The organism is Nonomuraea sp. MG754425 (assembly GCF_021699195.1).
GTDB lineage: Bacteria > Actinomycetota > Actinomycetes > Streptosporangiales > Streptosporangiaceae > Nonomuraea.
Map to the genome: position 1 here is coordinate 1 of NZ_SSXE01000010.1, position 54,103 is coordinate 54,103.

Consider the following 54,103-nt stretch of genomic DNA (forward strand, 5'->3'; position numbering starts at 1 on the left):
GTCGAGGGGGCATCCCGTGGCCCGGTGCGCCACCCCATGCGCCAGGCTGCTGGGACGGGGGTCGCGGCGGCTGCGGAGGGTATGCCATGCCCCCCATTGTGCTGTAGCTCATTACCATCCGCCTCAATTGCCGCACTAAGTGTCACATCGGACAGACCCCGTGCCGGGCGATGCTTTGGTCGGCAGGCACCGACCAAGGTCTGATGCCCGGTCCCACGGCCCGTCCGTAGCTTCGGCTCATGACGGAAGTGCGTACGCGGCCCGCCACCAGGGTCCACGAGATCGACGTGGTGCGCGGGTTCGCGCTCGCGGGCATCCTGGTGGCCAACATCGGCTTCTTCTCCCACCCCGGCTACGCCATGAACGGCGCCATGACCCTCCCCGACGGGCCGGTGGCCTCGGCGGTCACCGCGCTCGTGCTGACCAAGTTCTACATCGTCTTCTCGTTCCTGTTCGGCTACTCGTTCACCCTCCAGACGCGCTCGGCCGAGCAGGCGGGCGCGAGCGTGCGGGCCAGGATGGTGCGCCGGTGCCTCGCGCTGTTCGCGATCGGCCTGGCGCACGGGATCCTGCTGTGGGTCGGCGACATCCTCACCCTGTACGCCGCACTCGGCCTCATCCTGCTCGCGCTGCGCGGCCTGCGGCCGAGGACGGCCGTCGTGATCGGCTCGGTCATCGTCGGCGTGCTGACCCTGCTGATGGCGGGGCTGGCGGCGCTGTCCACCCTCGACCCGTCGGCCGGACAGGCCGCACCGCCCGACGCGGGGGCCGCCGCCCGCGCGCTGTCGCTGGCCACCGGCGGGCCGCTCGACTTCCTCACCCTGCAACTGGAGCTCTACCCGGGCCTCGTCTCGATGATCTGGATCTTCCAGGGGCCGATGGCGCTGGCCATGTTCCTGTTCGGGCTCGCGGCGGGCAAGGCCCGGCTGCTGGAGGAGACCGGGCGGTGGTGGCGGCTGGCGCCGCGCATGCAGTGGATCGGGTTCGGTCTCGGGCTGCCGGGCGGCGTCCTGCTCGCGGTGACGGCCGCCCGGCCCGGCGTGTGGGAGCTGACCGGCCTGGCGGTGAGCACGGTCACCTCGGTGCCGCTGGCCGCCGCGTACGTGGTGACGCTGCTGCGGGTGGTCCGCCGCCTGCCCGCCGTGGGCCGCGCGCTGGCCCCGGCCGGCCGGGTGGCGGCCTCCAACTACGTCGGGCAGTCGGTGCTGTGCTGCCTGGTCTTCACCGGGTACGGCCTGGCGCTGGCGGGCCGGCTGTCGCCGCTCGCCGTGATGGGCGTGGCCCTGGCGATCTACCTGCTGCTGCTCTGGCTGAGCGCGCTCTGGCTGCGCACCCACCGCTACGGGCCGGTCGAGTACGTCCTGCGCCGCGTCACCAACCTCGCCTAGTCCGCGCCGGGAGGAGCGTCCAGCGTGATAGGGCCGAGGTCGGCGGCGGTCCGGGCCAGGGCGCGGACGGCGGGGTGGTCGGTGCCGGACGGCCAGATCAGGGCGAACCGGAGAGCGGGGGCGTCGTGAAGGGGGACGAAGACGATGCCGGGAGGGCGGTTGTAGCGGGCGGCGATCTCGCCCAGCGGGTGCACGCAGTGCCCGGCGGCGACCAGGGCGAGGATCTCGTGGAAGGTACGCGCGATGGGCCCCCGGGGGACGCGACGGCCGAGTGGCGTACGGAACGGGACCATGGACGCGACCCAGTAGTCGGGAGCGCCGGGCCCGAGGTCGATGACGTGGTTGTCGGCGAGGTCCTCCAGGGAGGCGCTGCCGCGTTCGGCTAGCGGATGGCCGGCGGCCACCGCCAGCACCCGGCCGCTGGTGAGCACGGTGGGGCCGACGGTGAGGTCCGGCTCAGTCACCGGCAACCACAGCACGTGCCCGTCGGCGTCGCCGGTGCGCAGCGCGGCGAACGGGTCGCCGCCGGTGACCTCGCTGAACCGGACGTCGCCGCCGGGGTGGCGGGCGCGGAAGGCGTCCACGAGCGGTTGCAGTTCGTGCCCGGCGTGGCCGAACACGCCCAGCCGGAGGGTGCGGCCCGCGCTCAGGCCCGCCGCCTGGGCGCGGGCCAGCCCCTCCTGCAGCAGGTCGTAAGCCTGCCGCAGGTCTTCGCGGAGCCGCCGGCCGATGGGGGTCAGCGCCACGCGCCGGCTGGTGCGCTCGAACAGCGCCGCGCCGATGCGCCGCTCCTGTTTGCTGATCGCCTGGCTGACCCGCGCCTGGGAGACGTGAAGCCGTTCGGCGGTACGGCCGAAGTGCAGTTCCTCGGCGAGCGTCAGGAAGATTTCGATGTCCCGTAGCTCCACGAATAACCCCCATGTTATGGATCGCCCCACGAACCTTACATTGTTCGGCCTCTGACCTGCGCTGATGATGGACACGTGGCCACCGGGACGGTGGTCACGCACCCCAGGGACACATCGACAAGGCAGGGATACCGATGAGCGACATGCAGGCCGTCGCCGACCGCGTCGAGATCGAGGCGCTGCGCGGCGAGCTCACCGACGCGGTGATGATGCGTGACTACGACCGCCTCGCCTCCCTGTTCACCCCCGACGCCGCCATGCGGTGGCCGCACATCGGCAAGGAGTTCCTCGGCCGGGACGAGATCCGCGAAGGGATCAGGTGGGGCCAGGGGCTCTGGGAGTTCTTCGTGCAGAACGTCCACCCCGGCACCGTCCGGATCGACGGCGACACCGCGACCGGCCGCGCCTACATCCAGGAGTTCGGCCGGATGCGCGACGGCGGCTCGCATCTGAACTTCGCCCTCTACCACGACCGCTACCGGCGCACCCGCGACGGGTGGAGGTTCGCCGAGCGCGTCTACGAGGTCAGGTACCTCGACTCCACGCCGCTCGCGGGCTCGCCGCCTGATCCCATGAGTATCCAGGAGAGTCCAGCATGACCACCACCATCGTGCTCAGCGACCTGACCGGCGACTACACCCTCGACCTGGCCCGCACCCGGATCGGCTTCGTCGCCCGGCACACCATCGGCCCCGAGGTCCGGGGACGGTTCGACCGCTTCGAGGGCCACGCGCGGCTGGACGGCGCCGACCCGGCCAGGTCGGACGTCCGGCTCACCGTCCAGACCGAGAGCATCTCGACCGGCAACCCGCAGCGCGACGAGTACCTGCGTGCCAAGTACCTGAACCGCGCCGAGCACCCGGCCATCACCTTCACCTCTAGCGAGGTGCGGCAGACCGGCGCGACCGCCTTCGAGCTCACGGGGGACCTGACCATCCGCGGCGTGCGCAAGCCGATCACCGTGCACCTCGAACTGACGTCCGCGGAGCACGACCCGTCGGGCGGCCTCCGGCTCCGGCTCAAGGGCGGCGCCACGATCGACCGCAAGGACTGGGGCGTGCACTGGGCTGCCGCCGCCGGCCTGGTCGCCAGGAAGGTGGCGCTGGAGTTCGACGTGGCGGCACTCAGGAAGCCCTGACCGGCCCCGCTCCGCGAAGAGAAGGAGAGATCGACCATGATCCTGGTCACCGGCGCCTCAGGGAATGTCGGCGCCGACATCGTCGGCCAGCTCGTGGCGGCGGCTGGGCAGGTCGAGCCGGACGTGACCGACGGGGCCATGGTCTTCGAGAGCGTGCGGCGGGCCAGGGAGCGCTCCGGCCGGCCGGCCGGCTAGGCCGCGCCGGCGCAGCGGCGGTAGCGGCCGGGGGCGACGCCGTACTCGCGCTTGAAGGCGGTGCCGAAGGCGAACTCCGACATGTAGCCCACCCGCTCGGCCACCTCGGCCACCGACACGTCGGACTCGCGCAACATGCGGGCCGCGCTCGCCAGCCGCCACCAGGTCAGGTACGCCAGCGGCGGCTGCCCGACCAGCGCCGAGAAGCGGCGGGCGAACCCGGCGCGCGACAGGCCCGCGTGGTTGCCGAGCGACTCGACCGTCCAGCGGTGGCCGGGGTCGGAGTGGATGGCGTTGAGCGCGCGGCCGATGGCCGGGTCGGCCAGCGCGGCGGACCAGCCGGACAGCGTGCACGGCTCGTCGTCCGCCTCGAACCAGGCCCGCAGGATGTAGAGCTGCAACATGTCGAGCAGGGACGACACGATGGTGTCCGCCCCGGGACGCGGATCGCCGATCTCGCCGGTCAGCAGCTCGACGGCGGCCCGCAGCGCCGGGTGGGAGCCGAGCGTCGCGGGCAGGTGGATGAGGCCGGGCAGCTCGGCCAGGATCGGGTGGATCCGGTCGGCGTCGAGCCGGTAGCCGCAGGAGAGGATGACGGTCTCGGCCCCGGCGCCGTCGAAGCCGGCCGAGGCGTACAGGCCGGAGTGCAGGGTGCAGGCCGACTCCGTCAGCGGGCGGGCGGGATCGTCGGCCAGCCCGAACGCGTCGCCGTGCGGCAGGAACACCACGTCGCCCATGTTCAGCCGGACGGGCTCGCCGTCGCCGGGAAGCAGCCAGCAGGACCCGCGCAGCACCACGTGGAAGACCGCGGACCCGGGCGCGGCGGGGAAGCGCTGGCCCCAGGGAGCGCGCCAGGAGACGCGGGCGGAGGTGGGGCGGCCGGTCCGCATGAACGCGACCACGTCGCTCAGCACGTCCATGAAGGTGAGTCTAACGCCTGAGACGATGACGTATAAAACTGGGACAGCAGCGCATTCAGTATCTCAGCCATGCCTTCTACGGTGGTTCGAGTAACCGAACGACCCTTGAGGGAGCACTCATGCTGAAGGTGGGCATCATTCTGGGCAGCACCCGCCCCGGACGCAACGGCGAGGCGGTGGCCCACTGGGTCCGCGACCTGGCGGCCAAGCGAGGCGACGCCGAGTACGAGATCGTCGATCTGAAGGACTACGAGCTGGGCAACATCGACGAGCCGGAGCACCCCGCCACGGGCAACTACCAGCACGAGCACACCAAGCGCTGGTCGGCCAAGATCTCGTCCCTGGACGCGTTCGTCATCGTGACCCCCGAGTACAACAACTCGTACCCGGGCGCGCTGAAGAACGCCCTCGACTTCCTGTACGGCGAGTGGAACAACAAGGTGGCCGGATTCGTCGGCTACGGCGTGGACGGCGCGCCGCGGGCCATCTCGCACCTGCGTCACGTGCTCGGCCTGCTCAGCGTGGCCACCGTGTCGAACCAGGTCGGGCTGTCGATCCACACCGACTTCACGGACGGCTTCGCGCCCGCCGCCATGCACGAGGACCGGCTGAACGGCGTCCTCGACCAGATCCTCGCCTGGGGCTCGGCCCTCCAGCCGCTGCGCGGCTGAACAAGCAGGTATTTATCCCCGTACGTCGCCCTCTGGGAGAGCATGATCCTGGAAACGGGCGGCCGGAAACCGTTGGAACGGCCCGTGCGCCAGGTCACCGCGACCCCCGCCGGGCCGAGCGCGGTCACGCTGCGGGGCGGCGCCCTGCTCGGCGGGCACCTCTGCCGCCGGAGGGCTCATACCCCTCGGGGGCCGGGTCGCCTCGGAGGCTCCGGAGTCAGGCGCACTCCGCGACGATGGCGCCGATCCGCTGGGCGGTGCCGAAGTCGGCGGTGAGCCGGTTCTTGGCGACGGCGAACGCCACGCCGGTGGCGGCGTCGGCGCACGCGTAGGCGCCTCCGCTGCCCGCCCAGCCGAAGACGGTCGGCGTGTCACCGGGATCGGTGCCCAGGCGGCCGATCGCGTACCCGCTCGACAACACCGCGCGGTTGCCGAACACCCGGTCCACGTCGTCCACGACCGGCGTGCTCAGCTCGCGGAGCCGGTCGGCGGAGATCAGCCGGACGCCGTCCACGGGGCCGAGGAGCGCGGCGTACATGCGGGCCGCGGCCCGCGCGGTGAACTGCCCCGTCGCCGGGACGGCGGCCGACAGCACGTCGGCCCGGTTCCCGAACGCCGCCGTCGGCCGCACCCCGTGCGGCGCGACCGCGAGCGCGGGCGAACCCTCCGGAGCGTCGGCGTACCCGGGGACGTCTTCGAGCCGGGCGAGCCGCCCCACCTCGGCCCGGGGCACGCCGAGGAACAACTCGCCCGCCGCCTTCAGCGGGGCGGCCACCTCGTCCGCGAACGCCCGCGCGACGGGCACACCGGTGACCCGCCGCACGATCTCGCCGACGATGTGGCCGAAGGTGTAGGCGTGGTAGCCGGTCCCGTGGCCCGGCTCCCACCACGGCCGGGCGCCGGCGATCAGCGCGCACATCCCGTCCCAGTCGCACAGGTCCTCGGGGGTGACGTCCGACGGCAGTCCGGGCACGCCCGTGGAGTGCGTCAGGGCGTCCCGCACCGTGGCGGCGTGCTTGCCGTGCGCGCCGAACTCCGGCCAGCTCTCCGCGATCGGCGCGTCGAGGTCGAGCACGCCGCGGTCCGCGAGCACGTGCGCGAGGGCCGCCGTCAGGCCCTTGCCCGCCGAGAAGACGTGGAAGGGGGTGCCGGGTGTCACCGGCCGGCCGGTGACGGGGTCGGCCGACCCGGCCACCACGTCGGCGACCTGCGCGCCGTGCCGGTAGACGGCGATCTGCAGCCCGCGCTCGGCCCCGGAGCCCACGAGTTCGTCGGCCGCGTCCTGGAGCCGCCGCTGCAACACGCTCAGCGTTTCCGGCCGAGTCCGGCCAGCACGTTGTAGTGGGTCAGATTCTGGCGGATGAGGTCGTCGGGCTCGCTGCGCCACTCGGCCAGCGGCACGAGACCGGGCTCGACGAGTTCCAGGTCGCCGAAGTACGACGCGATCTCCGCCCGGGTGCGCCAGCGGCCCGTCCCCAGGTTCTCGTTGAAGTTCCGCTCCGCCTCGACAGCGATCTTGGACGCCTCGGGGTGCTCGTCGCCGGGATCGTGGAAGTGCACGATGGCCAGGTGGCTGCCGGGCGCGAGGACCGAGCGGAAGCGGGCCATCACGCCATCGGGGTCCTCGTCGTCGTTGACGTGGTGCAGGACGGAGACGAACAGCAGCCCGAGCGGCCGGCTGAGGTCCAGCGACCGCAGCACCTCCGGGTGCTCCAGGATGTCGGCGGGCCGGCGGACGTCGCCCGGCACGACCGTGGTGACGTCGTTCGTGGCGAGCAGCGCCCGGCCGTGCGCGAGCACGATCGGATCGTTGTCCACATAGACCACGCGGGCCTCCGGCGCGATCGCCTGGGCGATCTCGTGTACGTTGCCCTGCGTGGGGAGCCCCGAGCCGACATCGAGGAACTGCCGGATCCCGGCCTCGGCCACCATGTGCCGGACGGCCCGGCGCAGGAAGGCCCGGTTCGCCCGGCCCGCCTCGCGCGCGTCGGGGGCGATCTTCAGGGCTTCCTCGGCCACCTTGCGGTCGGCCTCGAAATTGTCCTTGCCGCCGAGGAAATAGTCGTACACGCGAGCGATGCTGGGTCTGGTGGGATCGATCCCGGGTGGTGCCCATTCCTTCGGGGAGTCGCCCTGCTCCGAGATCCGATTGTTCTCACCCATGGCACGGATCGTAGCGTTGAATGCCGGGAGTGCCGAAGCAGTTGATCTATGAGAAGCATGTCGGAGTTTGCGGGGATCCGGCGGTCGAGCTCTTCACCGTGCTCACCGCCGATCCGCCCGTCCGGGACCCGCTGCTGGTGATCCACGGCGGGCCCGACTGGGACCACACCTACCTCCGCGACCCTCTGCTCGGCCTCGCAGACCACCGCGACCTGATCTTTCCCGACCTGCGGGGCTGCGGGCGATCCAGCCGGGGCCTGCCGGACGGCCATTACACCCCGGACGCCGCGACGGACGACCTCGTCGCCCTGCTCGACGTGCTCGGCGTGGCCAGGGCCGACGTGCTCGGGTTCTCCTACGGTGGCCTGCTCGCGCAGCGGCTGGCGCTGGCCGCGCCCGGTCGGGTGCGGCGGCTCGTGATCGCCTCCAGCGCTGTGCTGCCCGTGCCCGCGGACGCGTTCGCCGGCTGGGCGGAACGCGACCGCCGCACCGCCGCCGAGACCGCCCTCTGGTCCAGCATGGCGCCCTCGGGCGCGGCGGCGTGCGGCTCGGCACTGTCCGGGGCGGTGGCGCCAGGGGCGGTGCCGTCCGGGGTCGAGTTGACGCGGGCGGCGGCGTTCGCCGGGGCCGAGGCGAACGTCTGGCGTCCGGAGGCGCTCGACGACTACCGCGAACGCCTCGCCCACGTGCGCTTCTCGGCCGAGTGGCTGCGGCCGTGGCGCGCGGGAACCCTGCCACCGGCCCGCCCGGACGACGCCGCCGGCCGCCTGGCCGCGCTCGGCGTGCCGATCCTGCTGCTGCACGGCAGGCAGGACATGACGTTCCCGGCGGTGCTGGCCGAGCGGGCCGCGCGCCTGATCCCGTCCGCCAGTGCCGTGCTCCTCGACGAGGCCGGTCACATGGCGCACGTGGACCGGCCGGGCCCATGGCTGGAGGCCGTGTCCACCTTCCTGAGACGATCTCTCCCAGCCTTTCCGCACGACGACCCGTACGACGACGAGGAGGAGCATCGAGCATGACCAACGCACTGCCGGTCACCCTGGACGACGTCCACGACGCCGCCGCCCGGTTGAAGGGCGTCGCCCACCGCACGCCCGTCCTGCGCTCGCGCACCCTGGACGCCCTGGTCGGCGCCGAGGTCTTCGTCAAGTGCGAGAACTTCCAGCGCGTCGGGGCGTTCAAGTTCCGCGGGGCCTACAACGCCGTCTCCCGCCTCACACCGGGGCAACTGGCCAGGGGCATCGCCGCCTACTCCTCCGGCAACCACGCCCAGGCCGTCGCCCTGGCGGCGCGCGAACTGGGCAGCACGGCCGTGATCGTCATGCCCGAGGACGCCCCCCGCTCCAAGATGGAGGCCACCGCCGGCTACGGCGCGGAGATCGTCACCTACGACCGTTACACCGGCGACCGGGTCGCAATCGGCGAGGCGCTGGCGGCCGAGCGCGGCCTGACGCTGATCCCGCCGTACGAGCATCCGCACATCATCGCCGGTCAGGGCACCGCGGCCCTGGAGCTCATCGAGGACGTCGAGGACCTGGACGCGCTGGTCGTCGCGGTCGGCGGCGGCGGCCTCATCGCGGGCAGCGCCACGGCGGCCAAGGGCCTGCTGCCCCGGATCCGGGTGATCGGCGTCGAGCCGGAGGCGGGCGACGACACCCGGCGCTCGCTCGCGGCGGGGGAGCGGGTGTCCGTCCCCATCCCGCGCACGATCGCGGACGGTCTGGCCGCCGAGATCCCGGGCGAGCTGACCTTCTCGGTCAACCGGCGTCTGGTGGACGAGATCGTCCTGGCCGGCGAGGACGACATCCGCGCGGCCATGCGCTTCGCCTTCGAACGCATGAAGATCGTCATCGAGCCCAGCGGCGCGACCTCGCTGGCCGCGCTGCTGTCCGCCCGGGTCCCGGACCTGCCGCGCCGGGTCGGCCTGATCATCTCCGGCGGCAACATCGACACCCGCCGCTTCACCGAACTCTGCGGTCCATGACGCGCGCCCGGGTCCGGCGGCTCCCCGACCTCTGACGGAGCCGCCGCTGCCCGGCCGCCCGCTCCGGACGTCCGACGGAGCCGCCGCCCGGCCCGGCGGCCGGCTCCCGACGTCCGGCCGGATCGCCGCGATCCGGCCGTTGATCGAGCCGCCGTGATCCGGCCGTCCGGTCGCTTCCCCGTGACGGGCTCAGTCCATCCTGGTCAGGCGGTCGAGCAGGAGGCGGCTGATGTCGCCGAGTTGCCGGAACTGCTCGGGTGTCAGCACGTCGATCAGGTGCTCGCGCACGCTGTCCACGTGGCGTGGGGCCGCCACCCGCAGCGCCTCCAGCCCCTCGTCGGTGAGCACGGCGAGCCAGCCGCGCCGGTCGCCCTCGTAGTGCTCCCTGCGCACCCAGCCGTTCTGTTCGAGCTTGTTGACCGCGTGGGAGATGCGGGAGGGCTTGGAACGGGTCTGGTGCGCCAGCTCGCTCATGCGCATGGTCCGCGCAGGGGCCTCGGACAGCAGCACCAGGAGCTCGTAGTAGGTCGCCGGCATGCCGGCGGCGGTCTGCAGGTCGCGATCGAGCCGTTCGTTGAGCAGGCGCGTGGCCTGCGCGAAGGATCGCCAGATGCGTTGTTCGTCGTCGTCCAGCCACTTCGTCACGCCGGCATCGTACTCAATTGTTGCGCGCTGAAATAAAACCGAGGTACTGTCGCGCTGAATGTTTCAGTGCTGAAATAAATCTCGCCCTCGAAGGAGCGCACCGCATGTACCCCAGCGAGCTCACCGGCTCCTACACGATCGACCCCGCGCACAGCCGCTTCGGCTTCGTGGCCCGCCATGCCATGGTCACCAAGGTGCGGGGCAGCCTGCCCGTCATCGAGGCCGTCGCCACGCTGGACGCCGCCGACCCGTCGGCTTCCAGCGTCCGCGTGGTCCTGGACGCGGCCGGCGTGGACACCGGCAACGACCAGCGTGACGAGCACCTGCGTACCCATGACTTCCTCGACGTGGCCGCCCACCCGCACATCACGTTCACCGGCACCGGGGTCAAGCATGTCGGCGGTGACAGCTTCGAGGTGACCGGCGAGCTGTCCATCCGCGGCGTGACCAGGGAGGTCACCGTCCCGCTCGACTACACCGGCTCCGCCGTCGATGTCATGGGGGCCAAGCGCGTGGGGTTCGAGGGGGGCGTGGTGATCAACCGCAAGGAGTACGGGGTGACCTTCAACGCCGTCCTGGAGACCGGCGGGGTGATGGTGTCGGAGCGGATCACGCTCGAATTCGACCTGTCCGCGGTCAAGGACGCCTGACGCCCTCGCCTGTGGGCCGGAGAGGGCGGGTCCGCCGGTCCCCTCCGGCCTCGGCATGTCTCCAGGGTGCTCCCGAACCGGCAAGGCAGGGCGGGCCACCGATGAGTTTCCGGGCCGGGCCAGGTCTACCCTTCGCACACCGCAAGCCGCGCACCCGACCAGTGAGGGATCATGAGCACGAACGCGCTACCGCCCATCGTCGACGCTGACACCTGGCAGCGTCAGCTCGACGAACTGCGTGCCCGGGAGAAGGCCGCGACCCGGGAGCTCGACGCCATCGCCGCCCAGCGCCGCCGCCTGCCCATGGTGCGGATGCCGGACTACGTCCTGGAGGGTGAGGACGGGCCGGTCCGGCTGGCGGACGTCTTCGACGGCCGGCGTCAGCTCATCGTCTACAACCACATGTGGTTCCCGGGCAAGGAGTGGCAGTGCTCGGGCTGCACCGGGTTCACCGCGCAGTTCACCCGCCTGGAGTTCCTGGACAACTGGGACGCCCGCTTCGTCATCGTCACCCAGGGTCCGATCGACGCGGCGCTCGCCTACAAACGCCGGGTCGGGAACCGGATGACCTGGTACTCCACCGCGAACAGCCCGTTCGGCGCCGATGTCGGCGCTCCGCTCGGAGGCGGCTTCGCCGTCAACGTGTTCCTGCGTGACGGCGACACCGTGTACCGCACCTGGCACACCAACGGCCGGGGCACCGAGCAGCTCACCCACACCTTCGCGCTGACCGACGTGCTGCCGTACGGGCGGCAGGAGGAGTGGCAGGACTCACCCGAGGGCTGGCCGCAGTCGCCCGCCTACAGCCGCTGGCCCAGTTCCAAGGACGTCGCCGCCGCCTACGGCCAGGACGGCGCCGGCGCGTAGCCGGGCGGCCGGGGTCACGCGGGGTTCCCGCATGACCCCGGCCTGAATCATCGCCTTTTCTGTACAAAACCGGGCATCCACCACCAGGGGTGCAGGGCTGGTGACCGTGGGATCTGTGGGCTTTGACGGGTCGTTTGTGTTTAAGGAGGTAACTGAGAGTATCTGCATGGGTACGTCTGGTTCCGTCTGAGTGCCCCAGTGAGTGGGCGTCGGATTCTGGCCGATCTATTCAGGAACGGAAACGAGAGACGTGAACACAACGATCCGGCAGTCGCGGGCGCCCCGCCGTGGGCGGCTCGCGGCAATTGCTCTGACCGGCGCGGTCGCCGGTGTCATGCTCCTTCCCTTGGGTCAGGGAATGGCCTCCGCCAGCGTGGGCTTCCCGGCCGTCGAGGCCGGCGGCCCGCCGCCGTCCAAGCCGGCCCCGGTCGTCAAGACGAGGGTCGTGCACAGGGAGAAGCCCGTCCTGCGCAACCCGCGCTGGCACCAGCCGAGAATCGACATCATCGTCGACAACCACAACCACTCGCGCAACAACAACAGGCACCACGTGCACCGGCGTCATCACGAGGACCACAAGCACGAGGAAGTCAAGTACGAGCCGGTCAGGGAGGAGCTGCAGCAGGCCGATGAGACGGCCACCGCGACCAACAACAACAACCCTTGGTGGTGGCCGGAAGAGCTGAGCTGAGCTGAGCTCTGAGGTCGTGGAGGGCCGGCGCGGTCCGGACCTCCACGACCCCGCCCCCCAGGCGCGTCACACAGTCGTCTCGAAGCTCTGTGTCCCGATGACGCGCAGCAGGTCGAGCTTCTCCCGCGCGTCGGTGCCCTCCGTGGGCAGGAACACCAGCACCTTGAGATCCTCCTCGGGGGTGAACAGCACCTCGCACGTCAGGTGCAGCATCCCGACCTCCGGATGCAGCAGCCGCTTACGGTCGAAACGGCGCACCGCGACCTCGTGCCGCTCCCACAACTCGCGGAACTCCGCGCTGCGCTTCAGCAGTCCGTGCACCAGATTCCGCACGTCGTCGTCGCCGGCCCGCCGCGAGTACGTCGCCCGCAGATCGCCGACGTGCGCGGCCGAGTGGCGCGGCCAGTCCTCCTCGGGGAACCGGGTCCGGACGGCCGGCTCGGTGAACCACCGCCACGTGATCTGGCGGGTGCCGCCGGCACTGTGCGCCAGCGGGCCCATCACGGCGTCGGCGAGGGCGTTGTGCCACAACACCTCGTGCAGGTCGGTGCAGATCGAGACCGGGACGTCGGTCAGCCGCTCGGCCATGCTGATCAGACCGGGCCGGATGTGCCGGCCGGCCCGGCGCTTCGGCGGCGTCAGCCCGGCCAGGTGGAACAGGTGGTCGCGCTCGTCGAGGTCGCAGCGGAGCGCGCGGGCCAGGGCGGCCACGATCGACTCGGACGGGTTCGCGCCGCGCCCCTGCTCCAGCCGGGCGTAGTAGTCGCCGGACATGCCGGCGAGCTGCGCCACCTCGTCCCGCCGCAGGCCGGGTGTGCGCCGTCGTACGCCGTCGGGCAGGCCGACGTCGGCGGGGCGCAGCAGCTCGCGGCGGCGGCGCAGGAAGTCGGCGAGTCCGGCGCGGTCGATCACGTCCAGGAGTCTACGGACCGCGCGCGGGCCCCAACCAGGACCAGGCAGTCCCTGGATGGGCCGTACCTGGTCCGGCCGTCCGGGGGCGCGCACAGTGGAGGCATGACAACGTTGACCGACCTCGGCACCCGGCGGCTCGGCCGCACCGGCCCCCTCGTCTCCTCGCCCGGCCTCGGCTGCATGGGCCTGTCCGGCGCGTACGGCCCCGTGGACGAGGACGAAGGCGTGCGCGTCCTGCACGCGTACCTGGACGCCGGCGGCACCCTGCTGGACACCGGCGACTTCTACGGCTCAGGGCACAACGAGACGCTGATCCGGCGGGCGTTGCGGGAGCGCGACCGCGACGAGGTCGTGCTCTCCGTCAAGTTCGGCGCGCTGCGCGGGCCCACCGGGCGGCCCGCCGGGATCGACGCCCGCCCCGCCGCCGTGCGGAACTTCCTGACCTACTCGTTGCAGCGACTCGGCACCGACTACGTCGACGTCTACCGTCCGGCCCGGCTCGACCCGTCCGTGCCGATCGAGGAGACCGTCGGCGCGATCAACGAGCTGGTCGAGCAGGGCTACGTGCGCCACATCGGCCTCAGCGAGGTCGGCGCGCGGACCATCCGCCGGGCCGCGGCCGTCGCGCCGATCTGCGACGTGCAGCTCGAGTACTCGCTGCTCAGCCGCGGCATCGAGGACGAGATCCGGCCCGCCTGCCGCGAACTCGGCATCGGCGTCACCGCCTACGGGGTGTTGTCGCGCGGCCTGATCGGCGGCAGCGGGGAACTCGGCGGGGCGCGGGCCGTCCTGCCGCGCTTCCAGGGCGCCGACCGCGAGCACAACGTCGCCCTCGTGGCGCGGCTGGCGGAGCTCGCCGCGGCGAAGGACGCCTCCGTGGCGCAACTGGCGATCGCCTGGGTGGCGGCGCAGGGCGAGGACATCGTGCCGGTCGTCGGCGCGCGGCGGCCGGACCAGGTGGCCACGCTCGTCGGCAGCGGCCGCGTCTCGCTCAGCCCCGAGGAACTCGCCCGCATCGACGAGCTCATCCCGCCCGGCGCGGCCCGCGGCGACCGTTACCCCCGCCAGGGCATGGCCGATCTGGACAGCGAACGCTGAGCCCCGCCCCGCCGGAGCCACCCGGTCACGCCGCCGCCTTGGCGACCGAGCCCGACGCGGCCCGCGACCGGGTGACGGGCCGCCGCCGGACCGGCATCCCGAGCGTCGGGTTGGCGACGCCCCAGGCGGCGCTCTTGCAGATCAGCTCCTTGTAGGCGGTGGCGAGCCGGCCGGTCAGGACCGCGGGGCGGGACCGGTCGTCGTCGGTGACGTACTGGATCAGCCCCTCCCTGCGGCCCAGCGAGACGCACTGCATGAAGTAGCCCACCGACCCGTTCGGGACCTTGCCGCCGGTCAGGCGGGCCGCGATCGCGTCGGCGGCCTGGTACGAGGTCGGAATGCCCGAGGCGCACGACATCCGCAGCGGCCCGCCGCCCTTGCCCATGGCCAGGGCCGCGTCACCGATGGCGTACACGTCGGGGTGCGAGACCGAGCGCATGGTCCCGTCGACCACGATCTGGCCGGTGGCGCCGACCTCCAGGTCGCTCGCACTCGCGATCGGGTGGACCGCGAACCCGGCGCTCCACAAGGTGACCGCGGACGGGACGGTCCGGCCGTCGGCCAGGGTGACGCGGTCGGCCTCGACGCCGGTGACGGTGGCCTTCTCGTGCACGGTGATCCCGAGCCCGGTGAAGACCTTGCGCAGGTGGCGGCGGCCCTTGGGGGAGAGCCAGTCGCCGAACTCGCCGCCGGCGGCGATGGCGACGGTGAGGTCCGGGCGGGCCTCGGCGATCTCGGACGCGGCCTCCACGCCGGTGAGGCCGCCGCCGACGACGGTCACGGTCTGCCCGGCCCCGAGCCCGGCCAGGCGCTCGCGCAGCCGCAGCGCGCCCGGCCGGCTCGCGATCTCGTAGGCGTGCTCGGTGGTCCCGGGGACGTCCTGGGTGTTCCAGCCGCTGCCGAGGGCGTAGACGAGGGTGTCGTAGGCGAGCTCCTCCCCGTCGACGGTGACGGTCTTGCGGCCGACGTCGACACGGGTGACCCGGCCCAGCCGCAGCTCGACGCCGGTGCCCGCGAACATCTCGCTGAACGGCCGGCGCCTGAGGTCCTGGCCGGTCGCGACCTGGTGCATGCGGACGCGTTCCACGAAGTCGGGCTCGGCGTTGACGAGGGTGATGGAGACCTCCTCGGGACGCAGCCGCTTGGCGAGACGGCCTGCGGCGGCCGCTCCGGTGTACCCGGCTCCGAGGACGATCACGCGGTGCTTCATGTGCCTGCTCCTGTCTTGGCTGGTTTCGCCCCTTGAACCGGATGGCTCACCGTTTCCTGACAGGAACGGGATGTGAGACACGTCACATCCCGTTCAGTAGGCGTCGACCAGCGGCTCCCCGTGCTCGACGGTCGCCCACAGCTCGGTCGCGCGGGCGAGCTTGTCGGGGTTGACCTGGGTACGGATCGCGGTGATGCCGTCGGCGGTCACCTCCATGCACATGACGCCGACCACCCGGCCGTCCAGGACGGCCACGAGGGCGGGCTCGCCGTTGGCGACCCAGGCGTGGATGGCGACCGCGCCGCCGAGCGCCGCGCGCTTGGCGGCGGTGGGCTTGAACTGGCCGCGCAGGAACTTCGCGACCTCGATCGCGCCCTCGACCACCCTGGCACTGGCCGGGACCTTGCCGCCGCCGTCACCGATCGCGACGGCGGAGGTGGTGAGCAGGCGCACGAGCGGCTCGGTACGGCCGCTGGTGGCCGCCGCCAGGAACTCCTCGACGATGCGCCGGGCGGCGGCGTCGTCGATCTCGGTGCGGGTCCTGCCGTCGGCGACGTGCTTCTTGGCACGGTGGAAGATCTGCTGGCTGGCGGCCTCGGTGAGGTCGAGGATCGCGGCGATCTCCCGGTGCGGGTAGTCGAACGCCTCCCGCAGCACGTAGACCGCCCGCTCATTGGGGGACAGGCGCTCCAGGAGGGTGAGGACCGCGTACGAGACCGATTCGCGCTGCTCGGCGGTGTCGGCCGGGCCGAGCATCGGGTCGCCGGCGAGCAGCGGCTCGGGCAGCCACCGGCCCACGTAGGTCTCGCGGCGGGCCCGCGCCGAGGAGAGCTGGTTGAGGCACAGGTTGGTGAGGACCTTGGTGAGCCAGGCTTCCGGCACGTCGATGGCCTCGACGTCGGCGGCCTGCCAGCGCAGGAACGTCTCCTGCACGACGTCTTCGGCCTCCGCCGCCGAGCCGAGCAGGCGGTAGGCGATGGCCTCGAGCCTCGGCCGGCAGGCGACGAACCGGCCGACGTCGTCCGTGGTCAGCGACATGGCCTGATCCTAGCCGCGCGGCCCGGATCGGCGGAGCGCGGGTTCGCGACTCCCGGCGGCCCCCGGCGGTCGCCGCGTTCACCCTCGCGTCAGGTCTGGTTCACACATTATTCCCAGCTTCGTGCTGTCCGATGTGGGCTGACCATGTGCTGACGAAAGGAGGGACATGCTGCGAAGGTTCCGCAAACCAGCCGTTTCCGCAGCCGGCGGCGACACTCAGCCGGCGCCCGGCACCGGGACGGACGACGACCAGGGCCACCGGCTCCGGGCTCCGAGCAAGCTGCACGCCTTCAACCGGTACGAGATCAAGTACCTCGTGGACGCGACCGAGGCGCTCGCGCTCCGGGAGGAGATCGAGCAGCGGCTGGATCGCGACCGTCACAGCGGTGACCAGGGCTACGGCATCTGGAGCGTGTACTACGACACCCGGCAACTGCGTTTCTACTGGGAGAAGATCGAGGGCCTGAAGTTCCGCAGGAAGCTGCGGGTGCGCCACTACGGCGACCGGTTCGCCGTGGACGACGGCACGCCGGTGTTCGTCGAGATCAAGCAGCGGGTCAACCGGGTCACGCAGAAGCGCCGGGTGCGCCTGCCGTACCGGGACGCGCTGCGCCTGTGCGACGGCCGCCAGATGGTCGAGCACGAGCCTTCCCAGAGCGCCTTCCTGGAGGAGGTGCTCGACCTCGTCCTGCGCCTGGACCTGCGGGCCGTCGCGATGACCGGGTACCAGCGACACGCCTACCTGGGCCGCAACGCCGACGTGGGCCTACGGGTCACCTTCGACCAGCGCATCCGCGGCCGTGACCGGGACTTCCACCTCGGCGCGGACACCGACAACCGGCTCATCGTCCCCGCCCGCAAGGCCATCGTGGAGGTCAAGGCCAACGAGCGGGTGCCGTACTGGCTGACCGACCTCACCGCCAAACGGAACCTGCAGGTCGTGCGGGTCTCCAAGTACTGCCAGAGCGTGGAGGCCCACGGCCTGGCCCCGCGTTCGATCTTCCACGTTCCCGACCACGATCTCGACGCCGACCGGCCGACGCCGGCGCTGGAGGCATGACCCCATGGACTTCTCATTCCAGGATCTTTCCGGCACGTTCAGCGTGGCCGACATCGCCATCGCGATGTCGCTGTCGTTCGTGCTCAGCGCGATGATCGGCTGGGTGTACCGGGCGACGCATCGCAACGTGTCCTACAGCCAGTCGTACGTGCAGACGCTGGTCATCCTGGGCATGCTGATCTCGCTGATCATGCTGGTGGTCGGCTCGAACATCGCCCGCGCCTTCGCCCTGGTCGGAGCCCTGTCGGTGGTCCGGTTCCGGAACGCCATCAAGGAGACCCGTGACGTCGGGTTCATCTTCCTGGTGATGGGCGTCGGGATGGCCGTCGGCACCCGCTTCTACGTGCTGGGCGTCGTCGCCGCGGTGGCGATCTCGCTGATCATCATGGTCATGCACCGGTTCAACTGGTTCCAGCTCAACGTGCGCCGTCAGGTGGTCAAGGTGCAGGTCCCGTCGGACGAGGACTTCACCGCGTCGATCCAGGACGTGCTCATCCGGCACACCGACGAGTTCGAGCTGGTCAGCATGGAGTCGATCCGGGCGGGCGCGCTCACCGAGCTGATGTACACCGTCAAGATCAAGAAGGGCAGCGAGCCCGCGGACCTCATCGGCGCGCTGCGCGAGCGCAACCACGGCCAGTCGGTCACCGTCCTGACCGGGTACGACCAGACGGACCTGTAGGCCCGGCAGATGGCGCAGCCCAAGCAGTTCAAGCATCGCATCCCGGTCAGACTCCGGCACAACTGGAAGCTGGTCGCGCTGTGCGTGGCCTTCCTGGCGGCGTGCTGGGGCGTGTTCGGCAGCGGGACCATCCGCCCGTACGTCACCACCGCCCAGGCCGCCGAAGCCAAGACCGTCACCACGAACCTGACCGGCACCAAGGACCTGTTCGACGCCTCCGTGGCGCACGAGGTGAAGCTCACCTTCACCGACCAGGCGTACGAGGACATGCTGAACGAGTACTTCAAGGAAGGGGAGAAGAAGTACGTCGAGGCCGACCTGACCATCGACGGCACCCGCATCCCCAGCGTCGGCGTCCGCCTCAAGGGCAACTCCACCCTGATGGGGCTGACCTGGAAGGGCCAGTCCAAGCAGCGGGCCGTGCCGGGCGGCGGGCGGCGGCCCGGCGGCGGCGAGCGGCCGGAAGGCATGCCGGAGGGTTTCCAGCCACCCGAAGGATTCCAGCCACCCGAAGGATTCCAGCCACCCGAAGGATTCCAGCCGCCGGAAGGATTCCAGCCGCCTGGAGATGGCCAGCAGCAGGCCGGGCAGCCCCAGGCCGGGCAGCCGCAGGGGAACGGCGGGCCGCCCGGAGGCGGCGGCATGTTCGGCTCGTCGCTCAAGGCCGAGGAGCCGGAGAACCTGCCGTGGCTGATCAGCTTCGACGAGTTCGTCGAGGGCCGCCGCTACCAGAACCACAGCCAGGTGGCCGTCCGTCCGGCCGCGATGGGCTCGACGACGATGCTGAACGAGGCGCTCGGCATCGCGCTGGTCGGCGCCGCCGGCGAGCCGACCCAGCGCTCCGCCTACAGCTCCTTCACCGTCAACGACCGCGTCTCCACCCCGCGCCTGGTGGTGGAGTACCTGGACGAGGGCTACGCGGAGAGTCTCGGCGACGGTGTGCTGTACAAGTCGCTGGCCAGCGGCTCCTTCACCTACAAGGGTGAGGACCAGACCGAGTACACCACCGACTTCAAGCAGATCAACAAGATCGGTGGCAAGGACCTGCAAGCGGTCATCGACCTGGTCAAATGGGCGAACGAGGCTACCGACACCGAATTCGCCGAGGGCCTCGCCGACCGCCTGGACGTGGAGTCGTTCGCCCGTTACCTGGCCCTGCAGCACATGATGGTCAACTTCGACGACATGGCCGGGCCCGGCAAGAACTACTACCTGTGGTACGACTCGGGCACCAGGAAGTTCAAGGTCATCACCTGGGACCTCAACCTCGCCTTCAACGGCGACGCCAAGAGCGGCGTGAACGACACGATCGGGATGGGCGGCTTCGGCCGGGGACGCGCCCAGCCGACCCAGGGCCAGGATCAGCAGGGCCAGGATCAGCAGGGCCAGGATCAGCAGGGCCAGGATCAGCCACCGCAGGGTTTCGCACCGCCTGAGGGTGGCGGGCAGGGACGTCCGGAGGGCGGCGGCGGCATGATGCGCATGGGCCATCCCCTGAAGGAGAAGTTCCTCAAGAACGCCACCTTCAAGAAGCTCTACGAGGAGCAGTACCGCGCCCTGTACGCCAAGCTCCTGGCCGACGGCACCGCCTCCGGCCTGCTCGACAACCTCGTCACCGCCTACAAGCTGAACGACAAGGCCGACACCGCCAAGATCGAGGAAGAGGCGAAGACGCTGCGCACGTTCCTGCAGACCCGGACCGAGACGCTGGGCTCCGACCAGGCGATCAGCGGCTCCTGACACCTTCGCCGGCGCGGGTTCTCCGGGCATGCTCCTGGAGAACCCGCCCTCGCCGACGGCGCACCCGCCGGACACCTGTTTCCTCCTGACGGGCGCGGTCGCACGCGTCGGGCCGAGGCGGGGTGGTGTCAAGAATGTTGCGGTCGCTCCGACTACCGGTGAGAGGGCCGCCGGATCGCGCGGCGGAGCCCTCTGGAACCGCGTGCGATGCGAAGGAGCAGACATGTCGCGCAACATCGAGACCGTCCACACCTACCTGGACGGCTTCCGCAAGAACGACCACGAGCAGATCCTGTCCTGCCTGACCGACGACATCGAGTGGACCGTCTTCGGCTCCTACAACCTGACCGGCAAGGTCGCCTACGACGCGGCCATCGACGGCCCGCCCGAGCTCGTCAACCCTCCGCACCTGGAGGTCGTGCGCATGGTCGAGCAGGACGATGTCGTCATGGCGGAACTCACCGGGTCGGTGCGGCGGGCCGCGGGCGGCGAGTTGCGCATGTCCATGGCGGAGGTGTTCGTCATGCGGGACGGCAAGATCGCCGAACGCCGTGCCTGGGTCGTCGAACTGAAGGAGAACCACTTCCGGTGACCCGGGGAGCGGAACTCGACCGAGGACGGTCCGGGGCCGCACCCCGGGCCGTCCGGCGTCTCAGGTGAGAGCAGGTCCCAGGGAGCGGCGGAGGCGGGGAATCCGGTGCCGACGCCCCACAACTCCGCGCAGCGCCCCTCATCCTCTCCAGCCGAGTCCGCCGGAGGCTCGCGGCTAGTCCGACGTCCCGGACAGGTAGTCGGCCATGGCGCCGGCCAGATCCAGGCCGGGCACCTCGTCGTCGAGCCAGGCGAACTGGCCGGCCGGGTCCATCTTCAGGAAGTGGTGCTCACCCGCCCGATCGACCGCGATGTCGATCGCGCCGTAGGCGAGGCCGAAGGAGTCCATCAGCCGCCTGAGCCCCTTCTCCGTCTCGTCCGGAAGCGGCACCCGGGTGTAGCGGGCGGTTCCGGGGAAGCCGCGCGAGTCGGCCGGTGGCCCGCCTTCGTCGTCCGTGTCGTCCACGCGGACGGTGAAGAACTTCCCGCCGATGACGGTGATCCGCAGCTCGTACGCCTTGTCGATCAGCTCCTGGAAGACGCACGGCGAATAGCGCAACCGGGACAGGACGTCCGGCGAAAGGTCGTGCGGGACGATGGTGGGCAGCCCGCGCGGCCGGCCGCCGGGCCCGTGGGGCAGGCCGCTGTCGAGCGTCTGGTAGACGATGGGCGTGCCGCACTCCCGGTGGAAGCGCGGAACCTCCTCCGGATCGTTGGTGATGAGCGTCTTCGGGATGCGCAGCCCAGCTTCCCGCGCGACCTTCAACTGGAGCGGTTTGTAGCGGGCTCGCAGCTCGACGGCCGGAAGGTTCACCCATCGTGCGGGAAACGCGGTGAAGATCCCGCCCACGGCATGGGCGCTCTCCTTCACCGCACACTCCCGGTGGGCCTGCTGCGGCGCCGGGTCGGTGGTGAAGGGCGCCGGCCGCCGGTACCAGACGGAGGTGACCGCTTCGAGGCGGACCGAGCGGCGGCCGTAGGTCGAGTCCACGAGTGTCGTGTGCCAGCCGGTGCCGGTGGACCTGGTGGTCAGCGTGGAGCTGCGCGGGAAGCGGCTCGTGTCGTACCGGAAGACTCGTACACCGCGTTCGTTGAGTATCCGCACGACGCAGTCGGCGGTGACATCGAATTCCTGCGTCAGGACGAGGACGATCGGGTCCGGCATTCTCAGTACCTATCGCGTGGGTGCCGCCGTGTGGGGCGGAAGAGGGGAGTCGATCGAGTTTCGCGGACGGCCGTTGCAGGGCCGGAAACCGGGCTCCCGCCACCGCTGCCATGACGGACATCGTGCGCTACGGATCGTTGACAAATGCTGAAAAGAACGTTGAATCGACTGAGTGATCGTCGATGCCCTGGGGGAACGCTCCCGGCCGGGAAGCCGGGTCGCCGTCGAGTTCCGCTTGCTGGGGAGCATCGAGGCGCACGTGAACGGACGTGCGATCGACGTCGGGCCGGCGCGGCAGCGATGCGTGCTGGCGGCGCTGCTGATGGATCCCAACCAGCCGATCCCGGCCGATCAGCTCGTGGAGCGCGTGTGGGCGGACCGCGCTCCACGCCAGGCTCGCGGCACGTTACGCACCTATCTCACCCGGCTGCGCCACGCGCTCGCCGTCACCGACGAGGTCCGGATCGCGCGCCAGGCGAGCGGATACCTGCTCACCCTGGATCCGGGGCTCGTGGACCTGCACCACTTCCATGAGCTGATCGCCGGAGCCCGGTCCGCCGAGGACCCCGCGTCGGCCATCGACCTGTTCAGCCGGGCACTGGCGCTGTGGCGCGGGGAGCCCTTCACCGAGTTGGACACCCCCTGGATCCGTCCGCTCCGGGCGGAGCTGGAGACCGAGCGGATCGGGGCCGAGCTGGATCTCGGCGACCTCCTGCTGTCCCGAGGCCGCCATGACGAACTGCTGGCCGCGCTGCACACCCGGTCGGCCGGACGGCCTCTGGACGAGCGCCTGGCGGGACAGCTCATGCTCGCCCTCTACCGCGGTGGCCGCCAGGGCGAGGCCCTCGACCGCTACCAGAGCATCCGCGACCGCCTGGCCGAGGAACTGGGCGCGGACCCGAGCCCGCCGCTGCAACGCCTGCACCAGCGGATCCTGGCCGCCGATCCGGCGCTGGAACTCCGGGTGCGCGGGCCTGAGGCGAGATCGTCGCCGATGCCGATGCCGCGGCAGCTCCCGGCGCCACCGCAACTGTTCACCGGCCGGGCCAGGGAGTTACGCGATCTCACCGCCGCGATGCAGGGCCCGTCCGGGACGTCCATGGTGACCTTCGCGATCGAGGGAACCGCCGGCATCGGCAAGACCTGGCTCGCCCTGCGCTGGGCCCATCAACAGGCCGGCCGCTTCCCCGACGGGCAACTGTACGTCGACCTGCGCGGCTTCGCCCCCGGCGGGCAACCGGTCAGCCCGGCCACGGCCATCCGGGGTTTCCTCGACGCCCTCGGCGTCGCCCCCACCGCGATCCCGGCCGATCCCGACGCGCAGGCCGCGCTCTACCGCAGCCTCGTCGCGGGCAAGCGCATGCTCGTCCTGCTGGACAACGCCGCCACCACCGGCCAGGTGGCCCCGCTGCTGCCCGGCAGCTCCACCTGCACGGTGCTGATCACCAGCCGTGACAAGCTCACCGGCCTCGTCGCCACCCAGGGCGCCCGCCCGGTCCTGCTGGACGTGCTCAGCCCGGCCGAGGCACGCGACGTGCTCACCCGCCACCTCGGCGCCGACCGGCTCACCGCCGAACCGGAGGCGGCACGGGACCTGCTGCGGTACTGCGGCGGCCTGCCGCTGGCGCTGGGCATCGTCGCGGCTCGCGTCGTCACCCATCCGGGGCTGCCGCTGTCAGGCTTCGCCGAGGAGCTCCGCGACCACTCGACCCGGCTGGACGCGCTGGACACCGGCGAGGCCGACCTCAACGTGCGGGCCGTGTTCTCCTGGTCGCGGCACGGCCTCGACGCCGCCGCGGCCGACCTGCTCGGCCTGCTCAGCCTGGCCCCCGGACCGGACATCAGCCTCATGGCCGCCGCCTCCCTGGCCGGCTCGCCGCCCGCCAGGACCGGCATGGCGCTGCGGGAACTGGACAGCGCGCACCTCATCCAGCAGCACGTGCGCGGACGCTACCGGATGCACGACCTGATCCGCGTCCACGCCTCCGAGCAGGCCCACCGCAGCCTCTCCCCGGACACGCGCACCGCCGCCCTGCGGCGGCTGGTCGACTTCTACCTGCACACCGCGTACGCGGGTGATCGGCTGTTGCAGCAGCACCGCGAGCCCATCGAGATCGGCGTCCCGGTCGCGGGCTGCCGTCCTGAGCCGCTGCAGGACCAGGCGGCTGCGCTGTCCTGGTTCGACGCGGAGCACGCCGGTCTGCTCGCGGCGCACCGGCTGGCCGCCGACCAGCACCGGCACGCCGCCGTGTGGCGGCTGGCCTGGGCGCTGCGCACCTTCCACCGGCGGCGCGGGCGCTGGCACGAGGACCTGGCCATGTGGCAGGCCGGCCTGGCCGCCGTCGAGAGTCTGGGTGACGTCGCCGTCCAGATCCAGGCCCACCGGTTTCTCGGCAACACCTGGTCCGAGCTGGGCCGCCACCCCGAAGCCCGTCACCATCTCCGGCACGCCCTGTCCCTGTCCGAACGCACCGGCGACACGGCCGCGCAGGCTCACGTGCACATGGCGCTCGGATGGGTGGAGAAGGCGGATCGCGCCGACCAGCGAGCGGTGGACCACCTGACCCGCGCCTCCGGCCTGTACCGGACCCTCGGCAACCCGGTGTGGGAGGCGGACGCGCTCAGCACCGTCGGCTGGTTCCACGCCGAGTCCGGCCAGTACGAGAAGGCGCGCGCGCACTGCGAGGCGGCACTGCGCAGCTACCGCCGGCACGCCGACCCCGAGGGCGAGGCCGACACCCTCAACAGCCTCGGCTACATCGCCCACCACACCGGCCGGCACGCCGAGGCGCTCGATCACTACGAACGGGCCCGCGCCCTGTTCCAGGACCTCGGCCACGCCTACAACGAAGCCGACACCCTCGACCGGATCGGCCACACCCAGGCGGCCCTCGAACGTCCCGGCCAGGCCCGCCACGCCTGGGGTCAGGCGCTCGACCTCTATCGGGCCCAGCGGCGGGTCACCGACGCCGAACGCGTCCAGACGCAACTCGCCGCACTGGACGGCCGCTGAACCGGGCTCGAGGATGGCGACCGCGTGGTCGAACGGCATTCCGCCCTGGACCCGAGCACCGCCCAGGGCGGTCGGCGGGTTCGGATGGTTAGTCGGAGATCCTGGCGTACTGGTAGCTGGTCTGGCCGTTCTCGTCGCCGCTGTGCTGGCGGCCGGTCATGACCTCGTAGTCGCCGGCCTTGGAGTAGCTGCTGCTTTCCTTCTGGCCGGGGCTCCAGCGGTAGGAGGTCAGCTCGACGGTGCGGCCCCACGCGCTCATGGTGGCGGTGGCGTAGCGGGTGGATCCGTTCTCGTCGCCGGAGTGCTGGCGGCCGACCAGGACGTGGTCGCCCGGGGCGGCGAAGAAGGAGTTGCTCTCCCGCTGGGAGTCGCTCCAGGTCGGCGCGCCCACCCTGACCTGCTGCCCGTCGATGAGGATCAGGCCGCAGTAGTAGGTGGTGCTGCCGTTCTCGTCGCCGGAGTGGGAGCGGCCGAGCAGGACCTGGTTCGTCGGGCAGGTGACGGGGGTGCCGGACGATTCCTTCACCGTCTGGGTGTAGCCGTCGATGATGATGATCTCCGCCGCGTGGGCCGGGGCCGCCTGCGTGATCCCGGTGAGGGTCAGGGTGAGCAGCGTGCCGGTGAGGGTGGCGAGGGTGGGGCGGATGTGACGCATGGGTTCTCCGGTATCTGTGACCATGGCTTTGCGTAGTCAAATGATTACACTACGTATCCATGATCTTGGCAATCCCGGCCGATGGTCAGGACGGGACGCCGCAGCCGGAAGGCGTAGAAGAGGAGGAACGCCAGCGCGCACACCAGAGCCTGGGCGTAGGCCGGCTCGACGCGGCCGGCGTCACGCCCGCGATGATCTTCTTGGCCAGATCGCGGCGCGGGACTCCGCGAAGTCCCGCCGCGAACGCCATGACAGCCCCCTCGCCGGGCGTCCCGAGCCTCGATGCGGTCGAGACCCGCATCTTGACGTGCTTCCCTCGACGGCCCCTGGCGAATGCGGCAAACGGTCTGAAAGGTGATTTAAAGGGATAGAGTTGGCGGCAAATCTCCCCCGCTTTGGAGAAGGTCGATGCGTAAGATCGTTCACATACGCCCCGTTGACGACACCATGGGGCACGAGGAATCGCCCCAGTGCGTGTGTGGTCCGGCGGGGCAGGAGGTCTACCTCCAGCCGAGCGACCTGGCCGTCGGCACCATCTACCGTCACCACCCGCTCGTTCCGTGCCGCGAATGGGAGGCTTCCGCCTCCTGACCCCGGGCGCGGGCGAAGGTATGCGCTCGGCCAAGAGTGCACGAACCCGCGTGTTGCCCCCGCGAACCACACATGTGACGACATAGCGTCGCGGCATGCTGGTGAAGTACGTCGCGCCGCTGTCCGGCGGGCTTCGCACACTCAGCGCCGGCGCCGCCGCGATCATCGTCCTGTGGGGGGTCAAGCAGCTCGGCGGGATCATCGGGCCGGCCTTCCTGGCGCTCACCCTGACGATCGCCGTGAGCCCCCTGCGCAACCGGTTGACGGGCTGGGCGGCGGCCCTCGTCCCGCTCGCCGTCATCCTGCTGGTGCTGGGCCTGCTCGGCGGCGCGGTGGGGATCGCCGTGGCCAGGTTCGCCGACCTCGTCCCGAAGTACGCCGACCAGTTCCAGCACCTGGTGTCCTCCGCCGCCGCCGTCCTGCACGGTCTCGGCATCGAGCAGGCCCAGATCAAGAAGGCGCTGAGCGGCATCGACGTGGGCCGGGTCGTCCAGGCGGCGCAGAGCCTGCTGGCCGGACTGACCGGGACCGCCTCGGCGGCGGTGCTGATGGTCCTGGTGCTGTACGGCATGAGCCTGGACGCCGTCACCTTCCGGCGGACGCTGGCCAGGACCGCGGCCACCCGCCCGCACCTGGTGACCGCGCTGCAGGGCTTCGCCCGTGACACCTGCCGCTACCTCGTGGTCTGCACGGTCTTCGGGCTGGTCGTGGCGGCGTTCGACACCGTGGCCCTCGTGCTGCTCGGGGTGCCGTTGCCGCTGCTGTGGGGGCTGCTGTCGTTCATCACCAACTACATCCCGAACGTCGGCTTCGTCATCGGCCTGATCCCGCCGGCCGCGCTGGCCCTGCTGGATTCCGGGGTGGCCACGATGGTCGGGGTGGTGGTGGCCTACTGCGTGCTGAACTTCCTGATCCAGTCGGTCATCCAGCCGAAGTTCACGGGGGAGTCGGCCAGGTTGTCGACCGCCGTGACCATCCTGTCCCTGCTGGTGTGGACCTGGGCGCTGGGTGCGCTCGGCGCGATCCTCGCGGTGCCGCTCAGCGCCTTCGCCCGCGCCGTGCTGATCGACGCCGACCCGGCGACCGCCTGGGCGTCCCCGCTGGTCACGGGCAAGGAAGAGGCGTGAGCCTCCCACCCGCCGAAGTATGTCCACTTATGGGATGTTCCTTGACTTTTCCGGAGCGGGCTCAGGGCAGCACGGTCGCATGGCAGATCTTCCCTTCCACGACCGGACGGACTTCGACAACGCCGAGCGCGGCTTCGTCGCCAAGCTGTCGCCAGCGGTGATCAAGGCGGCCGGCGGGAGGGTCGTCTGGAACAACGACGTCTACGACTTCCTCGACGGCGACTGCCCGAGGACGGCGCACCCGAGCCTGTGGCGACAGGCCCAGTTGTGCGCCAAGCAGGGCCTGTTCGAGGTGACCGAGGGCATCTACCAGGTGCGCGGTCTGGACCTGTCGAACATGACCATCGTCGAGGGCGAGCGCGGCGTCATCGTCATCGACCCGCTCATCTCCACCGAGTGCGCCGCCGCCGCGCTCAAGCTGTACCGGGAGCACCGGGGGGACCGCCCGGTCACCGGCCTGATCTACACCCACTCCCACGTCGACCACTTCGGCGGCGCCCGCGGTGTGACCGACGGCGCGGGCATCCCCGTCATCGCGCCCGCGCACTTCATGGAGCACGCCGTCTCCGAGAACGTCTACGCCGGCACCGCCATGAACCGGCGGGCCGCGTACATGTACGGCCAGTTCCTGCCCCCCTCGCCGGAGGGTCAGCTCGGCTGCGGCCTCGGCATGGGCACCTCGTCCGGGACCGTCTCCCTCATCCCGCCCAATCGCGACATCACCCACACCGGGCAGGAGGAGACGGTGGACGGCGTCCGCATCGTCTTCCAGCTCACGCCCGGCACCGAGGCCCCGGCCGAGATGAACTTCCTCTTCCCCGACCGCCGCGCCCTGTGCATGGCCGAGAACGCCACCCACAACCTGCACAACGTGCTCACCCTGCGCGGCGCGCTGGTCCGCGACACGCGCGTGTGGTCCCGCTACCTCACCGAGGCCATCGCCCTGTTCGCCGACCGGGCGGACGTCGCCTTCGCCTCGCACCACTGGCCCACCTGGGGCCGGGAGCACATCGTCACCTTCCTGACCCAGCAGCGCGACCTGTACGCCTACCTGCACGACCAGACCGTGCGCATGCTGAACAGCGGCATGACCGGCAGCGAGATCGCCGAGGCCATGCAACTGCCGCCCGCCCTCGAACAGGTCTGGCACACCCACGGCTACTACGGCTCGGTCAGCCACAACGTCAAGGCCATCTACCAGCGCTACCTCGGCTGGTTCGACGGCAACCCCGCCCACCTGTGGGAGCACCCGCCGGTCGAGCAGGCCCGCCGCTACGTGGAGGCGTTCGGCGGCACCTCCGCCGTGGTCGCCCTGGCCGGACGTTACGTCAAGGAGGGCGACCTGCGCTTCGCGGCCACCCTGCTCAACCACGTGGTCTTCGCCGACGAGAACGACTCCGCGGCCCGCCGCCTGCTGGCCCAGGTCTACACGCGGCTCGGCCACGGCGCCGAGAACGCCACCTGGCGCAACTTCTACCTGACCGGCGCCGCCGAGCTGACCGGCCACCCGTCGAAGGCCGCGACCGACACCGTCTCGCCCGACATGCTCAGCGCGCTCACCGCGGAGCAGGTCTTCGACTCCATCGCCATCCGCGTGGACGGCCCGCACGCCTGGAACGAGCGCTTCGCCATCGACTGGCACCTCACCGACCTGGACGAACGCCACCGGACCACGATGTCCAACGGCGCCCTGATCCACGAGACGGAACCGTCCGGCGACGGCGCCGACCTCACGCTCCGGCTGCCCCACAAGCGGCTGGTGAGCCTGCTCGACGGCGGCGACGCCGGCGGCATCGACCACGACGGCGACCTGGCCGTCCTGCGACGGCTGACCGCCGTCCTGGAGAAGCCCACAGCGGACTTCGCCATCGTCACACCCTGATCACACACCGCAAGGAGACATCGTCCATGAGCAATCTCATCGCCATCGCCTACCCGGACGTCGACACGGCCATGACCGTACGCGACCGCCTGGCGCAGATGCAGAAGGAGAACCTGATCACGCTGGAGGACGCCGCCGTCGTCGAGCGCAAGCAGGACGGCAGGATCAAGCTGCACCAGGCCACCAGCATGGCGGGCAGGGGAGCGGCCGGCGGCGCCCTGTGGGGCGGCCTGATCGGCATGCTGTTCTTCATGCCGCTGCTCGGCATGGCCCTCGGCGCGGCGGGCGGAGCCGCGGGCGGCGCCCTCACCGACGCCGGCGTCGACGACGACTTCATGCGCGAACTGGCCACCAAGCTCGAACCGGGCACCGCCGCCCTGTTCCTCCTCGTCGTGCGGAGCACCCCGGACAAGGTCATCCCGCAGATCGCCGAGCACGGCGGGCACATCATCCAGACCTCGCTCAGCCGCGAGGAGGAGGAGCAACTGCGCGCCACGGCCAAGGCCGTCAAGGCCGGCGCCTAGAGCCTGACTCCCAGGACGGGCCGGTCACCGCTGGGTCGCGGTGGCCGGCCTTTTCGCTGGACGATCATGCGGGCTCCCACAGTGGCCCGGGACCGGACGGGCATGCGGCCGGGGATCGTCGCGTCCGTGCGGCGAGCACCGATGAGTTCCGGCCCGGCCGGCGGTCATCACCCGGAATGGTCCATCCGGACCCGGCGGAGGAGCAGCACATGGTGATCGTCGCAGGGCATGTCGTCGTCGAGCCGCGGCAGCGCGAGCGCCTTCTCGCGGACTGCGCGGGCGTCGTCGAGGCGGCCCGCCGCGCGCCCGGCTGCCTGGACTTCGCCATCAGCGCGGACCTGGTGGACGCCGGCCGCGTCAACATCTTCGAGCGCTGGGAGTCGCAGCCGGCCGTCGAGGCGTTCCGCGGCAGCGGCCCCGGCGACACGCAGAGCGCCGAGATGCTCGCCGCCTCGGTAGCCGAGTACGGGGTCGCGGACGTGCGCCCGCTGACCTGAACGGAGCGCGCACGCCCGGGTCGGCGGGTGCGTAAATTCCTGGCCACCGCCGTTCCCGGGATGTGGCAGTTCGACGTGCGGATCGCCACGACAACCGAAACTCTTCACGCATTGTGATGGTTTGGGCGCTTCAGGCGACTAGCGTGTGGACCGTGTCAGGACCCAGTCGCACCGGCGACTCCCAGCCGCAGGAGCGGGAGCGCATCGTCGAGACGGCCACCCGGCTGTTCGCGTCCCTCGGCTACGACGCGACCCCGCTGCACACGATCGCCGACGCGGCCGGGATCGACGGCGACGCCATGGCCGACCTCGTGGGCGACAAGCACGACATCTACCTCAAGGTGATGGAGCGGGCATTCCTGGCCCTGAAGGCCGGCCAGGACGCGGCCTTCGCCGAGTTCACCCACGACCAGGCGGGCGTGCGCCGGCTCGCGGACCGTCACCTGGACTTCTGCGTGACCCACCCCGAGGTGCCCGAACTGTGGATACACCGGTGGCTCGGGGACGCCGCCGACGTCGCCGGGATGGAGGCCCGCTACCTCAGGCCCCTGCTCGACCGGGTCACGGACGAACTGCGGGACCTCGTCGCGCCGAACGTCGGCCTCGACGAGGCGCTGTGGAGCCTGATCTGGTGCGTCCGCGGCTTCGTCGTGGGGGGCGTGCTCGCGCCGGACGGCCAGATGCGAGGGCCGCACGACGCCCAGGCCCTGCGGCGCTTCCGTACGCACCTGCACCTGCTCGTCGATCTCATGTTCGCGCCGGGTGCGCCCCGATGACTTCTCACCCCGCCCGCTCCCGCGTCTTCCCGGTCTCGACGCGGGCGCTCGCTGGTGCCGCCGGCCGGCGGAAACGCCGTCCCAGGGCGGCGGTCGCCGTCCAGGTCGTGGCGCTCACGCGTGATGCGAACGTCCGTGCCGCGGTGAGCGTGCTCCGGACGCCGGCGGTGTCGAGGCGGTTGCCGGGGCGGTTGTCGGGAGCCCAGGCCATCGCCAGCGTGCCGCCCAGCAGGCCCAGGATCATGCCGGCCAGCAGACCGCCCAGGTTGGAGTAGACGAAGGAGGCCATCGAGAGCACCACGGCCACCAGGCCGAGGAAGATCCGCTGGGCGGGTTGCAGCCAGACGAGGATCCCCGCCACCATCATGATCAGCGCGATCAGATAGCTGGCTCCCACCGCGCCGAACGTGATGGCCGCCGACAGCGCGTCGAGAGCGAACGGCAGCCACAGCAGTTCCGCCCCCGCCGCGACGATGAACAGCCCGCCCCAGAACGGCCGCGAGCGCCGCCATGACCTCAGCGCCTTCCGCCGCCGGCCCCTGGACCGGACGCGGTCGCCGTCCGGGAGGCCGGGCCGGGATCGTCCTAGAAGCATTCCTGTTCACCCCGCACGATGTTGAGGCGCAGGTCGGGCAGGCTGAACGTGGCGGCCGTGGCGGCCCACGCGCTCAGCCGGACGTTGTGCAGGGTGACCGATCTGGCCTGGCCGCCGAAGGTGCCGGCCGGGCCCCTGCCGTCGGGCACCTCGTCCAGGGTGCTGGCGTCGCGGCCGAGTTCGAGGTCGCGGATGGAGGCGGCCGTCTGTCCGAGCGCCACGTCGATCACCAGGTCGTCGATGCTCGCCACGTTGCCGTCCCGGGCTCCGGTGAGCCGGAGCGTCACCGTGCCGACGGGGGTCTTCACCAGCGCGCTCGTGCACAGGTCGGAGACCGTGGCCCGTCGGATGCCGGCCACGATGACGGGGATGAGCCGGCCCTTCTTGGTCCGGTCCACGCCGGTGGCCAGGGTGAAGCCCTGTCCGCGCAGTTCGCCGGAGAACAGTTTGAAGCTCCGGCCCGAGACCACGAACGTGGCGCCGATGACGCCCTGAGCCGTGGCCCCGACCAGCAGCCCCGTCAGCGCCGTGACGGGGACGAGGATCCCGGCGAAGCGTTTCCAGCGCACGCGTCCCTGCTCGGCCATGATGCGGCTTCCCTTCACCTGGGTTCCCGGACTGCCACCGGAAAAGGACAGTGCGGGCTATCGCCGAGCATGAGTGATATTCGCGATTTCCGCCGAGGTACGCGCCGACCGCTACGCCACTTATGACCTCCGGTTGGAGAAATTTTCCCTGGTCGGCGCGCCGGCCAGGTGATTCCGGTGAATCGGGCAAATTATCGGATATTCCCGGAAAGGCCACGGGAGTGTGCGACGGCCCTTGACAGGAATGTGCCGGATGCGATGCTCCATGGAGAGAAAGACGGCTGATTCCGAGCGGAGGTATTCATGGCGACGGTGGTCGATTTCACCGATGCTACATTTCCCACGGCTGTGCTCAAGGCGCCGCTGCCGGTGCTGGTGTCATTCCGCGCCGAATGGTCCGCGGTGTGCAAGGCGCTGGAGCAGGAGCTGCCGAAGGTCGCCACCGAGCGGGCCGGAAAGGTCACCGTGGGCAGGCTCGACATCGACCAGAACCCGGCCACGCCTCCCCAGTACGAGGTCGACGCGATCCCGACGCTGTACCTGTTCAAGGGCGGCGCGATCGTCGCGTCCAGGATCGGCCCCGCGAGCAAGGCCAACGTGCTGGCGCTCATCGACCCGCACCTGTGATCTCATGAAGAAGATCCTCGCGGCCCTGTCCGCGCTCGTCCTGTCCGGTGCCGCGGCGGTCGCCGCTCCCGCGCCGGCCGCAGCCGTTGTCGCGCTGGTCAACTGCACGGGCACGACCGCGGTCGAGTTCTCCCCGGCGCTGACGAACACCGCTCAGACCGTCTCCGTCAGCGGCCAGGACGAGGCCACCCTCTGCGTGAGCCTCACCCACCCGGCCCTGACCGGCTTCCTCGGCCCGTTCTCCGGAACGGCCACCCAGTCGTGCACCACGTTCTTCGGCAGCGGATCGGGCACCGAGACCCTGTACTGGACCAACGGCACCACCAGCACCTGGAACTACACCAACGGCTTCACCAACGCGAACGGCACCAAGATCGGCACCTCCACCGGTGTGATCTCCTCCGGCACCCTCGCCGGCGCCTCCGTCACCCAGACGATCACCTTCGCCAACCTCGACCTGACCGCCTGCTCCACCACGGGGCTGAGCGAGATCAGCGGCCTCGACACCTGGACGTTCACCGACGTCTGACCGGCATCCGGTCCGGTTCCCCGGTGCGATCAGCGGGGTGCGCGCCGTTCCTCCCAGCGGCGCAGCAGGCCGGGCAACTCGCTCAGCAGGAACGCGTAGAAGTCGCGCATCCGCGTCAGCCGTTCATGGGCCGGGTCGCCGGAGGCCGTGGTGGCGATCCCCGCGTCGGCGGCCTCCAGCATGACGTGGACGACCGTGTTCTGCGTGGAGAACAGGGTGGGCCAGGCGTCGTCGCGCAGACGGTAGTGCTCGCGGCGGCTGCCGGGCGCGGGCAGGCGTTCGATCAGGCCGACCGACAGCAACGCCTTGACCGCGCCGGACACCGAGCCCGCGCTGACGCCGAGCCGGTCGGCGATGTCGCCCATGGTGACGGCGCCGGCGTCGGTGAACAGGAACACCGCCAGGGCCCGCGCCGACATGCGCTGCAGGCCGCCCTCGGTCAGCACCAGCGCCAATCGTTCCGCGGCCTGCCATCGCTCCTGCTCGCTCACCGTCCACCTCCGAGGCCAGGATAGTCACTTCCAGGGAGGCTTCAGAAATTTCCGAACTTTGGCTATATTGCCAATACTCGGCAGCAATCGGGCCGATGGTGTGCCGGGAAGCCTGGTCGGCGAACAGCGAACTCCTCCTGGAGGTATGAGCATGGCCGACCTCGTTGATCTGCTGACCGCCCCCGACCGGGACGCGGTCCTGGCCGCCCTTTCGGCCGAAGGGCCGGCCAGCCCCGGCACGTACCTGGACGGCACGCCGCTGTGGCTGGTCACCGGTCACCCCGAGAGCCTGACCGTGCTGACCGACCCGCGCTTCGGCAGCGATCCCACCAAGCAGTCCCGGGTCGACGTGGCCGCCGCCGCCGGGCTGCCCGAGGACGTGGCCCCGTACCTGATGCACACGCTCGGCGCCTACGACCCGCTCGACCACACCCGGCTGCGGCGGTTGGTGTCGCGGGCGTTCACCGCGCGGCGGGTCGAGCGGCTGCGCCCGCGCATCCAGCAGCTCGCCGACGAGTTGCTGTCGGGGTTGCCGGACGAGTTCGACCTGATCGAGCGCTTCGCCGCTCCGCTGCCGATCGCGGTCATCTGCGAACTGCTCGGCGTGCCCGCGCAGGACCGCGACACCTGGCGGGCGTGGACGGACGACCTGACCGCTCCCGATCCGTCCCGCATCGCCGACGGGGCACGCGGGCTGGTGGCGTACATGGCCGGGCTCATCGACCGGAAATCCGGCCAGGGCGGTGACGACCTGCTGTCGGCCCTGATCGCGGTCCGCGACGAGGGCGGCGACCGGCTGAGCGAGCAGGAGCTGATCGCGATGTCGATCAGCATCCTGATCGCCGGCCACGAGACCACGGTCGGCCTCATCAGCCAGAGCGTCTGGCTGATCCTCACCCGCGCTCTCGAACTCGACGACGTCGAGGCGGCGGTGGAGGAGTTCCTGCGCCACAGCGGGCCCGCCGAGATCGCCGTCCTGCGCTACGCCCGCGAGAGCGTCGAACTCGGCGGCGTCACGATCCAGGCCGGTGAGGCGGTCCAGGTGGTGTACGGCGCCGCCAACCGCGACCCGCGCCGCTTCGCCCGGCCCGAGGAACTGGACCCGAGCCGCGCCGACAACGCCCATCTCGGCTTCGGGCACGGCATCCACCACTGTCTCGGCGCGGCCCTGGCCAGAGCCGAGACGCAGATCGCGCTCACCACGCTCCTGCGCCGCTTCCCCGGGCTGGCGCTGGCCGTGCCCGCCGACCGGATCGTCCGGCAGCCCGGCATCCGCCGCGCGCTGAGCGCGTTGCCGGTGCGCGTCGGGCCGAGCTGAGCCCGGCACACTCGGCAGGCCGCCCGTCCGGCCCGCCGCCGTGACCATCGTGGCCTCGACCCTGCAACCCGAGAGGAAGCGCCATGGCGTTCTCCGAGCGCGCCACCACCGTCGCGAACCTGCCGGCGGGGCCGGTGGAGTACCGGCTGGAGGGCGAGGGGCCCGCGACGGTCGTGGTCTTCCACGGTGGTCACATGCGGGCGGGGCTGGCGCTGGGCGAGGAGGTCTTCGCCGACGCCGGTTTCGCGGTGCTGGCGCCGTCCCGCCCCGGTTACGGGCGTACGCCGCCGGCCACCGGCAGCACGGCAGCCGGCTTCGCCGACACCATCGCCGAGTTGTGCCGGGCCCTGGGCATCGAACGTGTCGCCGCGGTCGTGGGCGTCTCGGCCGGGGGGCGTACCGCGCTGACCATGGCCGCCCGGCACCCGCACCTGGTCGAGCGCGTGATCCTGCAGAGCGCGGTCGGGTTCCTGCCGTGGCCCGACCGGCGGACTCTGCTGGGCGGCCGGGTGGTGTTCGACCCCCGGGTCGAGGGCGGCACCTGGGCGGCCATCCGTTCCCTGATCCGGGCCGCGCCGTCCCTCGGGCTGCGCCTGCTGGTCCGTGACCTGTCCGTGCTGCCCGCGCGTCAGGTCGTGGCGGGCCTGTCCGGCGAGGAGCGGGCCGCGCTGGCCGGGCTGTTCCGCCTGATGCGCTCGGGCCGCGGCTTCGTCGCGGACCTGCTCCCCGTGCCGGACTGCGCGGCACGGGTCGGCCAGCCCGCCCTGGTCATCGCCACCCGTCACGATCGGTCGGTCCCCTTCGCGCACGCCGAGTCGCTGGTCGCGGCGATGCCGGACGCCGAACTGGTGGACAGCCGGGCCGACAGCCACATGATCTGGTTCGGTCCCGACTATCCGCGTATCGCCGCGAAGATCGGCGACTTCCTCACCGTGGGCTGAGCCGAGGTCCCCGGCACCGCACGGATCAGGGCCGCGGCATGATCCGTTATGTGGTTCTTTGCGGTTCTTGATACGTTATATACAGGTGTGCCGGGAAGTCTGGTCGGCGATTGAGCGACCTGTCCCCTCTCCCCGAGCGGAGTTTTATGCCCGGCCCCACCACCACCCGCACGTCCCGCCTGTTCAACCGCAGCTCGTGGCCCGAGGCGCGCCGCATCGCGGACATCCTGCGCAAAGAGACGATCGGCGGGGCGCTGCTGCTCGCCGCCGCACTCGCCGCGCTGATCTGGGCGAACTCGCCGTGGTCGCAGACCTACCAGGACCTGCGGGCGATCGAGGTGGGGCCCGCCGCGCTGCACCTGAACCTCGACCTGGCCACCTGGGCCGCGGACGGGCTGCTGGCCGTCTTCTTCTTCGTGGCCGGCCTGGAGCTCAAACGGGAGTTCGTCGCCGGCGACCTGCGCGACCCGCGCCGGGCCGTGGTGCCGGTGGCCGCGGCGGTCGGCGGCGTGGTGGTGCCCGCGCTGGTGTACCTGATGATCGCCGGTGGAACGGGGCCCAGCGGGTGGGCGATCCCCACGGCCACCGACATCGCCTTCGCGCTGGCCGTGCTCGCGGTGATCGGCCGCTCCCTGCCGGACGCCCTGCGCACGTTCCTGCTGACCCTGGCGGTGGTGGACGACCTGATCGCCATCATCATCATCGCCCTCTTCTACACCTCGCACCTGTCGGTGCTCCCGCTGCTGGCGGCCGTGCTGCCGCTGGTGCTCTTCGCCGTGCTGGTACGCAGGGGAGCGCGCGCGTGGTGGGTGCTGCTGCCGCCGGCGTTCGCGTGCTGGGCTCTGGTGCACGCCTCAGGGGTGCACGCCACCGTGGCGGGCGTGCTGCTGGCCCTGACCGTCCCCGTGCTGTCCCGTTCCTCGCCGGACGGCGTTTCGCAGGGGCCCGCCGAGCACTTCGAGCACCGGCTCCGCCCGCTGTCCGCCGGGGTGGCCGTGCCCGTCTTCGCGTTCTTCTCCGCCGGGGTCGCCATCGGCGGACTCGGCGGGCTGGCGGACGCGCTGAGCGACCCCGTGGCGATCGGGATCGTGGCGGGACTGCTGGTCGGCAAGCCGGTGGGCATCCTGGTCGCGAGCTGGTCGGTGGCCCGCTTCACCCGCGCCACCCTGGACGAGGGGCTGGCCTGGATCGACATGGCCGGGCTGGCCGTCCTGGGCGGCATCGGGTTCACCGTGTCGCTGCTGATCGGCGAGCTGGCGTTCGGCACGGGCGAGACCGACGCACGGGTCAAGATCGCGGTCCTGGCGGGCTCCCTGGCCGCGGCCGCGCTGGCCACGGTGATCCTCCGGCTGCGTGCCCGCGTCTACCAGCGCATCCACCGGTCCGAGACCGCAGACTCCGACCACGACGGGATCCCCGACCTCTACCAGCGGCCCGACGGCCCGTAGCGTCCGCTGCGGCCACCACCCGTCTATCCGGCGGGCGGATACAGTCCGGCCTGCCGGTAGACGGACGTGAGATAGCGCAGCATCTCGGTGGCGTCCGGCGGGTCGGGCTGCAGGACACGGTAGGTCACCGCACCGGCCATCATGTCGATCAGCACGTCCAGGTCGGCGTCGGCGGCCACCGTGCCGTCCTGCTGGGCGCGCCGGAGCATCGCGGCGGCCAGTTCGCGGCGGGGCAGGATGTAGTGCTTCCAGTAGATGGCCATCAGCTCCGGATGGCTCACGGCACAGCCCATGATGCGGGCGACCAGCGCACGGAAGCCGACGGAGGCGGCCATCTCCGCCGCCGGGGGAAGCACGTGCTCGACGATGGCCTGCGGCGACAGGGCGTACACGTCGGCGGCCGACGGAGTCACCTCGGCGCTGACCCACTGCTCGACGGCCTGGGCGATCAACTCCTCCTTGCTGTTCCAGCGGCGGTAGACGGTCAGCTTGCCCACCCCGGCGCGCTTGGCGACCTGCTCCATGCTGGTGCCTTCGACCCCGCGCTCGACGAACAGCTCCAGTGCGGCGGTCAGGATCGCCGTGTCGGTCTCGGGGTCTCGCGGGCGTCCGCGTCCTCGGGCGGCGCTCACGCGAGGGCTCCGTCCAGCCATCGGGCCAGTTCGGCGGGGCCGCCTTTGCAGGCCAGGTGGGCGTCCGGACGTACGAGCAGGGCGGGCCCGCCGGCGTGACCGGCGGCGTGGAGGCGGACCACCCGGTCACCGAGCCGCTGCCGGGCCGACTCGAAGGCCGCCTGGTCGCCGAGCACGGCCCACTTCCCGCGCAACTCGGCGTGCAACCGGGTGCGGCCGCCGTCGGGGCGTTGGCAGGGCAGGTCAGGCATGCGGTCGCCGGGACGGGGACGGCGCCCCCGCCCGCCGAGCGGGCCCCTCCGGTAACTCACCCAGAGCTGCGAGGTCGTGTACGTGGTCCACCGCTGGATCCACGCCTGGTTGAACACCCGCAGCAGCACCTGGTCGCGGAGGAGGCGGCCGAGCGGGCTGCCGGCGATGTTGACCTTGGTGGCGGCGGTGCTGCCGCGCAGGACCTGGGTGGCCAGCGGGCGGCGTTCGGCCTGGTAGGTGTCGAGCAGGCGCTCCCCGGACCGCCCACTTACGACCAGCGCGAGTTTCCAGGCGAGGTTCTCGGCGTCGCCGAGGCCGGTGAGCATGCCCTGCCCGCCGAACGGGGCGTGCACGTGGGCGGCGTCGCCTGCCAGCAGGACGCGCCCGTCGCGGTAGGCGTCGGCCAGTCGCCGGTGCACGCTGAACAACGACGCCCAGGTGACGTCGTGCAGCCGCAGCCCGGTCAGGCCGGTGCGTTCGGGCAGGATGCGCCGCATGCGTTCGGCGATCTGCTCCTCGCTGGGCTTGTCGTCGCGGAAGGTGGCGTCGTAGGCGAGCAGCCGCCACTGGTCTCCCGGCATGGGCATGGCGCCCAGTATGCCGCCGGGGTGGGCCCAGCCGCTGGTTCCCGAGCGGTCCAGGCCGGGGTCGAGGCGGCCGTCCACCAGCAGGAACCGCTCGCTGACCCGCACTCCGGGAAAGCCGATGCCCGCCAGTCGGCGCACCGCGCCGCCGCTCCCGTCGCAGCCCACCAGCCAGTTCGCCCGGATGGACCGGTCGTCGGCCAGCGTCGCGGTGGCTCCGGTCGCGTCCTGCCGCAGGGAGGTCAGCCTGCTGTCCCATTCAGGCTGTACGCCCAGGTCGGCCAGCCGTTGACGCAGCCGTGCCTCGACCCGGGCCTGGGAGATCACCATGGGCGCGGCGGCGGTGCCCAGCCCCGGATCGCCGAACCGGATCCGCATCATCGGGCGGTCGCCCGCGTACGTGGTGATCGTCATCGCCCGTACCGACTCTTCCGGTAGACCGTTGAGGGCGTCGAGGCGGTCCAGCACCTCGGAGCCGCGGGCGTGCACGAAGTTCGCCCGCGACGTGGTGGCCGGACCCGCGGCCTTGTCGATCACGCGGACTTTCACGCCATGCTGCAGCAACGCGCATGCCAGTGCCAGGCCGACCGGCCCCGCGCCGACCACCAGGACGTCGGGCTCCATGGGCATTCCCTTATTTATTAACGGATCGGGTTCGTAAACATAATGAGTCAATCCTCCCGGGATGTCCAGAGGGGGCGCGCCGTTCCGGGTGAAGTGCCCGGTCAGAGGTAGCGCAGCCAGAGGTAGGGGGCGACCAGGGTGACGGTGACGACCGTGACGATCAGCCCGTACTTGGTGAACTGCCAGAAGCTGATCGGCGTGCCGTTGCGGGCGGCGATGCCGAGCACCACGACGTTGGCCGCGGCGCCGACGGCGGTGGCGTTGCCGCCCAGGTCGGCGCCGAAGGCCAGCGACCACCACAACACGTCGTGCCCTCCGCCGGCCTGGACGAGCTGCTCGACGATGGGGCTCATCGTGGCGACATAGGGGATGTTGTCCACGATGGCCGACAGGACGGCCGAGACACCCAGCAGCCCCATGACGGTGGCCTCCGGCCGCCCGCTGGTGGCGGCCACGGCGGCCTCGGACAGCTCGCCGATGACGCCGGTCTCGACCAGGGCGCCGACCATGACGAACAGCCCGGCGAAGAACACCAGCGTGGGCCACTCGACCTCGGCGATGGCCTGCTCGGTGGTCACCTTGGTCGCGGCCACCAGCACGCCCGCGCCGAGCAGCGCGACCACCGAGGGCTCGTAGTGCAGCACCGGGTGCAGCACGAACGCGGCCAGCACCAGCGCCAGCACGGCCAGCGACTGCCACAGCAGCCGATGGTCGGCGATCGCCTCCCGCTCGTCCAGCATCATGACCGACGCGGCCCGTTCCGGGTCGTAACGGAACGATCGGCCGAACATCAGCCAGCACAGTCCCACGAACACCACCATCAGCACGATGACCATCGGGGCCATGTGCACGAGGAAGTCGTTGAAGCTCAGGCCCCCGCGGCTGGCGATGATGATGTTCGGCGGGTCGCCCACCAGAGTGGCCGTGCCGCCGATGTTGGAGGCCATCGCCTCCGCGATGAGGAACGGCGCCGCGCCGATGGCGAGCCGCTCGCACACCAGGAACGTCACCGGCGCGATCAGCAGCACCGTCGTCACGTTGTCCAGCAGCGCCGAGGCCGCCGCGGTGATCAGCACCAGCAGGACCATCAGCCGGAACGGCCGGCCCCGCGCCCGCTTGGCGGCCCAGATGGCCAGGTACTCGAAGACGCCGGTCTGCTTCAGCACGCCGACGATGACCATCATGCCCAGCAGCAGGAAGATGACGTTCCAGTCGACCCCGGCATGCCGGGAGAAGAACGCCGCCTCGCCGTCGGTGGCGTGGATGGCCAGCATGATCCCGGCGCCGCCGAGCGCGGCCGCCACCCGGTGGATCTTCTCGGTGGCGATCAGCGTGTACGCCGCCAGGAAGACCGCGACGCTCAGCCACGCGTGCACGCTCATCGGGCCGCCACCCGGAGAAGGGCCTTCAGCGTCACCGCACCGACCAGCCGGCCGTCCTCGTCCAGTGCCGGCGCGGGGTCGTCCTGGCGGTGGCAGACCCCGCCCGGCACCTGCGTGCGAGGCAGGGTCGTGACCGGCGAGCTCCCGTCGTCGACCACGATGAGACCGGGCAGCTTCCGCTCGACCGGCAACCTGGCCGCGTCGATCACGGGCGGGTCGGGCCTGACCGTGGGGAAGCCGGCAAGCAGATCTCGGGCGTGCATCGGCACATCCTTCGCGCAACGAGGACAGAACCTGCCGACCAGACTTCCCGGCTCACCTGGAGACAACGTATCAAGATCCGTCAAGATCGCCAGCCCGGGATCACCACGCGGCACCCGACAACCGTGAGCCGATCAGCCCCGTGCGGCTAGGAGTCCTGGAACTGGGCGATGTACGCGGCGTAGTCGTCGGCTTCCATCAGCAGGTCGGTGGCAGGGTCGTATTTGGTCACCTCCAGTTCGAACAGCCAGCCCTCGCCGTATGGGTCGTCGAGGGCCAGTTCAGGGGAGTCGGCGAGCCGGGTGTTGACGGCGGTGATCATGCCGTCGACCGGCATGCCGATCGGGAAGCCCTCGTCGTTGTAGTCGTCATCGCTCTCGTAACCCCAGCCGAGGTAGCCGAGGGAGTCACCCACGTTGGGGGTGCTGTTCACCGCCGGCAGTTCGATCACCAGGTTCGCCTTGCCGCCGGCCACCTGCTGGACCACGGAGGTGAAGCCGACCTTCACCCGGTCGCCGGGATTGAGGCTGTAGTCGTCGTCCGCGTACCATCCGTTGCCCCACACGTTCATCTCGGAGTACAGGCGGTCGTCGGGGTACTCGCTCATTTCTTCCTCCTGTTATCCGGCAGATCAGCGAGGGCCGGGCGCGATGCTCGCGGTCCAACCCTGATGATCTTCGCGTAGCGGTCACCAGAGTGTCGAGATGCCAGAACGCTATATGTCACAACTCTTCGCTGTGTGTAGTCGGCGAGCCGGGTGCGGCGATTTGAGTTCGCCCATAGGCGAGCTTCTAGCGTCGGCGCCATGACAGAAAACAACATCGCCGACCGGCTCCGGATCGCCGTGGTCATCGCGAGCGTGCGCAGGCCCAGACTGGCCGATCCGCTCGCCGCGTGGCTGGAGCGCGAGCTCACCACGATCGACTGGCTCGACCTCGACCTGGTCGACCTGGCCGCGGTCTCGCTGCCGATGCACGAGATGCGGCCGGGCGGGGCGGCCGCGTCCCCGATCGCGGGCCGGCTCGCGGACGCGGACGGATTCGTGTTCCTCACACCGGAGTACAACCACAGCTTCCCGGCGTCGCTGAAGAACGCGATCGACTGGCACTTCACCGAATGGGCGTACAAGCCGGTCGCGTTCGTCGGATACGGGGCCTCCGGCGGCATCAGGGCCGTCGAGCAGTTGCGGGCGGTGCTGCCCGAACTGCGGGCCACCACGGTCCGGGAGTCGGTGCTGATACCGATGGCGTGGGAGCACCTTGACGGCGGCGGCCGGTTCGTCCCTCCGCCGGGGACGGCGCAGGCGCTGCACGCGACGATGACGGAGCTGCGCACGTGGGCGGACGGGCTGCGCTCCGTCCGGGGCGGCGACCTGGCCGGCCGGAGATGACCAGGCTCACCCGGCCGGAACTGCGCGCCGCGATCGTGCTGGTGGCCGGCGGGCTGATGGCGGTGCTGGACGCCACGATCGTGGCGGTGGCGCTGCCGCGGCTGATGGCCACGTTCGGCACGTCGCTGACCTCCGTGCAATGGGTCATCGCCGCGTACACGCTCGCGATGGTCGCCACGATGCCGCTGGCCGCCGGTCTCGCCGCCCGGTGGGGAGCCCGCCGGGTGTACCTGGTGGCGCTGGCCGGTTTCGCGGTCGCCTCCGCCGCCGCCGGGGCGTCCGCGGGCCTGGGCTGGCTGATCGCCGCGCGGGCGGTGCAGGGTCTCAGCGGCGGCCTGCTGGCCCCGCTGGGCATGACGATCGGGTTCGGCGCGGTCGCTCCCGAACGTCGCGGCCGGGTGATGGCGATCACCGGCCTGCCGATGCTGGTCGGGCCGATCCTGGGCCCGGTGCTCGGCGCGGTGCTGCTGAGCACCGGCTCGTGGCGGGCGCTGTTCTACGTCACCGTGCCGCTGGCGCTGCTGGGAGCCGCGGCCGGGCTGGCCTGGCTGCCTGCCGACCCCGTACGCGGCCGGCGGGCCCGGCTCGACCTGGCCGGAGCGATGCTGCTGGTCCCGGGCATCGTCGCGGTGGCCTACGGCATCAGCGCGCAGGACGGCCCGGCCTGGATGCGGCTCGCCACGGCCGCCGCCGGCGCGGTGCTGGTCGCGGCCTTCGCGGTCCGGGCGCTGCCCCATCAGGAACCGCTGCTACGGGTCCGTCTGCTGGGCGACCCGGCGTTCGGACGCGGTGCCGCGGTGCTCGCCCTGTACGCGGCCCCCTACTTCGGTTCGGCCGTGCTGATGCCCGCCTACGTGCAGACCCTGCGTTCGGACAGCGTGTCGGTCACGGCGGCGCTGATGATTCCCGGCGCGGTCGGCATGGGTCTCAGCCTGCAGGTCGCCGCCCGGTTGCTGGAACGGCTCGGCCCCCGGCTGGTCGTCGGGGCCGGGCTGGGTCTCGCGATCGCGTCCGGGCTCGTCCAGGTCGCCGTTCTGCGGGCGGACACCCCGTACGTGCTGCTCGGCCTGCTCGGGCTGCTCCAGGGCGTGGGCACCGGCGCGATCATGATGCCGACGATCTCCAGCTCCAGCCGCGATCTGCACGGCCCCGACCTGGCCTCCGGCTCCGCGCTGCTGTCACTGGTGAGCACGATCGCCAACGGCATGGGCACCGTGGCGGTCAGCGCGCTGTTCACGGCGCTGACCGCCGTGCTGACCGGTGGCGCCTCGATCGAGGCGCTGTCCGGGCAGGGAGCGTCCGGGCGGGGGACGGCTGCGGTGGACGCCCTGCGGCTGACCCAGGTGGCGGCCCTCGTCGTGATGTCGATCGCCCTGGTCGTACGCCTGCGTCCGGTACGGAGCCCCTCGGCGATACTGGACGCACGAGAGCCGCCGGCAAGGGTGGAAAGGACGCCATGACCAGCACCGACCACCCCGCCTTCGAGACGGGCGGCACCTCGCTCACGGTCGGGCAGGTGGCCAGGGCCGCCGGGGTGACGGCCAACGCGGTCCGCTTCTACGAGCGTTACGGCGTGATCACCGGGCACCGCAGCAGCGGCAACGCCCGCCGCTTCACCGTCGACGCGATCTGCCGGATCAAGCTGGCGCTCGCCGCGCAACGGGTGGGGATCACGCTCAAGGAGAGCGCCGAGATCCTCGCCGGCATCCCGCCCCTCTCCCGCGATCTCGACCGGTGGGTCGGCGCGGGTGACGAACTCGTCCGGATCGGCCGCGCCCGGATCGCCCAGCTTCAGGCGACCGTGAGCGAGCTGGCCACGCTGGACTTCCTCCAGCCGGACCCCGCACGGGACCGGCCGCCGGGCTGACCCGTCCGGGCGGCAGGCGACGCCCGTGGAGATCACGGTTCCCCGTTCGAGGAGCGGGGACGTCGCCCCCTCATGCCCGCGGCTCCGGTCCGCCTCACCAGACACAACAGGAAGGCATCATGCACACTCTGCACGGCAAGACCGCCCTCGTCACCGGCGCGAGCAGGGGAATCGGCCGGGCCATCGCCCGTCGCCTGGCCCGTGACGGCGCCCGCGTCGCCGTCCACTACGGCGGCAGCGAGCAGGCCGCCGAGGAGACCGTCGCCGCGATCGAGGCGGACGGCGGGCAGGCATTCCGCCTGCGGGCCGAACTGGGCATGCCCGGCGACGCCGATCGGCTGTGGGCCGCCTTCGACGCCCACGCCGACGGGCTGGACATCCTGGTCAACAACGCCGGCATCCTCAACGACGAGCCCGGCATCGAGCACGTCACCCGGCAGCAGTTCGAGCGGATCTTCGCGGTCAACGCCACCGCCCCGTTCTTCGTCACCCAGCTCGCGCTGCCCCGGCTGCGCGACGGGGGCCGGATCGTCAACGTCTCGACGATGCTGACCCGCGGCTCGGCCATGCCGCGCTCCATCAGCTACGCCATGTCCAAGGGCGCGCTCGACGTGCTCACCTCGACCCTCGCCAAGCAGCTCGGCCCGCGCGCGATCACCGTCAACACGGTGGCGCCCGGCGTCATCGACACCGACATGCACCAGGGCAGGCTCGTCGGGGACGCGCGGGCCTGGTCGTCGTCGTTGTCTCCCATGGGCCGCCTGGGCACCCCCGAGGACGTCGCCGACGCGGTGGCCTTCCTGGCCTCCGGCGACAGCCGCTGGGTGACCGGCCACTGGCTGGACGCCTCGGGAGGGACCCTGCTGTAACGGGGTCAGGTCACCTGGGCAGGCCGGCGCGGATCACGAGCACGTCGTGGTCGGTGTACGTGGCCTGCTCCAGCTCCAGGCTCGGTGCCCGGAGGTCGCCGTAGGCGTGCTGGATGCCGGGGGCCTGGGTGGCGTCCGCGTCGGTGAGGGTCCAGTGGCCCGCGGGCGCGCACGACGAGCGGCGGTTGAGGTCGCCCGCGAAGACGGTCGGACGGCCGCGCGCGGCGAGCACCTGGGCGAGTTCCGCGCACTGGGTGGAGTTCGCGCTGCCGGCGGCCTCGCCGTCGGTGGACAGGTGGCTGGTGCACACGTCCACGCGGCGGGCGGTCGTCACGCAGAGCCAGCGCCGCTGCTCCACCCCGCTGAACACGGAGTACGGCTGGTCCTCGGCGGCCCGGATCGCCTCCTTGGTCAGCACGGCGTTGCCGAACTCGCCGCGTCCGCTCGGCGTCTTGCAGGCCAGCGGGGCCCCGTTGTAGATCACCGTGGAGAAGCGGTGGTGGTAGCCGGTGCGCTTCGCGATCTCGGCCACGTCCGCGCTGCACGCCTCGTTGAGGGTGACCGCGTTGACGTCGTTGGCCTGGATGCGCTGCACGACCTCGTCGAGGACCTTCGGGTACTGGGTGCGGGCGAAGCAGCCGGCGTACCCGCTCAGGCAGACGTTCATCTGGAGCAGCGAGTACGGCGGGCGCGCGCCCGGCGCGGTGGTGGGGGAGGCCACGGCGGCGCCGGGGAAGGCCGACAGCCCGGCCGCCATCAGGACGCCGATCATCAGGGCGCGCAGCCGCGTCACGGAAAGACGGATCATGGCCGTCATTGTGCTGGTCTGATCGTCAAAACGGACAGGGCGCGTCGAAGAGTTCATTCTTCTCTCACGCGCCGGTCACGTCAGGACGTCGCGGCCCCGGACGATGCCCGTCACCACGGATTCCAGGCGCTCGCGATCGCCGGGGTCGATCGCCCCGACCAGCGCCTCGACCTGCGCGGTGACCTTGCGGTGCGCGGCGTGGGCGATCGTCCTGCCCTGTTCGGTCAGCGCGACGTCGCAGGCGCGCCGGTCGCGCTGGTCGCGGACCCGGACCACGATGCCGCGGCGTTCGGCCCGGTCGACGAGGCCGGTCATGCTGGACTTCTCCAGCCCCAGTGCCCGGCTCATCTCCGTCATGCCCGTGGGGCCGTCGAGCAGCACGCACAGGAGCTGGATCTGCTGCGGAGTCAGCTCGAACTCCCGGCTGACCTCGGCGTAGACCCGGCTCACCAGGTGCGCGAGCCGTACCAGACCGGTGGCCAGCTTGGTGTCGTCCATGTCGGCAGTCTAGTTGACGGTAGTTGGCACTGCGAACTAATGTGCTTCGCGCCACGAACTATTCGTACAACAAACTAAGGCGGGTCAGTGAAGACATTGCTCTCCCTCGTCGCCGCGGTCTTCAGCTACGCGCTCATGCAGACGGTGGTCGTCCCCGCCATCGGACTGCTGCAGCGCGAGCTCGACACCACGCCCGGCTGGGCCTCGTGGATCATCAGCGCGTTCCTGCTGTCCAGCGCCGTGCTCACCCCGCTGCTCGGCCGGATGGGCGACCTGTACGGCAAACGCCGGGTGCTGCTCGCCGTACTGGCCGCCTACCTCGTCGGCATGATCGGGGCCGTCGCGGCGCAGGACATCGGGCAGTTGATCGCCGCCAGGGTCGTGCAGGGCGCGGCACTCGCGCTGGTGCCGCTGTCCATGGCCATCCTGCGCGAGACGATGCCGCGCGAGCGGATGGCGTTCGCGTTCGGGCTGATCTCCGGGATCGTCGGCGCGGGCGCCGGGGCCGGGCTGGTGGTCGGCGGGCTGCTCGCCGACCACCTGTCGTGGCGCTGGCTGTTCGGCCTCGGCGCGCTGCTCGCCCTGGCCAGCCTGCTGCTGGTGGCCCGCTTCGTGCCGGCGAGCACGCACACCGCGAACGGCCGGCTCGACCTCCCCGGCGCCCTCCTGCTCGGCGCCGGCCTGGTCAGCCTGCTGCTGGCGCTCACGCAGCGCCAGGTCTGGCTCGGGCTGGTCGCGCTGGTGCTGTTCGCCGTCCTGCTGCTGGTCGAGCGGCGCAGGGACGACGCCCTGATCGACGTCGCCGAACTGGCCGACCGGCCGATGCTGGCCACGCACGCACTGGCGTTCCTCTTCGGCGCGGCCTCGTACTTCTTCTACCTGTCGCTGCCCGCCTACGCCCAGCTCGACCCGGGGACGGGCGGGATCGGCTTCGGCGCCACGGTCACCGTGTCCGGCCTGCTGATGTTGCCGGGCGCGCTGATCCTGCTGCCCACGGGCACGGCGGTGGGCCGGCTGGCCGAGCGGTACGGCCCGCGCCGCCCCGTGGTGCTCGGGTTCGCGATCGCCGTCGCGGGCTCCGCGCTGCTCGCCCTGTCCCACGCCTCGATGTGGCAGCACCTGGTCTTCTACACCGTGGTGGGCGCGGGATCCGGCCTGGTGATGGCCTCGCTGCCGAAACTGATCGGCGACCTGGTGCCGCTCACCAGGACCGGCGTGGCCAACGGCCTCAACAACATCGCGCGCACGGTCGGCGGCGTCGTGGGCAGCGGCCTGGCCGCCGCCGTCCTGGGCGGCGGCTACACCGACACGGCCTTCACCACCCTGTTCTGGCTGGCCGCCGCGACCAGCGTGCTCGGCGTGGTGGCCGCCCCCTTCGCGGTACGGCAGGCGGCCCGATCGTCAGCCGGCTCACCCGGGCGGTGAGCCGGGGGAGCGGGCCCGTCCGACTACAGGTATCTGACCTGCAGGGTGTTGAGGTCGGCCTTGTCGGCCTGCACGGTCCCCCAGGTGTGGTTGCCCTCGCCCTTGTACACCTGCAGCCCCTCGGAGTAGAAGCCGATCCAGCCGGCCTCGGTGCTGCGGCCCTGCACCCATGAGGTGTTCACGCCGTTGAGATCGGCCTTGTCGGCGAACACCGTCCCCCAGTTCTGGCCGCCGGACCGGTGCACGTTCAGCCCGTCCTTCACGAAGGTGAGCTGCCCGCCGTCGGTGTCCTGCCCGCGTATCCACGAGGTGCTGACGCCGTTGAGATCGGCCTTGTCGGCGAACACCGTCCCCCAGTCCTGGCCGCCGTCTCGGTACACGTTCATCCCTTCCGTGACGAAGGTGATCCGCCCGGAGTAGGAGTCGCGCCCCTGCACCCATGCGGTGCTCACGCCGTCGAGTTCGGCCTTGCCGGCCGTCACGGTCCCCCAGGCTCCCGAGTTGTCGTAGATCTCCGCGCCCACGTCGGAGAAGGAGACGCGGCCCCTCCTCCCGTCCACGGAACCCTGGACATAGGGGGTGAGGGTGCCGTTGGTGGCGGTCACCTGGTTCAGGGTCGGGTTGGTGATCGTGACGGTGATGGTGGCGTACTGGTAGGCCGGGCGGATGCCGGTGGACTGCTGCGCCTCCGAGGTCATGGACGCCTGCAGCGTGAAGGTGGTGTCGTTGAGGATCCTGCCCTGCGGGACGGTCCAGGAGGTGGCGGGGCCCTCGGAGAGGGTCGTGCCGTCGCCGTCGTAGAGCTGGAAGTAGCTGCCGTTGCTCTCCCAGGTGAGGGAGACCTCGTCACCGGCGCTGAACTTCGTCCTGGGGACGGTCGGCCGGTCGGGAGCGCTGGCCAGGAAGCTGTGCAGGTAGAAGACCGGCTCGGCGGTCTCCCAGGTGAGGTCCAGCGGGGTCCTGCGGCTGTAGGTGCCGCTGGTCGTGCCGGAGGTCTCGGTGGTCGGGCAGGTGAGCGTGCTGCCGGGGGTGGCGACGACGTCACCGCCGATGCTGATCTTCAACGGCGTGTCGATGAGGTCGAAGCCCGGAATGGGCGGGGCCTGGAAAACGACGTGGTAGTAGTTGGTCGCCGGGGCGAGGCCGAGCTCCTGCCCGGTCTTGAGCTGGGCGGAGGCGAGATTCCACTTGCCGGTGATCGAGGACTGCAGAGGCCCGGTGAAGTAGGCGCCGCCGTCGTCGGGCGCGCTGACCGGCACGGCGATGTCGATCTTGTCGCAGTAGACGTTCTGGCCGGCGGGGCTGGAGACGGTGATGTCGATCGTGCCGGCGGCGGGCTTGTCGGGGGTGCCCGCCTGGAGCGGCGCGCTGCTGGTGCTGTAGTGCAGCAGAGGGGCATCGGTCATGGGGCATGGCCTCCTTGGGGTGAGTCCTGTCTCGACCGGGTGACCCGCAGAAGATCACCTCTAGATCCAATCGCCGGGATTGGAGCGTGACAAGAGCTCCCAAGGACGCGACAAAGGGGCGATCAAGTGACGTTCTCTACGTCTTGACAGTCGAGAACACAGCCGCCTCCCGTCGATCTGTCACTCCAGGACGTCGGAGACCGGACGGCGGGGCGCCTTCTCGGTGCCGTCGCGGGTGACGCCCAGTCGCATGATCATTTGAGGGTGTTCGCCGGACAGGAGTTCCCCGCGCAGGAAGTCGCGCAGCAGGTCCATCTCCAGGGCCTGCGTGTGGAAGGCGGCGCTGACCCCGTGCGCGGAGGCGAGCAGCAGGACGTGCTGGAGCGCCTGGCCCGCGGCGATCCGGTCCGCGCGGTCGTCGCCCCGCGTGGTCAGGACGGCGACGACCCCGACGGACGCCTCCCCGCTCTCGCCCTCGACCCCCCAGTCGTGCCGCCAGGAGTACTGGCGCTGCGGAAAGCCGGGCTGCGTCGGCGCGGGCCGCCGCGGGTAGCTCTCCGCGGGCACGCCGTCCGTACGGGTGCTGCCGGGCGGCCTGGCCCAGCGGATGATCTCCAGGCTGAACCGCTGATCCTGCGTCTGAACGTCCTGGGCGGCCTGGGTGAGCGCGGCGAGCACGTTCACCGCCGCGGCCGAGCGGACCGGCGTCAGCTTCGCGCCCTCGCTCATCGCCGCCCTGACCAGCGATTCGACGAGCTCGTCCGGCACCGGGACGTCGGCGAACCCGGCCCGGTGCGTACGGCGGCGCTCGATCTCCTGGCCGAGCGCCCGGATCGTCTCGTCGGCCGCCAGCTCCTGCCCCGGCCTGATCCGCGCCACCAGGCCGGGACGATCGGGATCGGGCAGGACCTGGACGACGGGTTCGTAACCCTCGCACCGCATCGCGACGCGCATGGTGAACAGGGCGGCGCCGCAACTGATCAGGAGCTCGCGGCCGGAGGGGTCACTGATCCGGAGCTTGCGGGACGGGTCGGCCCTCAGGTCGATCTCCTCCCCGGCGATGGCGAAGCTCCACGGCTGGGTGTTGTGCACCGACGGCGCCCAGCGGCCCGCCCGCACCGCCGTCTCCGCGGCCTGCTTCGGCGAGCGGATGTTCATGGTCGACCTCCAAGACGCGAGGAGGGCAGCGCATCACAGCGACGGCCTCCGGCGAAGCACGCCGCCCCCCGCTTGCCGAGCCCTGTGCCAGATCCTGACGTTGCCCGCCGGGCGGGCAGGACCGGACCGCTCCGGCCCCAGACCGAGAGCAGGCGGCGGGTTGGCCCGCTCTTGACCGGCGTCGCGCCGCGCGGGGGTATGACGGCTCCGGACCGCCGTCGGCGGCGGGGGAACCGGACACCTGAGGAGGCGACACCGTGCGCGCACTCGTCTACCACGGCCCGGGCCGTCGATCCTGGGAGGACGTTCCCGACCCGCGGATCGTCGACGCGACGGACGCGATCGTCCGGGTGGACGCCGTCACGATCTGCGGCACCGACCTGCACATCCTCAAGGGCGACGTCCCGGAGGTGCGGCCGGGCAGGGTGCTGGGCCACGAGGCGGTCGGCACCGTGACGGCCACGGGCGGCGCGGTCGGCGCGATCGGGGAGGGCGACCGCGTGCTGGTCTCCTGCGTCACCTCCTGCGCGCGTTGCCGTTACTGCCGCACCGGCATGTACAGCCAGTGCCTGGGCGGCGGCTGGATCCTCGGCCGCCATGTCGACGGCACCCAGGCCGAGTACGTACGCGTGCCGTTCGCCGGTACCTCCGTCCACCTGCTGCCCGAGGGCGTGGCGGACGAGGCGGCCCTCATGCTGGCCGACATCCTGCCCACCGCCTACGAGGTCGGCGTCCTGAACGGCCGGGTGCGGCCCGGCGACACCGTGGTGATCGTGGGAGCGGGCCCGATCGGGCTGGCCGCGATCACGACGGCGCGGCTGTTCACGCCGAGCCACGTCGTCGCCGTCGATCTCGCCCCCGCCCGGCTGGAGGCCGCCGGGCGGCTCGGGGCGGACGTGCTCGTCGGCGCGGGCGACGACCCCGCGGCCGCGATCGCCGAACTCACCGGCGGCCTCGGAGCCGACGTGGCCATCGAGGCGGTCGGCGTCCCCGAGACGTTCGAACTGTGCACCCGGCTGATCCGCCCGGGAGGGCACGTGGCGAACGTCGGCGTGCACGGCGGCCCCGCGTCCCTCCACCTGGAGGACCTGTGGAGCCGCAACGTGACCATCACCACCGGCCTGGTCGACACGTACTCCACCCCGGCGCTGCTGGACATGGTGGCCGCCGGACGGCTGGACCCGGCCGTGTTCATCACGCACCGCTTCGACCTGGGGCGGATGGAGCAGGCGTACGAGACGTTCGCGGACCCGCGGACGACCGGCGCGCTCAAGGTGGTCCTGAGCCGCTCCGCCTAGCGGACGACCGCGACCGGGCACGGCGAGCGCCGCAACATGGAGGCCGTCACCGAACCGAACCGCCCCTGCGGGCACCCCACCACCATCAGGGTCGCGTCGGAGACGGAGTTGAGCGCGTCGTCCGCGCGCGGCTGCGTCACCCGGGCCTCGATCGTGACGTGCGCCTTCTTCCGCCACGGTAGGAGGAGGTCCGCCAGCCAGTTCTCCGCCGCCTGCCGCCAGTTCTCCGTCACGTGCTGCGCGTCCAGGGGATTGAGCGCGGGGACCGTCATCCCGCCCCAGGTCACCGGCGGCTGGGTCCACGCGTGGATGACGATCAGCGGCACGCTGCGCGCCCGTGCCTCCTCGCAGGCGAACGCGAGCACCGCCTCGGCCTTGCCGTCGTCGGTCACCCCCGCCACGACCGGGCCCGGGTGTGAGCTGCGCGGCACCGAGCCCCGGCCGCGGACGACGATGACCGGGCAGTGCGCGTGGGCGGCCGTGTGGGCGGCCACCGAGCCGACGACCGCGCGGGCGACCGCGCCGAGCCCGCGGGAGCCGACCACGAGCAGTTCGGCGTCGGTGGACAACGACTCCAGCCGGTCGGTCGCCGACCCCTCGTACAGGTCGGGACGCACGTCGAGACCGGAGGTGCTGGCCCGCGCGCAGTCCGCGCCGTGCCACAGCACGTGCTGGGCCGCGCTGCGCAGCGAGTCCCGGGCCGCCTGGTCCCCGTCGCCGTAGGGCCACTGCCACGCGTGACAGAGGGTGAGCGGCAGCCGCCGGAACTCGGCCTCGTCCATCGCCCAGTCCAGCGCCTGCATCGCATGATCGGAGCCGTCATAGGCGACGACCACGCCCAGTGTCTCGTCCACCTGCTCACCCTTGGCAGTTCGGCGGGCGTTATGCGTGCCGGGCCGGGAACTTTCACCTTTCCTGCCGAGTCTTGGCCCGCTGCCGAACCCCGGTTCCGGCGCGGAGGCTGCGCGTCAGGACGGGGATCATCACCGTCGCGGGGACGAGGTGCAGCCCGAGGAGGGCGACGGTGGTGGCGGTGTTCGCGCCGACGAGGAAGGGCGGGACCAGCGAGATCGCGGTCAGCGACACCGCCGTCCAGGCGAATCGCGCGGCGGGGCGAGCGCTCCGGCGAAGGAGGGCGGCGGCGATGACGATGCCCACGACCGAGAAGACGCCGGTCACCGTGGCGAACCCGGGCAACGGGATCGCCTCGCCGCCGTCGGGGATCTCGAAGTCGACGCCGGCGCCCCGGGCGAGCGCGGCGGCGAGGGTGGTGGCCGCCATCGCCGTCAGCGTGGCGAGCAAGCCGGTGCCGGCGAGCCCGAGGAGGCGGTGGGTGCGGCCGGTCTGTCCCGAGGCTGCGCCGCCCCTGGTGTCATTCGTGCTGTTCACGTCCTGCTCCATCGTTCGGTGGCCGGTGACGGTCCTGGGGGTGACGATGCGCACCCGCGCCGTGCGACGGCCGGGGTTGCGCAGGGCGCGGACGCCGGTGCCGTGCAGCCAGAACCCGGCGTCGCGTCCGAGGACCGGCCCGAGTTCGCCGTCGCGCAGCTCCAACTGCACCCGCCCGTGGGTGACGACGCCGAACGCGTCACGCCACTCGGCCGCGACCACCGCGACACGCGCACCACCGCGCAGCGCGAGCGTCCGCACCGGGACTACTCCGTGCCGTCCGCCGGCAGGCGCTCCGGCAGCCCGAGCCGCGGGAACCGGTCGTCGTGGAACGTGAAGATCTCGGTGATCGCCCCGCCGGTGACGCGCAGGACGTCGATCGTCAGCGGCAGGTAGGCCCCCTCCCGCTGCCGCCAGTGGTAGAAGGCGACGGCGGGCTGCCGGTTCACCGAGGTGGGGACGGCGCGCAGGTGCCGCATGCTCTCGAAGCCGCTCTCGACCCAGTCGCGCACCACCGCGTCGCGGCCGACGTACCGGCCCGGCGTGGGCGGCATCGAGCAGCGGACGTCGTCCCGCAGCAGGGTGGCCAGCCTGCCGACGTCCGTGGCCACGCTCGCGTCGGTGTAGCGGCGTACCAGCTCGCGCGTGCCGGCGTCCTCCTCGCCGCCGGTCCAGTCCTGCCGCTCGGCGGGCAGGTGCTCCCGCATGCCGGCGCGGGCCCGCTGCAGTGCGCTGTTCACGGAGTTGACGGAGTCCCCGAGGAGTTCCGCGACGTCCTTCGCCGGCCAGCCGAGCACGTCCCGCAGGATCAGCACGGCCCGTGGGCGCGGCGCGAGGTGCTGGACCGCGACCAGGTACGCCAGCTCGATCGTCTCCCGCGCGAGCGCGACGGCCTCGGGCTCGTCCGCGTCGCCGGCGGGCAGTTCGTCGAGCAGCCGGTCCG

59 protein-coding genes (1 of these 59 cut by a window edge) are annotated in these 54,103 nt (G+C 71.5%); 34 read left to right on the top strand and 25 right to left on the bottom strand.

Annotated elements, in window-relative coordinates; translation table 11 throughout:
* Positions 1–239 precede the first annotated feature (239 nt).
* Positions 240–1,388: a DUF418 domain-containing protein gene (locus FAF44_RS05195; protein WP_237101843.1), complete on the top strand. Its 1,149-nt coding sequence runs from the start codon at positions 240–242 to the stop codon at positions 1,386–1,388.
* Here FAF44_RS05195 and FAF44_RS05200 read toward each other — a convergent pair.
* Positions 1,385–2,296 (bottom strand): LysR family transcriptional regulator, encoded by a 912-nt coding sequence (locus tag FAF44_RS05200; protein ID WP_237101844.1) that lies wholly within the window; start codon positions 2,294–2,296, stop codon positions 1,385–1,387. The two genes, FAF44_RS05195 and FAF44_RS05200, sit on opposite strands and share 4 nt — an antisense overlap.
* Positions 2,297–2,430: 134 nt before the next feature.
* Here FAF44_RS05200 and FAF44_RS05205 point away from each other — a divergent pair, with 134 nt between their 5' ends.
* The 3 genes from FAF44_RS05205 to FAF44_RS05215 are packed head-to-tail and all read left to right on the top strand — an operon-like array spanning position 2,431 to position 3,629.
* The gene (locus tag FAF44_RS05205) at positions 2,431–2,895 is read left to right on the top strand and encodes a nuclear transport factor 2 family protein (protein ID WP_237101845.1); all 465 of its coding nucleotides are present in this window, start codon (positions 2,431–2,433) and stop codon (positions 2,893–2,895) included.
* Positions 2,892–3,434, top strand: a complete 543-nt coding sequence (locus FAF44_RS05210; RefSeq protein ID WP_237101846.1) for a YceI family protein — start codon at positions 2,892–2,894, stop codon at positions 3,432–3,434. The genes FAF44_RS05205 and FAF44_RS05210 overlap by 4 nt, the downstream gene beginning before the upstream one ends.
* A gap of 36 nt (positions 3,435–3,470) precedes the next feature.
* Complete coding sequence (locus FAF44_RS05215; protein WP_237101847.1) at positions 3,471–3,629, top strand: hypothetical protein; 159 nt, start codon at positions 3,471–3,473, stop codon at positions 3,627–3,629.
* Here FAF44_RS05215 and FAF44_RS05220 read toward each other — a convergent pair.
* Positions 3,626–4,549, bottom strand: coding sequence for an AraC family transcriptional regulator (locus FAF44_RS05220; RefSeq protein ID WP_237101848.1), 924 nt, complete (start codon positions 4,547–4,549; stop codon positions 3,626–3,628). The genes FAF44_RS05215 and FAF44_RS05220 overlap by 4 nt on opposite strands.
* 119 nt (positions 4,550–4,668) lie before the next feature.
* Here FAF44_RS05220 and FAF44_RS05225 point away from each other — a divergent pair, with 119 nt between their 5' ends.
* Positions 4,669–5,220 (top strand): NADPH-dependent FMN reductase, encoded by a 552-nt coding sequence (locus FAF44_RS05225; RefSeq protein WP_237101849.1) that lies wholly within the window; start codon positions 4,669–4,671, stop codon positions 5,218–5,220.
* Between the two features lie 217 nt (positions 5,221–5,437).
* Here FAF44_RS05225 and FAF44_RS05230 read toward each other — a convergent pair whose 3' ends face one another.
* Positions 5,438–6,523 carry a serine hydrolase domain-containing protein gene (locus tag FAF44_RS05230; protein WP_237101850.1) on the bottom strand — a complete coding sequence of 362 codons (1,086 nt, stop codon included), beginning with the start codon at positions 6,521–6,523 and terminating at the stop codon, positions 5,438–5,440.
* A 2-nt stretch (positions 6,524–6,525) separates the two neighbouring features.
* The gene (locus FAF44_RS05235) at positions 6,526–7,383 is read right to left on the bottom strand and encodes an SAM-dependent methyltransferase (RefSeq protein ID WP_237101851.1); all 858 of its coding nucleotides are present in this window, start codon (positions 7,381–7,383) and stop codon (positions 6,526–6,528) included.
* A 29-nt stretch (positions 7,384–7,412) separates the two neighbouring features.
* On the opposite strand from FAF44_RS05235, the gene FAF44_RS05240 reads away from it, so the two are divergent.
* Positions 7,413–8,402, top strand: coding sequence for an alpha/beta fold hydrolase (locus FAF44_RS05240; protein ID WP_237101852.1), 990 nt, complete (start codon positions 7,413–7,415; stop codon positions 8,400–8,402).
* A complete protein-coding gene (locus FAF44_RS05245) occupies positions 8,399–9,367 on the top strand; it encodes a threo-3-hydroxy-L-aspartate ammonia-lyase (protein ID WP_237101853.1) in 969 nt (322 codons plus the stop codon). Before FAF44_RS05240 ends, FAF44_RS05245 begins: the two co-directional genes overlap by 4 nt.
* Before the next feature lie 189 nt (positions 9,368–9,556).
* On the opposite strand, the gene FAF44_RS05250 is transcribed toward FAF44_RS05245, so the two are convergent.
* On the bottom strand, positions 9,557–10,012 hold the full coding sequence (locus tag FAF44_RS05250) for a MarR family transcriptional regulator (protein ID WP_237101854.1): 456 nt from the start codon (positions 10,010–10,012) through the stop codon (positions 9,557–9,559).
* Between the two features lie 104 nt (positions 10,013–10,116).
* Between FAF44_RS05250 and FAF44_RS05255 the strand changes: the two genes are divergently transcribed.
* From FAF44_RS05255 to FAF44_RS05265, 3 genes are all read left to right on the top strand, one after another.
* Positions 10,117–10,662: a YceI family protein gene (locus tag FAF44_RS05255; protein ID WP_237101855.1), complete on the top strand. Its 546-nt coding sequence runs from the start codon at positions 10,117–10,119 to the stop codon at positions 10,660–10,662.
* A 171-nt stretch (positions 10,663–10,833) separates the two neighbouring features.
* Entirely contained in the window at positions 10,834–11,529 is a 696-nt protein-coding gene (locus tag FAF44_RS05260) for a DUF899 family protein (RefSeq protein WP_237101856.1), read from the top strand.
* Positions 11,530–11,887: 358 nt separating this feature from the next.
* Positions 11,888–12,220 (top strand): hypothetical protein, encoded by a 333-nt coding sequence (locus FAF44_RS05265; protein ID WP_237101857.1) that lies wholly within the window; start codon positions 11,888–11,890, stop codon positions 12,218–12,220.
* A gap of 66 nt (positions 12,221–12,286) precedes the next feature.
* On the opposite strand, the gene FAF44_RS05270 is transcribed toward FAF44_RS05265, so the two are convergent.
* On the bottom strand, positions 12,287–13,132 hold the full coding sequence (locus FAF44_RS05270) for a helix-turn-helix transcriptional regulator (RefSeq protein ID WP_237101858.1): 846 nt from the start codon (positions 13,130–13,132) through the stop codon (positions 12,287–12,289).
* A gap of 102 nt (positions 13,133–13,234) precedes the next feature.
* Here FAF44_RS05270 and FAF44_RS05275 point away from each other — a divergent pair, with 102 nt between their 5' ends.
* Positions 13,235–14,230 carry an aldo/keto reductase gene (locus tag FAF44_RS05275; RefSeq protein WP_237101859.1) on the top strand — a complete coding sequence of 332 codons (996 nt, stop codon included), beginning with the start codon at positions 13,235–13,237 and terminating at the stop codon, positions 14,228–14,230.
* Positions 14,231–14,255: 25 nt separating this feature from the next.
* Here the strand turns inward: FAF44_RS05275 and FAF44_RS05280 are convergent, their stop codons facing one another.
* Complete coding sequence (locus FAF44_RS05280) at positions 14,256–15,440, bottom strand: NAD(P)/FAD-dependent oxidoreductase (protein WP_237101860.1); 1,185 nt, start codon at positions 15,438–15,440, stop codon at positions 14,256–14,258.
* A 93-nt stretch (positions 15,441–15,533) separates the two neighbouring features.
* Positions 15,534–16,478: an RNA polymerase sigma-70 factor gene (locus FAF44_RS05285; protein ID WP_237101861.1), complete on the bottom strand. Its 945-nt coding sequence runs from the start codon at positions 16,476–16,478 to the stop codon at positions 15,534–15,536.
* A gap of 166 nt (positions 16,479–16,644) precedes the next feature.
* On the opposite strand from FAF44_RS05285, the gene FAF44_RS05290 reads away from it, so the two are divergent.
* From FAF44_RS05290 to FAF44_RS05305, 4 genes are all read left to right on the top strand, one after another.
* Positions 16,645–17,538, top strand: coding sequence for a polyphosphate polymerase domain-containing protein (locus FAF44_RS05290; protein WP_237101862.1), 894 nt, complete (start codon positions 16,645–16,647; stop codon positions 17,536–17,538).
* A gap of 4 nt (positions 17,539–17,542) precedes the next feature.
* Positions 17,543–18,220 carry a DUF4956 domain-containing protein gene (locus FAF44_RS05295; protein ID WP_237101863.1) on the top strand — a complete coding sequence of 226 codons (678 nt, stop codon included), beginning with the start codon at positions 17,543–17,545 and terminating at the stop codon, positions 18,218–18,220.
* Between the two features lie 9 nt (positions 18,221–18,229).
* Positions 18,230–19,960, top strand: a complete 1,731-nt coding sequence (locus FAF44_RS05300) for a CotH kinase family protein (protein WP_237101864.1) — start codon at positions 18,230–18,232, stop codon at positions 19,958–19,960.
* 223 nt (positions 19,961–20,183) lie between these two features.
* On the top strand, positions 20,184–20,552 hold the full coding sequence (locus FAF44_RS05305; RefSeq protein WP_237101865.1) for a nuclear transport factor 2 family protein: 369 nt from the start codon (positions 20,184–20,186) through the stop codon (positions 20,550–20,552).
* A 174-nt stretch (positions 20,553–20,726) separates the two neighbouring features.
* On the opposite strand, the gene FAF44_RS05310 is transcribed toward FAF44_RS05305, so the two are convergent.
* Complete coding sequence (locus tag FAF44_RS05310) at positions 20,727–21,716, bottom strand: MvdC/MvdD family ATP grasp protein (protein ID WP_237101866.1); 990 nt, start codon at positions 21,714–21,716, stop codon at positions 20,727–20,729.
* 172 nt (positions 21,717–21,888) lie between these two features.
* Between FAF44_RS05310 and FAF44_RS05315 the strand changes: the two genes are divergently transcribed.
* Positions 21,889–24,729, top strand: a complete 2,841-nt coding sequence (locus FAF44_RS05315) for a BTAD domain-containing putative transcriptional regulator (protein ID WP_237101867.1) — start codon at positions 21,889–21,891, stop codon at positions 24,727–24,729.
* Between the two features lie 88 nt (positions 24,730–24,817).
* Here the strand turns inward: FAF44_RS05315 and FAF44_RS05320 are convergent, their stop codons facing one another.
* Positions 24,818–25,384, bottom strand: coding sequence for a hypothetical protein (locus tag FAF44_RS05320; RefSeq protein WP_237101868.1), 567 nt, complete (start codon positions 25,382–25,384; stop codon positions 24,818–24,820).
* A gap of 59 nt (positions 25,385–25,443) precedes the next feature.
* Here FAF44_RS05320 and FAF44_RS05325 point away from each other — a divergent pair, with 59 nt between their 5' ends.
* The 7 genes from FAF44_RS05325 (at position 25,444) to FAF44_RS05355 (ending at position 30,781) form a co-directional block, all read left to right on the top strand.
* Complete coding sequence (locus FAF44_RS05325) at positions 25,444–25,755, top strand: hypothetical protein (RefSeq protein ID WP_237101869.1); 312 nt, start codon at positions 25,444–25,446, stop codon at positions 25,753–25,755.
* 37 nt (positions 25,756–25,792) lie between these two features.
* On the top strand, positions 25,793–25,975 hold the full coding sequence (locus FAF44_RS05330; protein ID WP_237101870.1) for a hypothetical protein: 183 nt from the start codon (positions 25,793–25,795) through the stop codon (positions 25,973–25,975).
* 95 nt (positions 25,976–26,070) lie between these two features.
* Positions 26,071–27,102, top strand: a complete 1,032-nt coding sequence (locus tag FAF44_RS05335) for an AI-2E family transporter (protein WP_237101871.1) — start codon at positions 26,071–26,073, stop codon at positions 27,100–27,102.
* A 79-nt stretch (positions 27,103–27,181) separates the two neighbouring features.
* A complete protein-coding gene (locus FAF44_RS05340; RefSeq protein WP_237101872.1) occupies positions 27,182–28,984 on the top strand; it encodes an alkyl/aryl-sulfatase in 1,803 nt (600 codons plus the stop codon).
* Positions 28,985–29,010: 26 nt separating this feature from the next.
* Entirely contained in the window at positions 29,011–29,508 is a 498-nt protein-coding gene (locus FAF44_RS05345; RefSeq protein ID WP_237101873.1) for a DUF1269 domain-containing protein, read from the top strand.
* 209 nt (positions 29,509–29,717) lie between these two features.
* Positions 29,718–30,005, top strand: coding sequence for a putative quinol monooxygenase (locus FAF44_RS05350; RefSeq protein ID WP_237101874.1), 288 nt, complete (start codon positions 29,718–29,720; stop codon positions 30,003–30,005).
* A 152-nt stretch (positions 30,006–30,157) separates the two neighbouring features.
* Positions 30,158–30,781, top strand: a complete 624-nt coding sequence (locus FAF44_RS05355; protein ID WP_237101875.1) for a TetR/AcrR family transcriptional regulator — start codon at positions 30,158–30,160, stop codon at positions 30,779–30,781.
* A gap of 4 nt (positions 30,782–30,785) precedes the next feature.
* Here the strand turns inward: FAF44_RS05355 and FAF44_RS05360 are convergent, their stop codons facing one another.
* Both FAF44_RS05360 and FAF44_RS05365 read right to left on the bottom strand, forming a co-directional pair.
* The gene (locus tag FAF44_RS05360) at positions 30,786–31,376 is read right to left on the bottom strand and encodes a DUF6114 domain-containing protein (protein ID WP_237101876.1); all 591 of its coding nucleotides are present in this window, start codon (positions 31,374–31,376) and stop codon (positions 30,786–30,788) included.
* Entirely contained in the window at positions 31,367–31,963 is a 597-nt protein-coding gene (locus FAF44_RS05365; protein ID WP_237101877.1) for a DUF6230 family protein, read from the bottom strand. Before FAF44_RS05365 ends, FAF44_RS05360 begins: the two co-directional genes overlap by 10 nt.
* A 303-nt stretch (positions 31,964–32,266) precedes the next feature.
* On the opposite strand from FAF44_RS05365, the gene FAF44_RS05370 reads away from it, so the two are divergent.
* Both FAF44_RS05370 and FAF44_RS05375 read left to right on the top strand, forming a co-directional pair.
* Complete coding sequence (locus FAF44_RS05370; RefSeq protein WP_237101878.1) at positions 32,267–32,590, top strand: co-chaperone YbbN; 324 nt, start codon at positions 32,267–32,269, stop codon at positions 32,588–32,590.
* Positions 32,591–32,594: 4 nt separating this feature from the next.
* On the top strand, positions 32,595–33,119 hold the full coding sequence (locus tag FAF44_RS05375) for a hypothetical protein (protein WP_237101967.1): 525 nt from the start codon (positions 32,595–32,597) through the stop codon (positions 33,117–33,119).
* Positions 33,120–33,148: 29 nt separating this feature from the next.
* On the opposite strand, the gene FAF44_RS05380 is transcribed toward FAF44_RS05375, so the two are convergent.
* A complete protein-coding gene (locus tag FAF44_RS05380; RefSeq protein ID WP_237101879.1) occupies positions 33,149–33,610 on the bottom strand; it encodes a GbsR/MarR family transcriptional regulator in 462 nt (153 codons plus the stop codon).
* 151 nt (positions 33,611–33,761) lie between these two features.
* On the opposite strand from FAF44_RS05380, the gene FAF44_RS05385 reads away from it, so the two are divergent.
* The 3 genes from FAF44_RS05385 to nhaA all read left to right on the top strand — a co-directional run bounded on the left by FAF44_RS05385 (position 33,762) and on the right by nhaA (position 37,317).
* Positions 33,762–34,928, top strand: coding sequence for a cytochrome P450 (locus FAF44_RS05385; protein WP_237101880.1), 1,167 nt, complete (start codon positions 33,762–33,764; stop codon positions 34,926–34,928).
* Between the two features lie 83 nt (positions 34,929–35,011).
* Positions 35,012–35,869, top strand: coding sequence for an alpha/beta fold hydrolase (locus FAF44_RS05390; RefSeq protein WP_237101881.1), 858 nt, complete (start codon positions 35,012–35,014; stop codon positions 35,867–35,869).
* A 146-nt stretch (positions 35,870–36,015) separates the two neighbouring features.
* Entirely contained in the window at positions 36,016–37,317 is a 1,302-nt protein-coding gene (gene nhaA / locus FAF44_RS05395) for a Na+/H+ antiporter NhaA (RefSeq protein WP_237101882.1), read from the top strand.
* Between the two features lie 23 nt (positions 37,318–37,340).
* Here the strand turns inward: nhaA and FAF44_RS05400 are convergent, their stop codons facing one another.
* The 5 genes from FAF44_RS05400 to FAF44_RS05420 all read right to left on the bottom strand — a co-directional run bounded on the left by FAF44_RS05400 (position 37,341) and on the right by FAF44_RS05420 (position 41,659).
* On the bottom strand, positions 37,341–37,949 hold the full coding sequence (locus FAF44_RS05400) for a TetR/AcrR family transcriptional regulator (RefSeq protein ID WP_237101883.1): 609 nt from the start codon (positions 37,947–37,949) through the stop codon (positions 37,341–37,343).
* The gene (locus FAF44_RS05405) at positions 37,946–39,409 is read right to left on the bottom strand and encodes an FAD-dependent oxidoreductase (protein ID WP_237101884.1); all 1,464 of its coding nucleotides are present in this window, start codon (positions 39,407–39,409) and stop codon (positions 37,946–37,948) included. Before FAF44_RS05405 ends, FAF44_RS05400 begins: the two co-directional genes overlap by 4 nt.
* A gap of 101 nt (positions 39,410–39,510) precedes the next feature.
* Positions 39,511–40,791 carry an ArsB/NhaD family transporter gene (locus FAF44_RS05410; RefSeq protein ID WP_237101885.1) on the bottom strand — a complete coding sequence of 427 codons (1,281 nt, stop codon included), beginning with the start codon at positions 40,789–40,791 and terminating at the stop codon, positions 39,511–39,513.
* Positions 40,788–41,054: a hypothetical protein gene (locus FAF44_RS05415; RefSeq protein WP_237101886.1), complete on the bottom strand. Its 267-nt coding sequence runs from the start codon at positions 41,052–41,054 to the stop codon at positions 40,788–40,790. Before FAF44_RS05415 ends, FAF44_RS05410 begins: the two co-directional genes overlap by 4 nt.
* Positions 41,055–41,200: 146 nt before the next feature.
* Positions 41,201–41,659 carry a glycine cleavage system protein H gene (locus FAF44_RS05420; protein WP_237101887.1) on the bottom strand — a complete coding sequence of 153 codons (459 nt, stop codon included), beginning with the start codon at positions 41,657–41,659 and terminating at the stop codon, positions 41,201–41,203.
* A 198-nt stretch (positions 41,660–41,857) separates the two neighbouring features.
* Between FAF44_RS05420 and FAF44_RS05425 the strand changes: the two genes are divergently transcribed.
* From FAF44_RS05425 to FAF44_RS05440, 4 genes are all read left to right on the top strand, one after another.
* Complete coding sequence (locus FAF44_RS05425) at positions 41,858–42,442, top strand: NADPH-dependent FMN reductase (RefSeq protein WP_237101888.1); 585 nt, start codon at positions 41,858–41,860, stop codon at positions 42,440–42,442.
* The gene (locus tag FAF44_RS05430) at positions 42,439–43,902 is read left to right on the top strand and encodes a DHA2 family efflux MFS transporter permease subunit (RefSeq protein ID WP_237101889.1); all 1,464 of its coding nucleotides are present in this window, start codon (positions 42,439–42,441) and stop codon (positions 43,900–43,902) included. The genes FAF44_RS05425 and FAF44_RS05430 overlap by 4 nt, the downstream gene beginning before the upstream one ends.
* On the top strand, positions 43,899–44,309 hold the full coding sequence (locus FAF44_RS05435) for a MerR family transcriptional regulator (protein WP_237101890.1): 411 nt from the start codon (positions 43,899–43,901) through the stop codon (positions 44,307–44,309). The genes FAF44_RS05430 and FAF44_RS05435 overlap by 4 nt, the downstream gene beginning before the upstream one ends.
* Before the next feature lie 119 nt (positions 44,310–44,428).
* The gene (locus FAF44_RS05440; RefSeq protein WP_237101891.1) at positions 44,429–45,178 is read left to right on the top strand and encodes an SDR family oxidoreductase; all 750 of its coding nucleotides are present in this window, start codon (positions 44,429–44,431) and stop codon (positions 45,176–45,178) included.
* Positions 45,179–45,188: 10 nt separating this feature from the next.
* On the opposite strand, the gene FAF44_RS05445 is transcribed toward FAF44_RS05440, so the two are convergent.
* Both FAF44_RS05445 and FAF44_RS05450 read right to left on the bottom strand, forming a co-directional pair.
* Positions 45,189–45,986 (bottom strand): endonuclease/exonuclease/phosphatase family protein, encoded by a 798-nt coding sequence (locus FAF44_RS05445; protein WP_237101892.1) that lies wholly within the window; start codon positions 45,984–45,986, stop codon positions 45,189–45,191.
* 75 nt (positions 45,987–46,061) lie between these two features.
* Entirely contained in the window at positions 46,062–46,484 is a 423-nt protein-coding gene (locus FAF44_RS05450) for a MarR family winged helix-turn-helix transcriptional regulator (RefSeq protein ID WP_237101893.1), read from the bottom strand.
* 87 nt (positions 46,485–46,571) lie between these two features.
* On the opposite strand from FAF44_RS05450, the gene FAF44_RS05455 reads away from it, so the two are divergent.
* On the top strand, positions 46,572–47,909 hold the full coding sequence (locus FAF44_RS05455; protein WP_237101894.1) for an MFS transporter: 1,338 nt from the start codon (positions 46,572–46,574) through the stop codon (positions 47,907–47,909).
* A gap of 23 nt (positions 47,910–47,932) precedes the next feature.
* Here the strand turns inward: FAF44_RS05455 and FAF44_RS05460 are convergent, their stop codons facing one another.
* Together FAF44_RS05460 and FAF44_RS05465 are read right to left on the bottom strand one after the other, a co-directional pair.
* Positions 47,933–49,315, bottom strand: coding sequence for a hypothetical protein (locus FAF44_RS05460; protein WP_237101895.1), 1,383 nt, complete (start codon positions 49,313–49,315; stop codon positions 47,933–47,935).
* A gap of 180 nt (positions 49,316–49,495) precedes the next feature.
* Positions 49,496–50,473 carry a nitroreductase family protein gene (locus FAF44_RS05465; RefSeq protein WP_237101896.1) on the bottom strand — a complete coding sequence of 326 codons (978 nt, stop codon included), beginning with the start codon at positions 50,471–50,473 and terminating at the stop codon, positions 49,496–49,498.
* Positions 50,474–50,730: 257 nt separating this feature from the next.
* Here FAF44_RS05465 and FAF44_RS55680 point away from each other — a divergent pair, with 257 nt between their 5' ends.
* Positions 50,731–51,771 (top strand): zinc-dependent alcohol dehydrogenase family protein, encoded by a 1,041-nt coding sequence (locus tag FAF44_RS55680; protein ID WP_237101897.1) that lies wholly within the window; start codon positions 50,731–50,733, stop codon positions 51,769–51,771.
* On the opposite strand, the gene FAF44_RS05475 is transcribed toward FAF44_RS55680, so the two are convergent.
* The 3 genes in view from FAF44_RS05475 to FAF44_RS05485 are tightly spaced (at most 52 nt apart) and all read right to left on the bottom strand, a layout consistent with a single transcriptional unit that may run on beyond the window.
* On the bottom strand, positions 51,768–52,625 hold the full coding sequence (locus FAF44_RS05475; RefSeq protein ID WP_237101898.1) for a universal stress protein: 858 nt from the start codon (positions 52,623–52,625) through the stop codon (positions 51,768–51,770). The genes FAF44_RS55680 and FAF44_RS05475 overlap by 4 nt on opposite strands.
* Before the next feature lie 52 nt (positions 52,626–52,677).
* Positions 52,678–53,421 carry a DUF6069 family protein gene (locus FAF44_RS05480; protein WP_237101899.1) on the bottom strand — a complete coding sequence of 248 codons (744 nt, stop codon included), beginning with the start codon at positions 53,419–53,421 and terminating at the stop codon, positions 52,678–52,680.
* Positions 53,422–53,426: 5 nt separating this feature from the next.
* On the bottom strand, positions 53,427–54,103 hold the 3' portion of the coding sequence (locus tag FAF44_RS05485; protein ID WP_237101900.1) for an RNA polymerase subunit sigma-70. The gene runs 307 nt beyond the window's last position; the window shows 677 of its 984 coding nt (coding positions 308–984); its start codon lies beyond the right edge, outside the window; the stop codon is at positions 53,427–53,429.

Bases quoted from the DNA above. Each gene is read 5' to 3' on its own strand.
- FAF44_RS05195 (WP_237101843.1), top strand. From the start codon at position 240: ATGACGGAAGTGCGTACGCGGCCCGCCACCAGGGTCCACGAGATCGAC.
- FAF44_RS05205 (WP_237101845.1), top strand. From the start codon at position 2,431: ATGAGCGACATGCAGGCCGTCGCCGACCGCGTCGAGATCGAGGCGCTG.
- FAF44_RS05210 (WP_237101846.1), top strand. From the start codon at position 2,892: ATGACCACCACCATCGTGCTCAGCGACCTGACCGGCGACTACACCCTC.
- FAF44_RS05215 (WP_237101847.1), top strand. From the start codon at position 3,471: ATGATCCTGGTCACCGGCGCCTCAGGGAATGTCGGCGCCGACATCGTC.
- FAF44_RS05220 (WP_237101848.1), bottom strand. From the start codon at position 4,549: ATGGACGTGCTGAGCGACGTGGTCGCGTTCATGCGGACCGGCCGCCCC.
- FAF44_RS05225 (WP_237101849.1), top strand. From the start codon at position 4,669: ATGCTGAAGGTGGGCATCATTCTGGGCAGCACCCGCCCCGGACGCAAC.
- FAF44_RS05235 (WP_237101851.1), bottom strand. From the start codon at position 7,383: ATGGGTGAGAACAATCGGATCTCGGAGCAGGGCGACTCCCCGAAGGAA.
- FAF44_RS05245 (WP_237101853.1), top strand. From the start codon at position 8,399: ATGACCAACGCACTGCCGGTCACCCTGGACGACGTCCACGACGCCGCC.
- FAF44_RS05255 (WP_237101855.1), top strand. From the start codon at position 10,117: ATGTACCCCAGCGAGCTCACCGGCTCCTACACGATCGACCCCGCGCAC.
- FAF44_RS05260 (WP_237101856.1), top strand. From the start codon at position 10,834: ATGAGCACGAACGCGCTACCGCCCATCGTCGACGCTGACACCTGGCAG.
- FAF44_RS05265 (WP_237101857.1), top strand. From the start codon at position 11,888: ATGGCCTCCGCCAGCGTGGGCTTCCCGGCCGTCGAGGCCGGCGGCCCG.
- FAF44_RS05275 (WP_237101859.1), top strand. From the start codon at position 13,235: ATGACAACGTTGACCGACCTCGGCACCCGGCGGCTCGGCCGCACCGGC.
- FAF44_RS05280 (WP_237101860.1), bottom strand. From the start codon at position 15,440: ATGAAGCACCGCGTGATCGTCCTCGGAGCCGGGTACACCGGAGCGGCC.
- FAF44_RS05285 (WP_237101861.1), bottom strand. From the start codon at position 16,478: ATGTCGCTGACCACGGACGACGTCGGCCGGTTCGTCGCCTGCCGGCCG.
- FAF44_RS05290 (WP_237101862.1), top strand. From the start codon at position 16,645: ATGCTGCGAAGGTTCCGCAAACCAGCCGTTTCCGCAGCCGGCGGCGAC.
- FAF44_RS05295 (WP_237101863.1), top strand. From the start codon at position 17,543: ATGGACTTCTCATTCCAGGATCTTTCCGGCACGTTCAGCGTGGCCGAC.
- FAF44_RS05300 (WP_237101864.1), top strand. From the start codon at position 18,230: ATGGCGCAGCCCAAGCAGTTCAAGCATCGCATCCCGGTCAGACTCCGG.
- FAF44_RS05305 (WP_237101865.1), top strand. From the start codon at position 20,184: ATGTCGCGCAACATCGAGACCGTCCACACCTACCTGGACGGCTTCCGC.
- FAF44_RS05310 (WP_237101866.1), bottom strand. From the start codon at position 21,716: ATGCCGGACCCGATCGTCCTCGTCCTGACGCAGGAATTCGATGTCACC.
- FAF44_RS05320 (WP_237101868.1), bottom strand. From the start codon at position 25,384: ATGCGTCACATCCGCCCCACCCTCGCCACCCTCACCGGCACGCTGCTC.
- FAF44_RS05325 (WP_237101869.1), top strand. From the start codon at position 25,444: ATGATCTTGGCAATCCCGGCCGATGGTCAGGACGGGACGCCGCAGCCG.
- FAF44_RS05330 (WP_237101870.1), top strand. From the start codon at position 25,793: ATGCGTAAGATCGTTCACATACGCCCCGTTGACGACACCATGGGGCAC.
- FAF44_RS05335 (WP_237101871.1), top strand. From the start codon at position 26,071: ATGCTGGTGAAGTACGTCGCGCCGCTGTCCGGCGGGCTTCGCACACTC.
- FAF44_RS05340 (WP_237101872.1), top strand. From the start codon at position 27,182: ATGGCAGATCTTCCCTTCCACGACCGGACGGACTTCGACAACGCCGAG.
- FAF44_RS05345 (WP_237101873.1), top strand. From the start codon at position 29,011: ATGAGCAATCTCATCGCCATCGCCTACCCGGACGTCGACACGGCCATG.
- FAF44_RS05350 (WP_237101874.1), top strand. From the start codon at position 29,718: ATGGTGATCGTCGCAGGGCATGTCGTCGTCGAGCCGCGGCAGCGCGAG.
- FAF44_RS05360 (WP_237101876.1), bottom strand. From the start codon at position 31,376: ATGCTTCTAGGACGATCCCGGCCCGGCCTCCCGGACGGCGACCGCGTC.
- FAF44_RS05365 (WP_237101877.1), bottom strand. From the start codon at position 31,963: ATGGCCGAGCAGGGACGCGTGCGCTGGAAACGCTTCGCCGGGATCCTC.
- FAF44_RS05370 (WP_237101878.1), top strand. From the start codon at position 32,267: ATGGCGACGGTGGTCGATTTCACCGATGCTACATTTCCCACGGCTGTG.
- FAF44_RS05375 (WP_237101967.1), top strand. From the start codon at position 32,595: ATGAAGAAGATCCTCGCGGCCCTGTCCGCGCTCGTCCTGTCCGGTGCC.
- FAF44_RS05385 (WP_237101880.1), top strand. From the start codon at position 33,762: ATGGCCGACCTCGTTGATCTGCTGACCGCCCCCGACCGGGACGCGGTC.
- FAF44_RS05390 (WP_237101881.1), top strand. From the start codon at position 35,012: ATGGCGTTCTCCGAGCGCGCCACCACCGTCGCGAACCTGCCGGCGGGG.
- nhaA (WP_237101882.1), top strand. From the start codon at position 36,016: ATGCCCGGCCCCACCACCACCCGCACGTCCCGCCTGTTCAACCGCAGC.
- FAF44_RS05405 (WP_237101884.1), bottom strand. From the start codon at position 39,409: ATGGAGCCCGACGTCCTGGTGGTCGGCGCGGGGCCGGTCGGCCTGGCA.
- FAF44_RS05410 (WP_237101885.1), bottom strand. From the start codon at position 40,791: ATGAGCGTGCACGCGTGGCTGAGCGTCGCGGTCTTCCTGGCGGCGTAC.
- FAF44_RS05415 (WP_237101886.1), bottom strand. From the start codon at position 41,054: ATGCACGCCCGAGATCTGCTTGCCGGCTTCCCCACGGTCAGGCCCGAC.
- FAF44_RS05420 (WP_237101887.1), bottom strand. From the start codon at position 41,659: ATGAGCGAGTACCCCGACGACCGCCTGTACTCCGAGATGAACGTGTGG.
- FAF44_RS05425 (WP_237101888.1), top strand. From the start codon at position 41,858: ATGACAGAAAACAACATCGCCGACCGGCTCCGGATCGCCGTGGTCATC.
- FAF44_RS05430 (WP_237101889.1), top strand. From the start codon at position 42,439: ATGACCAGGCTCACCCGGCCGGAACTGCGCGCCGCGATCGTGCTGGTG.
- FAF44_RS05435 (WP_237101890.1), top strand. From the start codon at position 43,899: ATGACCAGCACCGACCACCCCGCCTTCGAGACGGGCGGCACCTCGCTC.
- FAF44_RS05440 (WP_237101891.1), top strand. From the start codon at position 44,429: ATGCACACTCTGCACGGCAAGACCGCCCTCGTCACCGGCGCGAGCAGG.
- FAF44_RS05445 (WP_237101892.1), bottom strand. From the start codon at position 45,986: ATGATCCGTCTTTCCGTGACGCGGCTGCGCGCCCTGATGATCGGCGTC.
- FAF44_RS05450 (WP_237101893.1), bottom strand. From the start codon at position 46,484: ATGGACGACACCAAGCTGGCCACCGGTCTGGTACGGCTCGCGCACCTG.
- FAF44_RS05460 (WP_237101895.1), bottom strand. From the start codon at position 49,315: ATGACCGATGCCCCTCTGCTGCACTACAGCACCAGCAGCGCGCCGCTC.
- FAF44_RS05465 (WP_237101896.1), bottom strand. From the start codon at position 50,473: ATGAACATCCGCTCGCCGAAGCAGGCCGCGGAGACGGCGGTGCGGGCG.